The sequence below is a fragment of the Paenibacillus sp. sgz302164 genome, from assembly GCF_056120505.1.
Genome location: NZ_JBVYOL010000016.1, coordinates 173014 through 222535 on the forward strand (window position 1 = coordinate 173014; position 49522 = coordinate 222535).

Here is a 49522-nt window from a genome sequence, read left to right on the forward strand (position 1 = left end):
TATGATCCATGAAATGGAAACGTCCTGGGAAGTCGTGGGGGAGGCGGCGGACGGGGAAGAGCTGCTGGAGATGGTGGCCAAGTATAAGCCGGAAGCGGCAATCGTCGATATCCGGATGCCCGGAATGGACGGCATCGAGGCGATCTGCAGAGCCAAAGCCGTCTCTCCACGGACGAAGTGGATTATTTTATCGGGATATTCGGATTTTCAGTACGCCAGACAAGCGCTCCAGCTTGGCGTATCCGAATATTTGCTCAAGCCGGTGAACCCGTCCGATCTGGAAAAAGCGATCGCCATGATCAGCAAGGACAACAAGCAGTATTTGCAGCAGCTCAATCAGCAGTTCGAATATCAGCTGTTTTCGCTCATGCACGGTTTGGTGCCCTGGGAAGCGGAGCCTGAAGACAGCTTGCTGCGAAGCGGGAGGTTTCAAGGCTCGGTGCTTTATATCGACGCCTGCGCATCCCCCCAAGAGCTGGAGGCGCTGCACAGCAAATTCATCCTCGCTGTCCGGCAGTGTATGCAGAACCATGTCGCGTACGGCGTTCATCTTGCGCTCATCGCTTTGCCGCGCGGCGAAATTGCGGCGATCGGCGTCTGGGACCCGAGCAAGCCGGAAGCACGCAGCCAGCTCGACTCGTATCTGAACGCTGTGAGAAGCGTGATGAGCCGGTTCCGCTCGGAGTCAGCGGCATTTACTTTGATTCAGACGGAGGAAACGGGCGATTTCATGGAGTTTCAAAGCCAGATAGGGCGGATCCAGGAGCTGGCGTGCTGCCGGGTCGCCGCCGGGATGAACCGCGAATGGGCGATCGGCGAAATGGCCTCCGTCGCCACGCTGCAAAGCGCGGCTTTCAAAGCGGGCAAACATATGCTGCAGCTTGCTCAGGAATACAAAAACAAGCTGTACATGAATTATCAAAAAACGCTGGAAGAACTGGAAAGCCATTTGCTCAAAGAAACGGTGGATATGAGCCGTTTGCAGTACTACTTGCAAACCGTTTTTCCAATTCAGGCCAGCTGCGACGGCGAAGCGTGCATTCCCGGCCTGATCGGGCAGCTGCGGAAAATGGGGGATCAGCTTCTGCTGCACAAACAGAGCGAGCCTTACACGCTTGATTTGGTGGAGCAGGTTCTCGCTTACATGGAACGTAATTATAAGAACAATATCGGCATTGGGCAAATAGCCGGAGAGCTCAACGTTACGCAGAGTTATCTAAGCACGTTGTTTCACAAAAAAACAGGGACCCCGTTTGTCAAGTATTTAACCCGTATGCGCATCATGAAGGCCAAGGAGCTGCTTATGGAGAACCGGCTGAACATCCAGCAAGTCGCCGAGCAGGTGGGCTATTACAGCACACGCCATTTTACGAAGCTGTTCACCGAGATTGTGGGCGTATACCCTTCGGATTTCAAGAAAAGCATTTTATCATAAGCAACTATCCGTACCGCTTCCGCAAGGGGATTGAAAGGAGGTGAGTAACTTGTAAGCGTTTGCATATGTGCTTGATTTCGAAAGGAGTTGACGTGATTGTCAATGTATGACCATGAATTGCGGAGGTGCAAAAACGTGTTGAAAAAGAAAAAGTTTGCCATTGTCCAAACGTTTGCTTTGCTTCTTTCTATTGCGGCCGTTCCGAATGCGGGCTTCGCGGCCAATCCTCAAATGGTTGTTGATTTATCCTCGAACACGGGGAACCTGCTGTACGGGGCGACGGGATATTTGTACGGGTTAGGCAACGACGGGATTCCTACCGACAATATGCTGGCTCCTCTAAAAACGCAGTATGCCAGCCAAAAACCGCCGGGCGGCCTGCAGCACCCGAATGGGGACGTCTTCGATGTGCAAGATCAGTTTTTCAGAACCGGCGGGAAACAGATTCAAATTATTATGCAGGATATTTACAAGAATTGGCCCTATGACAATCTGGGCATCAATGATTATTTGGCCAAAGTGGATACGATGGTGCGGCAGCTGTCGGCGGACCCGAACCATAACAATTACGTCTATGTCCCTTTTAACGAGCCGAATTGGATCTGGTACAACAACAGCGATAAATTGCAGACTTTTTTTAACGATTGGAAGACGGTTTACCAAAAAATCCGTTCCATCGACCCGAATGCGAAAATCGGCGGCATTAATTTCGCCTATTATGACAGTTCGGTATATCAACAGTTTATGACTTTTGCCAAAAATAACAATTGCTTGCCGGACGTTATCACCTGGCATGAACTCGGCAACGATTTTTTCGCGAATTGGCAAAATCATTACAACAACTACAGAAGCATTGAATCCAATCTGGGCATTTCGCAGAGACCGATTTCGATCAACGAATATGGAAGGATAAATACCGACCTTGGCGTTCCGGGCAACCTGGTGCAGTTTGTTTCCAGGTTTGAAAACAGCAAAGTATACGGCAGCCTGGCTTATTGGACGACGGCGGGAACGCTGAACGATCTGGTTACGGAGAACAACAAGGCGACCGGCGGCTGGTGGCTGTACAAGTGGTACGGCGAATTGACCGGCAATACCGTGACAGTGACGCCTCCCAATCCTTCGGGCTCTCTGCAGGGGCTGGCCGCTTTGGATAACAACAAACAGCAGGCGAGAGTTATTTTTGGCGGGTCGCAGAACAGCACCGACGTATTTGCCACGGATGTCGTCGTGAAGGGCTTCGGTTCGGCCCCATATTTCGGAAATACGGTGCACGCTATCGTATGGGGAGTGGATAACTCGGGCCTGAATGCGTCGAGCGGGCCTTATTTCGTCCAGGAAGGCGATTATGCCGTTACCGGCGGGCAGATTACCGTTCCGGTCAGTAATATGAAAGCGTTGTCGGCTTATCATATGATTATAACTCCGAACAGGGATCTGTCGCCGGCCAACGCCTCGACCCGGTACGAGGCGGAATACGCCAGCCTGTCCGGCTCGGCTTTCGTTCATACCGGAAACAATACGGGCTATTCCGGTACATCGTATGTGGAGGGATATGGCGGAAGCAGCAACGCCAGCACGAACTTCGTCGTCACCGCGCCGTCGAACGGGTATTACAATGTGACGCTGCGGTATTCCGCAGGGCCTTTTGCAGGCGCTTCGGCTAACCGCAAGCTGCGAATGACGCTGAACGGCGCGCAGCTGCAGGATATTTCGCTGGCCGGCACAGCCGATTGGAGCACCTGGGCGAACGCGACGACCAAGGTTTTCTTGACCGCGGGCATTAACCGGATCGGAATGAATGCCTTCACCAATGATGATTCGGATGCCGCGAATATCGATTATATCGACGTGACCCCTGCAACGGGGCCGATCGCAGCTTATGAAGCCGAAGCGTCCGGCAATACGCTGTCCGGCGCGGCAGCCGCCATCGGAGATGCCGCCGCATCCGGCGGCAAATATGTCGGGTGGCTCGGTGGGGGCGCGGCGAACACCTTACAGTTTAACAATGTAAATGTTTCCACGGCCGGGGTGTACCGGATGGTCGTCACTTACGCCAACGGCGAGCTGGGACCGGGCGCGTCGAACTATAACACCAATGTCGTTGATCGTTATGCAGACATTAGCGTGAACGGCGGCGCCGCGAAGAAAGCGTATTTCCGAAACACGCTTGGCTGGTCCAATTACCGTACAATGGTTGTGGATGTCGCCCTGAACGCGGGCAATAACACGATCAAATTCTCGAACAGTTCGTCGGGGTATGCGCCCAATATCGACAAAATTCAAATTGCCGCGAGCGTTAATTAGGTATTTTACAAAAATACGCAGCTTCCCTGAAAGGAAAAACGCCGCCAAACCCACTATGCAAGTGGGGATGGCGGCGTCTTTTGCTGTGCTTTTGGTTGGGTGAGCAATCGATTCGCCTAAAATTTCCCGGGAAACTGTTTGATAATGCCATCTGTCAGGATATCGGCTAAATGAATCATATGGATTTCATTTTTGTCGGTTGCTGCAATATCCGCTTTCCAATCTCCTTTTAAACAGCTAAGGACTATTTCGTAATCAACTGAAGGTGTGTATACAGCATGTCTTGCAGCGTTTTAAACTGCCAATTTGGATTCGCTGCGCTTAAAAATTTGGCGATATCGTCGGCGTTTATATGCCAATCCGCCTCTAGCTTTTTCACATCCGTCTGATTGCCCGCTTTGGCAGCAGCTACAATTTTCCCTGCGATCAAAATATGCTCCTTCAGAAGATCAGCCAGTTTATTGCCGGTGGCTTCTCCGTAATAAGGCTTGATCACATTGCCTATGTCCTGCTGGTTCCGTAAAAGTCGGTCCAATACGTCCTTCTGATCTTGACGGTTGGATATTGCACTGGTAATATAACTTCTCGTTCATATCGTATGATCGATCCAAACCTTCTGCATATAGGTTTTCAGCTGTACCATTCGGGGACTAAGGCAAGCTGAATCCTTCTTCTCGCTCACCTTCGCTTGCGCGGACACCGCTGCCGGCGTCATGTTAAAACGAACGCCAAGGTTAACAGTAATGACAGCAGCCATTTGTTTTTCACATTCATCTGCTCCTCTGTCGTTTTGGAATAAAATATGCTTTTTTATTATGGTTGAGATAGCTTATTTTATACAGTGGATTATTTGCGGCTTGCAGGAGCTTATTCTTCGAATTTCCATTCCGAAAAACATCGCCGATTCCAATCGCTTGTCCCAGATCTTCCGGGATATTAGAGGCGGTTCCAATCATGCGCTGACTACAGCATCGACAGGACTGGAGCTATATGGAAGAGTACTCATGGGTATGCCTCCACAACATGTCATGACATTAGCTGCCGCATCATTTTTTAAATACTAACGATGTCCATTAGGACAATTTACAAAAATGCCGCACTCCATTACAATGAGGTACAGGAAGGGCAAATGCCTGGAGAAAGGATGAACCTGTGCCGATGGATTTGAGCAACTGGTCTGAAGATAATGTGGAATATATGTTTGAAGAAATTAAGAAAAAGCTCCGCATGGCAACCGGCGGGTCCATCAAAGCTTCGGCTTTGAAGCAGGATGCCTACGAGGATTTGAAGGATTTATACGATATGGTGATGAGCAAAGACAAATTCAGCATCAGCGAGATCGATGCGATTACATCGGAACTGGGCAAGCTGCGCAAAGCCTAGCAAGCTGCAGCGCACGGCTGCGGTCATTTGAACGGACTCTCTTCTTGAAGCGAAGGGGGGCCGTTTTTTGTGTTGAGCAGACTCCTGCGTATTTTGGATTTTGCCTCGGACAACTATCCAATCGCAAAGAATTGACGGGACGTACACTGTAGAGTAATGAATCCCTGTTTTCTGAAGGAGGTGCGCACTCATGTCAACTGCGATTCGCAAAAAAGATGTCCACAAATTGCTAGGAAAAGAGATTTTTGCGCTGAAAAAAGACGGAACTCAAGTTACAGGCAAATTGGTTCGAATCAGCGGCAATACTTTGTTTGTAGCTTCCCCGAAAGGGAAAAAGGGAGTTCAAACAAAAGCGGTTATTCCGCTTGTTTTGTTTGACCTTCTGGCTATCGGCACATCGCCATTCGGTTTCGGCGGCTTTGGCCCAGGTTTCGGCCCAGGCTTCGGCGGTTTCGGCGGTTTCCCAGGCCCATTCTTTTGGTAAGACCGCTGCTCCGCCGCATTTGTGAGTGAGCCAGCCCCAAATGCAGCGAAAAGACGCCGCCAAAACCACTTTTGCAAGTGGGGATGGAGGCGTCTTTTGCTGTGCATTAGGCAGAGCGTGCGGCCGGGCTGGTCAGAAACGCCTTCGCAGCGCGTTGGTTTCCCAAACTTGCTCGCCAGGGAGCCGTTGGTGATGTGTAGAAAATTTGCTGCAATTGGCGCGTCACCGGCAGCGCGCGGAATGTCGGCAATAGGCGGCAATTTTCTGAACAAACGTAGCGCTAGCAACGACAAATTCCTGCAAATGTGCAGGCTTTTCGCCGTGAAGGTGGGCTCAGATTCATTTTCACCGAAAATTCCTGCACAATCGCAGGCTTTTCCCCGAAAATGGCTGTTTGCACTGAAAAAACCTGCACTTTTGCAGGCTGCCAGGAAACCCACACGCCGGAGCCGCGCACCATCTGCCTGGTTATGGTTGCGCGAGAAAAAACCTGCAAAAGTACAGTTTTTGCTCGGCTGATACGCTGACAACGACAAATTCCTGCAAATGTGCAGGCTTTTCGCCGCGAAGGTGGGTTCAGATTCATTTTCACCGAAAATTCCTGCACAATCGCAGGCTTTTCCCCGAAAATGGCCGTTTGCACTGAAAAAACCTGCACTTTTGCAGGCTTTTCGTCCAAATGGGCACCCCCGCACGCGCTTCCCTCGTAAAAGCCTGCACGATTGCAGGCTGGCCCGGCTGGCAGCCGCTCCATAACCGGTCGTGCGGTCTCCCTCCGCCAAGCAACCGGTGGGGTGTCGCACCACCGCGACCTCGAAAGACAGATTCTCACACAAAAAAAGGATTGCGGAGTCACCAAATTTTTGCTGTGTTGGAGTTGTTTGACGGTGGTGCCGTTCCGGTTTTGTGATTTTCGGCACCTTTCCCGCCTGCGCCGAATAGGTTAACATACAGGATTCAGTGCCAGGGCGACAGGCCTGACGGCGGATAGGGGTGTGAAGCATGCCGAGTTCCATAGTGTTTAACATGATCAACGTCAACTCGCTGAATACGAATGCAACGATCGGAATCGGGGAGAATGCGCAATCAAGCTGGGATTCGCACAGCAAAAATAATGTTGCCACAGGCCAAAATTATGGAAATACGATCTTTGCCAACATAGCCAATTTTATTTTTGACAATGACTTTATCGACGCGCCGATCAATGATCAGGACTTCAAACCCGCAGTGACCAACCAGGTTTAGAGGTGATCGCGATGCTGAGACGAACGCCCGAATTGGACCGGCCCATCATTCATTTCGACCAAATTCAGGTGAATTCCATTTCCAACGCTTCGGGTATTTTTGTCGGTACGAATACTCAGCTGTTATGGTCGGTCAGCAATAAAGAGAACAACGGGCTGGGTACTGTCAGCGGCGAGCAAAATCATGTGAATCATAATATCAATACGATATATGATAATGATGTGATCGATGCGCCTTATACGAAAGGCGATTTTTTGATCAGCCGGGGCTGCGGCTAGGAGTCTGGCGGGCGGAGTTGCTTACCTCCCGCATGAATTCCTCGGACAGACTCCTAAGAGACCGCCCAATGTACAAAACGGCTCCGTCGGACAGACTTTCAGACCGTCACTTGACTTCCGCTTCGCTCGTTTCCTGCTCCTGCGCAGGCTCCTCCTCGCCGGGGGCGGAAAAGCCGGCTGCCTGCACGGAGCCGGCAATCATATCTTGCAGCCACTCTGGCGCCTCCGAGCCCTCGATGTTCAGCATGTCGAGGAAGTCGGAGTCGTTCAGCAAGGAGCGGGTGCCGACGAGCTGATTGTGGTCTCCGGCGACAGAGCCGAAGCCTTGGACGGTTTTTTGCGTGCTCTCGAAAGCTGTGGGCCAGTTGTTGCCCATATTGATGCAGGACGCGCTCTCTACGGAGCCGATCCGGATCGAGCCGATAATGAAATTGGGCGACATGAAAGACGGCACGGGCTAAGCACCTCCTGTGTTCGGTTTAGGCTGGACTGTGTAGCGGTAACCGGTCGAAGTCCGCTCGGGAGTGGAATGGTCCGCAGCCGCAGCATGGTCCGCAGCCGCAGCATGGTCCGCAGCCGCAGCATGGTCCGCAGCCGTAGAAGCGGCGGATGCACCGGCTTTGCCTCCGCCCGCGATAGCGCCGCTCGTGGCAGTTCCGCCGGCTTTGCCGCCTTCTGCGGACGCACCGCCGTGCACACCGGCTTTGCCGCCTTCTGCGGACGCACCGCCGTGCACACCGGCTTTGCCGCCTTCTGCGGACGCACCGCCGTGTACACCGGCTTTGCCGCTGTCCGCGACAGCGCCGCCGTGTGCACCTGCTGTGCCGCCGCCCGCGATAGCGCCGCCGTGCGCTTTGTGATCCGTTTTGGCCCCAAAGTTGTTCCCGAGATTAAGCGAACCGCTTAATTCTTTTATATCCAGTTGATCCAGGCGAAATGTCAAATTTTCCAAAACAGGCTGATGAATATGCACGTTATCGATGCGGATTTCCGGCCTTTTTGCAGCCATGCTTGCAAGGTGCTCTTCCAGTTTTTGCAGCCGGGCTTCCAACTGCGCGATGACGGCGGAAGAAGCAGCGGCGCCGGCATCCGCCGCGGCAGGCTGCTGAGCGGGAACCGGCGGAGGAGGCGACGGCTTATCCCTGAAAAACCACCATCCCATAAAGCTCAGCCTTTGCGCTTGGGCGGAGGAACGTCGATAGTGTCCGAATCGAGGACAAGATGGTTGCCGCCGGTCACTACGTTGCCGTCCCCGGATACTTCGCCTAATCCATCGTTTGATTTTATGGCATGCTTGCGCCCTATAATTCGATTCTCTCCTTTGTTGATGCTGGACGTATTGGCGACGGAATCGATATGAATGGATTGAAACCGAATGCGTACCATGGAAAGTACCTCCTCCATTGTTCTGATATTATTATGTATATGGGGACAAACGGAGCATATTTCCCTTTTCTTCAAACGAATAAACGCCCGGCCGGAGCGGCCGAGCGTCAGGTGAATTTTATGGGAACCGGCGTTTCACCGGCTTCGGGCCCCGTCGGAATGCGGATGATCAGCAGGCCGTTATGATACTGGGCTTGCATGCGTTCGGTCAAGGCTGTGTCAGGCAGGCGAATCCGCCGTTCAAAAGCGCCGAAAAACCGTTCCGACAGCAGCATTTGTTCATCGATGACCTGATAAGGGCGGACAAGCGTTCCCCGGATGACGAGGAAATGCTCGCGGATGGAAAGCTGGACGTGTTCGGGGGATAATAGCCCGGGCACTTCGGCAACGACGACGACCTCACTGCCCGTCTCATACATATCAATTCTAGGTCCGGAAAGCGGGAGCAAACCGGCAATATCCTGCCAGAAATCAGGCCCCAGCACATCGCCGGCTTGTGCATGAAGCCCTTTCCAGTCGGTTTTGGGCGTGCGGTTGCTGGGATTCGGCTTCAAGGGCATCACCTTCTGACTAAAATCTCGCAGCGAAACTGCTTGCTTCTAGCTTATGTGAGCCCGCGGCGGATTATGGCACTTAAGGAGTCTGACAGGCTTAGTTACTTTTGCAGACTCCCGTCTGCCTCCGCCTCTTATCTTTGCGGCGGGCGCTGCTGCGCGAGCTGCTGCTGCGCCATGCGCACGAGTTCGCGCACCATGGCGCCCCCGATCGGGCCGCCGACCTTGCCGGCGTCCTCGGAGCGAAGCTGCCCGTTGTAGCCGGGCTGCAGCGGCACGCCAAGCGAGCGGGCTACTTCGTATTTGACCAGATCGGGCCGATCCGGGTTGACGTTGTAGCCCTGGGCTTTCATCACTTGCGCTTTGAGCTGGCTTAGGGCATGCTCCGATCCGGGTACGGCAGCCCGGTTGCTTCTTCTGCGAGCCATCATTTCATCACCTCACGGCTAGGAGTCAGTCCGACGGAGTTGCGTTTGTGCATACCCACTGAATAATGACTGCATATATGCCGCTCACGCTGCATGAATACCGTCATTTTGCATACATATACCTTCTACGCGGTTCATCGGACAGACTCTAGGATGCCCTGGCTTTGACGAAATTAACAGCCCGCTGTGCAAGCCATACGAGCGAGGCCGTCCACATGACGTCGAAGCAGACGTTGAACAGGAAGAGGTGCTTCTCCATGTCGGCTTCGCCGTCGCCGATAACCGGCACGAGAAAGGCGACCGCTCCGATCAGGCCTACGGCCATGAACACTTCGTACGCCGCTTTCGCCCCGCGCGCAGGCTCCCTCGCATACAGGGCGAAGATAACCGCATAATAAACCGCGGCAAATCCGCCCAAAAACCAGATCGAATGCGGCAGCGCCCGCTCTTTGATCACGCTCCACGTATCGAAGGCGGTCGAGACGCTTCCCGGGCGAAGTCCGGCGCTTTTCTCGTAATTGCCCAGATAGCCGATGTGAATGGTCATGGCTTTGCTGGCGGTTACTTCCAATTTGTCCCAGTATCTGCCCGGGTTCCGCAAATAAAACATCGCGATCTTCCCGTGACTGATGCGGGGATAAAACGATTGTTTCAGCGTGTCGCTCTGCTGGGGAATAGGCGTGTCCGGCATAAAATAATGCGTGCCCGCAAGGCGCGCGAGCGCGGGATCGAGGCCCAGCTCGTCCAAATCCCGCTCCGGCGACGGCGAGTCTTTCAAAATACCGTAAAACACCGATTGGTATTGGTTAACCGTTCGAAGCTCGCGGGGTGCCGTCGCATAAATCGCACACGACACGAGAAGCAGCAGGGCAGTCAGCGCGAAGCCGGTCTTTTTACGGCCTGCCGCGCCCAATAAGGGCAGCAGCCGGAGCGCCAGCAGCGCCAGGATGACTCCCGTCGGCGAGTTTTGGATTTTGGAGGCGGCAAGGAAGATCGCAGAAACGATAAAAAATACGAACCATGCGGTTCGCGGTTGTTGGCGTTCGGCCATATGCAAAGCGGCGGCAATCGTCAGCAGCAAAAACACGAGCGCCATCGGCTCCCCGAAGAAGGAGTTGAAGTAAGCCGTATACCCGACATCGAAAAAGACAAGCAAAAACAAAACGGTGAACACGCATTTCGTCACAGGGGAGGCAAGCATCCGCAGCCTCAGCAGCAGAGCGAATGCGGTTAGCAGCAGCAGGCTGTAGAGGGCGCCGAGAAAGCGGATGTCGAAAACGTGCCAATCATACAGCAGCTTCGCGATCCATGAAGCGGCGAACACCAGGATGATTTGCGACGAGACGTACCCGCCCGCGAAGGGCGCATCCATGGCATATTGCTTATGCATAAAAGCAAAGTAATGATCCTGTGGCGGTTCCGCAGCACTCAGGTAAGAAAGCCCTGCGGAACCCATGATGCGGAGAAAATCGCCATTGTCGGCAACGCCGAGAATCGGCTTCACAAACAGCAGAAAGCTGAGTATCCCGCTTGCTGCGAGCAATGCGAACGAATTCCATTTGTCGAACCTGCTCATTCCTAGCTCCTCGTAGGTAAGCTCCTTGATCCGGCCGTCCGGAACGTAAAATATTTATGCCCCGCATAATTTGCGATCGTGTAGAGGCCGTTCCCCGCCAAAATCGCCGCGTTATGCAGCAGTCCCGCGCTCAAGAAAGGAAGCAGCCTGGAAGCGGCTTCCGCCAGCAGCCAGCTGGCTCCGTAAGAAAGCCCGTAGCAGACCGCTATGACTACGGCGAATTTCCACCAGCTGCTCTTCACGCTTGCGTTCGAACGAAACGTAAACGTGCGATTCAGGACGTAGCTGACGACGGCCCCGACAGAATTGCCGGTAAAGGTCGCTACCCAATAATTTTGGTGCAGCAAGTTGTACAGCGCGAAGCTGGTCCCGAGTCCGATCAGCGTATTCAGCAAGCCGACGAGCAAAAACCGGGCAAAGCTGCCCGTGAGCCATGTGCGCATACGGTTCATGTCATTTGCCCGCCGATCTTGGCGCTAACGGATGGGGCTGCGGCAAGTTCCCGCGCATGTGCCGTCACCTCTTTTTCGATCACATAAAGAGGGCGGTGCTTCACCTCTTTATAAATTTTCCCAATGTATTCTCCGATTAAACCTAACGCCAGCAATTGCACGCCGCCGATGAACCATACGGACAAAACCAGCGAAGTCCAGCCTGTGACGTTGGCCCCCAGCAATTTGCCTATAATCGCGTAAAGCGCGGCGACGACGCTGAGCGCAAACAGAACGAAGCCCATCAAGGTGACAAATCGGATCGGCGTGACGCTGAACGAGGTGATGCCGTCAAACGCAAACGCGAGCATTTTTTTCAGCGGATATTTGGACTCCCCGGCGAAGCGCTCCTTGCGGTCGTAATATACTTTAGTAGACGGAAAGCCGAGCAGCGGCACGATCCCGCGCAGAAAGAGGTTCACTTCGCGAAACTTTTCCATTTCATCGAGCGTGCGTTTGCTCATAAGACGGAAATCGGCATGGTTGTAATGAATGTTCACGCCCATGCGGGTCATCAGCTTATAGAAGCCCTGCGCGGTAGCTCTCTTGAACCAGGTATCGGTCGTACGGCTTTGCCTGACTCCGTACACGATGTCGTACCCTTCGCGGTATTTGACGACAAACTCGCGAATGGCCTCCACGTCGTCCTGCAAGTCGGCATCGATGGAAACGACGCAGTCCGCGTAAGCTTTCGCTTTCATCAGCCCGGCCAGCAGCGCGTTTTGGTGCCCGGCGTTTCGTGCCAGCTTCAGTCCGGTAACGAACGGATTGGCCTCATGGAACCGCTCGATCAGTCCCCATGTCGTGTCTTTGCTGCCGTCATCGACAAGAAGCATCGTGCTGGAGCTTGATATAAGGCCATCCTGGATCAAAGAATCCAGAACGCCGCTAAGCTGAAATACCGTTTCCGGCAGCACAGCCTCTTCGTTGTAGCAAGGAACAACAATTGTCAAAACAGGGTTAGCCACAGTTATTCGTCTCCATCCTGCAAGGAAAGTTGGTTGCATACTTTTTATGCCTCATTATAACGTAATCCTCACACAAATTTAATATTTAACGAAATTTAAACATTTTGCCCGTTTGTTTCGTCCATGAATGTAGACGAATTAAACCGGGAAAATGTTTCCATAACATTCCCCTCTTTACAAATCCTTAAATTGTTATTAATGTATTCTTCATGTAAATTTAAAGTGGTCAATTAGAAGAAGAAACCGACCCGCCCTGGAGGGAAGTGTAGAAATGAATGCGGAATTGTTCAAGAAGCCACTGACGATCAAGCTTGTTCTGTCCGTGGTGCTGCTTGTGCTTATTAGCCGCGCGCTGATGCTGTTTACGGGGTACGTAGGTTTGAATTTGTTCAACGATTATGCGGCTGTACCCACATATGTGCAAACCCCTCCCGGAAGCTTTTCCGAATGGAAAATGCAGTTGCCCGAAGAGCTGGAAAGCACGCGAAAGCTGCAGCTTGAAGATTTTATCAAGTTCGATACATATTCTTATTTAAAAATCGCCACCGAAGGCTATGACCAGGTTCGGATGGACGAGCCGCATACGGCGGCCAATTGGGTGTTTTTCCCGTTGTATCCGCTATTGATTTATTTGTTCGGCAAAATCATTTGGCTCGATCCGTCGATTGTCGGCATGGTGCTGTCCAACCTGTTTTTGCTTGCAGCTCTTATATATGTGTACTTGATCGCCCTGCAGCGCGGGTTAAGCGAGCGCCAGGCGGGAACCGTGCTTTTGCTTATATTGGTTTACCCTTCGTCGCTGTATTACTCGATTCCTTATACGGAGAGCTTGTTCCTGATGCTGTCGGCGGCAGCGATCTATCATGCGGGCAGCAGGCAGTATGCGCTGGCGTTTTTGGCGGCAAGCTTGTCAACGGTGACAAGGGTGCCGGGCTTTATCAACCTCGCTTTTGTCATAGGCACCGTCTGCCTGGACGAAGGCTTCAAATGGACGTGGCGGTACGTCAGATGGGCCGCGTACAGCTTGTTGTCGCTCGTTCCGATGGGATTGTACCTGCTTCATATGAAGCTGGTTACCGGCGATTGGCTGGCGCCTTTTCACGAGCAAAGCCTGCACTGGTTCCGCTATACGACGACGCCGTTTAAGAATTATTTCGGTTTTTTGAAAAACCCGTATTTCTCCACCCCGGACGGATGGGATAACGGACTGATCGCTTTTACGATATCGACGGCTGTATTTGTCGTATTTATCATCTATTTCCTCGTTCATCTCAAGAAGATGGTCCGCGATTGGAAGGAACTGCTGTTTTTTGGCTACGGCTTGCTGCTGATCGTCATTCCGTTTTCCAGCCAGCCGTTGTTCCTGGTCAGCGTAGTCCGCTATATTATGGTCAGCATTCCTTTTTACATCTATATCGTAAGCTTGACGAACAACCGCGAAAACGCCAGGCTGCTGTACGTGATGCTGTTTCTGATTTTGCATGTCATCATTACGATCGGGTTTTTCAACGGCTATTATTTCGTCATTTAATGATTTTATGTAAAAAAGCGGCTGGTACAGCTTACTTCGTACCGGCCGCTTCTATTTTACAGACCAAAACCGAAAGTGCTGAGGACGATGACAAGCAGAATATATAATACAAGGATTACAGCCGTGCTGGTATGATGAAATGCTCCATATGCGCCACCCATGCCGATCCCTCCCTTCACACCACACTATATGTCGTTTGTCTATGCGCAGTATAGATAGATGTCCCGCTTTTTCAAAAAAACTTGGGATCATGTCCGAATCCGGCGCCGTTTATTCTTTTTCAATCATGACCACAATGACATCTAAGGACATAGCAGCGAAAGGTGATTGAATGACAGAGCACCCCTTGCAATCTTTTGTCACAACGGCAATGGATCATTTGAAAGAAATGGTCAATGTGAATACGACCATCGGAGAGCCGGTTGCAGCGCCCGACGGCACCTTTATTATACCGGTATGCAAAGTAAGCTACGGGTTTGCCGCGGGGGGAAGCGATTTGGGCAGGCGCAGCCCGGAATCCGCCGGAGTCATGCCGCCTTTTGGCGGCGGTACGGGCGGAGGCGTGTCCGTAACGCCGCTGGCTTTTTTGATCGTAGGCAAAATGGGCGTCCAAACGGTTTATCTGGACAACTCTCCCACCGTGTACGACAAAATTTTGGATATGGCTCCGCATCTTTTTGACAAATTGAACAATCTGATTCGGCAATCCGATGCGGGGGAAGAACATAGTCAGTGAACGAGGTCCGACTCGCTTTTGTAGGCGGAAGCAGCCAATGAGGTTATGTAGTCGTTCGGAATATGAACGGAGTTGTTTTTCCGGACTACTAGATCTCTGGCCTCAAACTGGCTGCGGCAGGGAGGCTGTTCATCATGCGCCATCGCGTACCGGCCGTCTGGCAGCAGCAGCCTGGCTTTCACATTATCGTTCAGCAGCAGCGACAAATATTGAATAACGGCGGACTTATGGTCTTCGTTCAGAAGGGGACACATGAGTTCGATGCGTTTATCCATGTTTCTGGTCATCCAGTCCGCACTGGACAGCCATATTTGCGGGGAGCCGGCATTTTCAAAATAAAAAATCCGCGAATGCTCCAGGAACCGGTCGACAATGCTGCGGACGGAAATATTGTCGCTTAGGCCGGGGATGCCCGGACGCAAGCAGCAGATGCCGCGGACGATCAGATCGATCCGGACGCCCGCCTGGGAAGCGGCATACAGTTCGTCGACGAGCTGTTTATTCGACAGCGCGTTCATTTTGGCGATTATTCTTGCAGGCTTGCCTTCGGCGGCGTGCTCCGCTTCGCGCTGAATGCAGTCCAGCAAGCGCTGCTTCAAATGCGTCGGGGCTACGCTGAGAAAATGCCACTGGTTCGGGGCGGAAAACCCCGTAATTTTGTTGAACAAATTGGATACGTCTTCGCCGATTTCCAGATCGGATGAGAACAGTCCGACATCCGTAAATATGTGCGCCGACACTTCGTTGTAATTCCCGGTGGCGACGTGGACGTAACGCCTGAGGGAATCCGCTTCCTTGCGCACGACCAAAATCATTTTGGCATGAATTTTCAGCCCGGGCAGGCCGTATACGACGTGGCACCCGGCTTTTTCCAGTTCTTTGGCCCATTCGATGTTCCGGGCTTCGTCAAACCGGGCTTTCAGCTCGACGACTACAGTCACCTGCTTGCCCGCCTCGGCGGCGCGGCTCAAAGACCGGATAATGCGTGAATTGCCGTTGACGCGGTATAAGGTCATTTTAATCGCCATGACGGAAGGATCGGCGGCGGACTGCCCGATAAAATCATTGACGGCGTCAAACGACTCGTACGGAAGAAACAAAAGAACATCTCTTTTTTGCAGCACTGAAAAAAAGTTGTCCGTCTTCGTAAATTCCCGCGGATAGAGGGGTTCGAATCTCGAATACTGGAGATGCTCGAAACCTTGAATGGAATTGGAAAATGACATGAAATAGCTCAAATCAACCGGACCGTCGTTCGTAATCAGAAACTGGCTGTCGATTTCCAGTTCTTTTTTTAGCAGTTCCAATGCAAACGGGTCGAACCCTCTTTCGATTTCCAAACGAATCGGGGTGCCCCATTTTCTGGCGCGCAATACTTTTTCCACTTCATCGAGCAGATCCTCGGCTTCTTCCTCGTTCGGATCGAGATCGGCGTTGCGGGTCAAACGGAATGTATGGAAGGTGACCGGTGAATACGTCGTAAACAATGTATGAATGTGCTGCTTGATCAAATCTTCGAGTAAAACAAACTGCCGCACATGCTGGTCCTCCAGAGAAGGAACTTCAATGTAGCGTGGCAGATTGGGCGGAATTTCGACCAAGGCCACGTAAGTTTCCTTGTGCTGCGCATCGGAAGTCGGTTTCAGAACGACGGCCACATATACGCTTTTCGTGCGAATCAGCGGAAAGGGCCGGCTTTTATCGATAGCCAAGGGAGTCAGCACGGGAAATACTTTTTGAAAATAATAGGCTTCCATTTCCTTCTTTTGTTCGGGCTCCAGCTCGCGATAACCGGTAAAAACAAGACCTTCCTCCTCCAGCAGCCGGAGAATCCGCTCATTGGCCGCATATTGTTCGGCCACCAGCTGCTCGATCATGACGATGATTTTTTCCAGCAATTGCTGCGGCGTAAAGCCGGTGAAATCGGCCTCCTGGTTGCCCGCTCTGATTTTATCCATAATGCCGGCGACTCTAACACTTACAAATTCATCCAGATTGGTAGAAACGATCGATATGAACTTTGTCCGCTCGAGCAGCGGAGTGCGCTCGTCCTGGGCTTCCTGAAGAACACGCCTGTTAAACTGCAGCCAGCTAATTTCACGATTGATATAATCCACGGCGCGCCTCCATCTGCCTCATCGCTTTTTTCTGAATAACAGGAATCCGACTTTTTGAAACAATTGCCATGTAGCGCTGGGTCGAAACGTAACGGGGCCGGGCACATGTTCGTTATCGTTATAAGACATAGCCTCTTCTTCCTTTCGCTATTAAAGATAGGGAAAACTCGCTAATTGACAGTTAGCGAGTGTTGTTGAATTTCCGGGTTATTCGGGCTGCGCTGCCGGCTGTACGGCATTCGCAACGGTATCCGTTACCGATTCGGTGATATTGGAAACCGTATTGGAAACTCTATTCGTAATATTAGCGGCCAGACTGCTGTTGACAAGCGCATTGCCGGCCTGCGTTCCGAGCGTATGGCCCAAGGTGTTGCCAAGCAGTCCGCCGACAACCGACCCAAGGACTGTGCCGACTCCCGGCATCAGCGAAGTTCCAAGGATAGCCCCGTATTCGATGCCGGCCATAACGCCGAATGCGCCCGTCACATTGCCCGTCGTATGAACCATATAATCTTTTTTACCCAATTGGCCTCTCGTCAAGCTCATCGTGTCCTGTAATTGGGAAATACCTCCGGATATGAGCCCTCCCCATAAAGAACCGCCTTGAAACATACGGATCACTCCTTGTGTGTTTTATTTTGTTGCTACGGGATAGTAGTTCCCCATTGTACGATTTTTAAATCGTCGCCAAGCCGCCAAATGTTCTATTCAAGTTCATCCGAATTATGGGAGCGTGGAAGGCTCCGTATTGTTTTCGTCCTCATGCATGGCCGGCCGGAGCCCTGAGGCTCCGTCTTTGATTTGATCCCTGATTTCGAGCAGCACGCCTGCCCCTTTGACGGCCAGTTTGCGCGCGGCCTTCCGGGCTTCCGGGGACACGGCAAGCGCGACGGCAGCCGCGGCAAAGATGATGCCAAGCGGTGATTTGGCCACAATATCCTCTCCTTATATAAAGGTTGTACATAAAATAATTCCAAAATATGAAATATTTATACTTCATTCGAACATTTGGTCACGAAAAATCGATGCATATTTCAACTAACATTGCGAATAATAGCCAAATCACTTTTTTTGTGGTTAGCATGGATGAAGGAGAGTTATGGATGATAGCGTTACGAAATGACAACAGGTTTCTTCACATCCTGCCGGGGAGGATACGCATTGAAATTCGCGGGCTGCAGGGCAGCAAACGGACCGCGGAGCTGCTCGCAGCCAAATTATCGGCTTGCGTTGGCATTTATAAAGCGGAGCCTTGCACGATTACGGGCAGGATGCTGCTTCTGTATGATGCAAAGCAGATAACCGCGCAGCGCATTTTCGACCTGATCGGCGAAGTCGAAGAGCGGATCGGCGCTTCGGACCCGGAGGCCGAAGCGAAGGCTTTGGACCCGGCTGCCGGGCCGGAAGAGGCGGAGCGGGAAGCCGCGGCTGCGCATGAGGCCGGGCCTGCTCGCGAGCCGCTGGCTCTTCCGGCGCCGCGAGGGCCCGGTACGGGCGAGCCCGCGGAAAAAGTGCCCATCGCCTTGGCGCTTTCCATGGGCGGTTTGGCCGTGCTGGGCATCAAGCAGGCTTTGTTCGGGCGTTCCGCCCTGGCCGGAAGCCCGGCGCCTTTTTATTTATCGGCGCTCGTCTCGGTCGTGACCGGCTACCCTTTTCTCAAACGGGGAGTTCAAGCCTATTCCGATAAGAGACAAATAAATTCGGATCTCCTTTTAGGCACAAGCGCTCTCGCCCTCGCGCTCATGCGCGAAAATTTGGTCGTGCTGGCAGGACTCAGCATTTTGCAATATGTGAACTGGAAGCGAAGCCGCTTCATATCGAACGGGCAGCAAGAGTCCGTGATGTCGCCGGAAATTCAAGCGTACAGCGAAAAGGCGGGCAAATTGGGGCTCGTCGCAGCCGGTTTGACTTTGGCCGTGACCCGCAGTCCGCTCCGCGCCATCGCCGTGCTTCTGGCCGCGAATCCGCGGGCGATGACCGTACCCGCGCAATACGCCTGGAATCAGGCAGAGCTTGTTTCGGGAGAAAGAGAATACGTAGTTCCGGAAAAGGGGTCGTTATCCCAACTGGCCAGAACGAAAACGATTTTATTCGAAGATTCGTCGCTTTTGTTTAACCGTCCTGAGTTGGAAGAAATCAGCTGCATCGCGGAGAAGGAGCAGGATGCGGATAAAGCGGTATGTTTGGCCGCTTCGCTGATGGAAAAAAGCAGCCATCCGTGGAAAGAAGATGTGCGCAGCAAGGCGAAACAAACTTGCCGGACGATCCGCACCGCTTTCCATGTGGAAGAAGAGAGACACGGAATAAAAGGCAAAGTCAATGATAGCCGGATTTTCATTGGCGGCTCCAAATATATGCAAGCGAACGGAATTGACTGCGATGCCTATGAGCTTAAAGCAAAAAGGCTTGCAAGAAAAGGCTTTGACGTTCTTTTTGTCGGGAAGCAGGGAAATGCCAAGAACGAATGTCTCGGCTTCATGGCCAGACACCGGCAATCGCCGGTCAACGAATACGGCTCCGCTGCCGCATCTTTCAGCGATAAAGGATGGCGGCTTGGACTGCTGAACAACAGCCTGCACATCGGCGATGACGAGATTTCCCGGTACCGGATGGATACGAGTTGGTCATCTCTGGAGCGGGGCGAAGTGATCGAACGGATCGCCGGACTCAAGCAGCAAGGGGAAGAAGTGCTGTTTGTCGCCGCTCAGGAGCAAACGCCGCTCAACCGGTTTTATAAAGAAGCCGGGGTGCCGTCGATTTCCATCCATGAGCTGCAGCGTGTCCGGGAAAGCGCTTGGTACGCCGTAAGAACGAATCAAACCGTAACCGAACACGCACAAATCGCCAAAAAATGGAACATTTTCGGCTCCGCTCTCGCTACGCTGGGCATGATCAGCGCGCCGGTCGCCAATTTGATCGGGGACGCTTTATCACTCGTATTTATGTCCAGAACGAAAATCAGGAGCGAAGCCCTGCCGTCCCCGCCGCAAATGACGTTTAAGGACGAGGCCGCCGCCGCTTCCGAAGCTTGGGTCTGGCATCACCTCCCGAGCGAACGGGTCATCGGGGAGTTGCAGACGAACCTTCACAACGGACTGTCCCAGGATCAGGTTGCGGCGATGAGAAACCGGTATGGCCCGAATCGGCTTGACAGCAAAAAGCCTACGCCATGGCTCGTATCCTACTTGGGCCAATTCAAGGAGTTTACGACGCTGATTCTTCTTGGCACAAGTGTGCTGGCTCTGTTTACCGGCGGCCTTTTTGACGGGATCGCCATGGGGGCCATTTTGCTCGCCAATGCCGCAATCGGCACGATTCAGGAACGCAAAGCGGAAAAAGTGGTGGAAACGCTGAACCAGTTCCAGCCTCCGGCCTGCAAAGCAATCAGAGACGGCCGGCAAACGGAGCTGAACGCCGCCGAGCTGGTGCCAGGCGATATCGTTTGCCTGGAGGCGGGTGACCGCGTTCCCGCGGATATCCGCTTGATCAGCGCATGGAACATGCGCGTCAATGAAGCGGCTTTGACCGGGGAATCGCTTCCCGTCGAAAAGAGCGAGTCCGCTTTGCCTGAGGAATGCACCTTATCCGAGCGGAGCAATATGCTTTTCATGGGAACGGACGTGTGCGGTGGCAAGGGGATAGGCGTCGTCGTGCAGACGGGGATGAATAGCGAAATGGGCCATTTGGTGTCCCTGTTGAAACAGCAGGAAAAAGAAGTAACCCCGCTGCAGGAAAAAGTAACGTCGATCAGCAAAAAATTTGTGAAAGGCGCCCTTATCGCGGGAGGACTTGTCTTCGCAGCCGGCATTTTGCGCGGCATTCCCATTTCGCAAATGATGACAACTTCGATCACGCTTGCGGCATCAGCCATCCCACAAGGGCTTCCCGTGACGATAACGATCGCGCTAAGCGCGGGGATTTTCCGTATGGCGAAGAAAAACGCGTTGGTCCGCAAGCTTTCCTCTCTGGAAACGTTAGGAAGAACGACGGTCATTTGCACGGACAAGACAGGCACGTTAACCAAAAATGAAATGACGGTAAAAGCGATTTCCACCGTGGATCGCGGTTGGACGGTAACGGGCAACGGCTATGAACCGACGGGAGTGCTGCACGAGTTTGTTCCCGAGGTTGCCGCCGCAGCCGCGGAACAGAAGGGACAGGAACATTACGGAAGCCCGGTATCTCACCCTGATTTGAACCGGCTGCTGCAAATCGGCGTGCTGTGCAATAACAGCAAGCTTGAGCAGCATGACGGGCACTGGACGACCAAAGGGGACCCGACCGAAGGCGCGCTTCTGACGCTCGCAGCCAAAAACGGGCTGTGGCTCAAAGATTTGACCCACTGGCACCGCGGGCACGAAATCCCGTTCGATTCCAAAACCGCAAAAATGAGCGTCGTGTGCAAAGATTCCCAGACGGAGCGGGAATGCTATCTTTTCTCCAAAGGGGCCGTCGAGACGATTCTCCACCATTGCAACCGATACCAGAGGGACGGGGATGTACTGCCGTTATCCGAAGAACAGAAGCAGCACATTTTGCAGCAAAACGAAAAATTTTCGGCCGATGCGCTGCGCGTGCTTGCTTTTGCATACAGGCCTTTGGATGAGATCGACGGCGACGAGCCCATTGATGACGAGCGGGAGCTCATTTATGTCGGCATGGCCGGCATGATGGACCCTCCCAAGCCAGAAGTGGAGCGAAATATTCAGGAAGCTTTTGCGCTCGGGCTTAAGCCTGTAATGATTACCGGCGACCACCCGATCACCGCGATTTCGATTGCGAAGCAGCTTGGTATTTACAGCGATGCGCAGAGCGTCGTCACCGGCCATGAGCTTGACCGCATGTCGGACGAAGAGCTGCTTGGGATGGCGGATCAAGTGTCCATTTTTGCCCGGGTCACGCCTGAGCATAAGCTGCGCATCGTAACGGCTTTGCAAAAACGCGGATATATCGTCGCGATGACCGGCGACGGCGTCAACGATACGCCTGCTATCAAACAGGCCAACGTAGGCATCGCAATGGGGCGAACCGGGACGGAAGTTACGAAGGAAAGCGCGGATATGGTGCTGACGGAAGATCATTTCGGCACGATTGTCGAAGGGGTCAAAGAAGGCCGCACGATCATCGGCAATATTCGCAAAGCGCTCGGCTGTCTGCTGACCGGCAACCTGGCCGAGATTATCGTCACCAGCGCCGCCGTGATGGTCGGCCTGCCGATTCCTTTGGTTCCTATTCAAATTCTGCTCATGAATTTGCTGACCGACGCTCTGCCCGCGATGGTGCTGGCCGTGAATCCGGGCCATAAGAACAAGCAGCAACAAGTCGAATTCGTCGATAAGGAGCTGTACCGGAAATTGGTGACGAGAGGCTCGCTGCTCGGATTGGGCACGCTCGGTTTATTTGCCGCAAGCCTTGCGGTCGGCGCGCCTGTAGCGGTAGCTCAAAGCGTTGCCTTTGCGACGCTGATTTCGGGCCAACTGATCCAGACATTCTCATGGCGGCAGGAAGGCTCGGAAGAAACGATGCGCGATTGGACGAAGGACCGCTTCTTCGTCGGCGCTATATGCGTGTCGTGGCTGGCTCTGGTAGGAGCGTTGTACATTCCGACGCTGGCCGGGTTTTTCCATACCGCTCCTCTGCCGCTGGTCTACTGGATTCCCATCCTTGGCGTAGCCGGATCGGTATCTCTCTTGTCCAAACCGGTGCTGGCCCTGATTTCCAAAAAACGGGCCATCCCGGCTCTCCCGGCGGCGGACGCTTACGCTGCGGCTTAAACAGCCGCAGTCTCACTCATGAACCCCATTAGGAGGAACGCAAATGATTCAGAAGAATATGGACAAAATCATTATCGGCGCTGCGCTTGCCGCAGCGGCAGCCGCTTTGCTGCCCATTGCCAAAGCGACGTTCCGTCCGCTTGCCGCACCCGGCATGCAAGGCGGCGCCGGTTTGCTGAACCGCGGCAGAGCGCTTATTGAATACGCGCGGCAGGAAGTGGAGGATATTATTGCCGAAGCGCAGTTCGAAAGAATGAAAAAGCAGCTTGACCGGGAAATTGCCCAGTATGACGATGCCGAAAAGTGAGGAGAACGGATGGATGACCGAGCAAAATATAGATAATCATTTGCGCGAAGCTTTGGCGCATCTGGAGTCGGCTTTAAACCAAAGCGTACGATGCGTGCTTGAGAACGATAACGCGAAAAAAGAAATAGGTTTGAAATGGGAGCAATTTCTTGGGGAGTTTATAGGACAAGTTAGGGAAAAAGGAAAGAAGTCGAGGTTAAATCTGCTCGGCTGGATTACGTTTCCGCGAATCCGCTAGCGAATTCACGCCTATACAGCCTGAAGCAGGCAGTAGACCGCTTCAGGCTGAAGCTTATTTCAGGAAGCCTGATTTTTTCTTTCTTCGATTGACGGCATAGCGGACGATGAAAAAGAGTACCAATATGCTGACCCCAACGCCAACTTTCAGAAAACCTCCTAAAAACAGAACCGAATCTTTCAACATGCTCATGGACGATCACCTCCCCGAAACGATACATCCGTATTATGGATTACACCTGTAAAATTATTCGCGCCCATTGAGTACCTTCATGGCATAAGACCGAATATGTAGGATTTTGCCCGACACTGTCGAAATACTATTCGATCAAGCTGCCTTTCATATAAGGGGAAAACAATGCGTAAAAAAACGGCGGTTGCCTACATTATTTTTTGTGCTGCACTCATTCTTGTTGCGTTGAACTGGTTTTTGAACAACCGGCCGGCTGCCGAAAGCGTCCCCAAAGCGGAGAACGGAATCATGGATTTAACCGGGTGGAACTTTGCCGTCAGCGGGATCGTGCCCCTGGATGGCGAATGGGAGTATTACCGGGACCGCCTCCTGACGCCGGATGATTTTAAGCCGGACGGCAGGGCGCCGGAGCTGACAGGCTACGTTCACGTGCCGGACAAATGGGAGAACTACACTGTGCTCCAAGGGCGGAAGCCGCCCCCCTATGGCTACGCGACATTCCGGATGCATGTTAAACTGCCGGCCGAAGCCGGACGGAGCTTTGGAATCAGGCAGACGAATATAAAAACTGCCCATGTATTGTTCGTGAACGGCCGGGAGGTCGGCGCACGGGGCGTCCCGGGCACGAATCTGCAAGAGACGGTTTCCGTCAATGCGCCTTATGTCGGTTTTTTTTCGATTGACGGCAGCAGCGCCGATATCATTGTGCAGGTCGCCAACTTTCGATACTTCCAGGGAGGAATCACCCATTCTATTGTTCTGGGCTATCAGGCGGATATCCTGTATGCCCGGGAGTTTGCAGTGGCGAAGGACTTGTTCGCGGCGTCCTCTTTTCTGCTAATGGGCGCCTATTTCATAGCGCTGTTCTGGATGCGGAGAGGCGACCGTTCCTGGCTCTATTTTGGCCTGGGCTGTGTGTTGATGTGCGTGTTTACAGCGACGCACGGCGAGAAAATCACGACGCTGTTCTTGCCGGGAATTCCTTACGAGCTGTTTACAAAAATACAAGACTTTTCCGGCTTGGCGGGGGTATTGTTTTTGCTGCTGTATGCGATGCATTCTTTTCCCAATCTGTTCAAGAAAGCCGTGATGAAAGGGTTCGGGGCGGTGATCGCGGCGCTGATGCTCCTCGTTCTGTTAACCCCGGCATCGGTCTTTACTCCGTCAAGCATCGTGAGCTTCGCAGTGGCGTTTGCGGCGATTCTCTATGTCATATACGTGATGTTCGCCGGCGCCGTGCGGAGGATGGAAGGCTCGGTTTATATGCTGATCGGCGCATTGTCGCTGCTGGTCATGGTAGCGGTATCTTTAATGGAGTTTTTGGGAATGTCGGCGGCTTTTTCCGTTCAAATGACCGCATGGATGTGCTTTGTTGCGGCTCAAGTGATGTTATTATCCAAAAGGTTTATAAATGCGTTTGCTGCGGTTCAAAAGCTTTCGGAACGGCTGAGCTCCATGGACCGTTTGAAGGACGAATTTCTGGCCAATACGTCCCATGAGATGAAAACGCCGCTTCACGGGATCATCAACATTGCCCAATCGCTGATTGAGGGAGCGGCAGGCCGAATGACGCCGCAGCAGGAGCAGAACTTGGCGATGATTGTGGATACCGGCAAAAGGATGACCAATCTGGTCGGGGATTTGCTCGATTTTTCCAAATTGAAGAACGGAGAGCTTGTTTTGAACCGCCAAGCCGTTGCTTTGCGCCCGGTCGTGCGCGTGATCCTGGAGATGTTCCGCCATTTGGCCGGAGTCAAGCCGGTTCGGTTTATTGATCTTTTGAGCGACCGGCACTTGGTTTATGCCGATGAAGACAGGCTGACGCAAATTTTGAACAATCTGATCGGCAATGCGCTGAAATTTACGGCGGCTGGCGAGATTGCCGTCTCGGCGCGGGAGGAGAACGGCTGGCTGGCGATATCCGTCTCCGATACCGGCATCGGGATTCCGCGCGATAAGCTGGGGGCCATATTCGAATCGTTCGAACAGGCCGGGAGGGCGATTGCGAAAGAGTACGGAGGAACAGGACTTGGGCTCAGCATCGCCAAGCGGCTCGTGGAATTGCACGGCGGCAAGATTTGGGCGGAGTCCGAACCCGGGCAAGGCGCGGTACTGACGTTTACGGTGCCGCTTGCCGGCGGGGCGGCCTGGGAATCCGCCGAGACGGGGAAAGAAAGGGTGAACGCGCTGCGGGAAGCCGCTTCCCTGCAATCATTCCCGGCGGACACAGTCCGGCTGGAAGGCGGCGGAACGTTTACTGTTCTCGTTGTCGACGATGACGCCGCGAACCGGCAGGTGCTGCTCAACCTCTTGTCTGTAGAGAAGTATACGGTTATTGCCGTATCCAGCGGGATGGAAGCGCTGCGCCAGCTTGAGCTGAACCGGCGCATCGATCTGGCGGTTGTCGATCTGATGATGCCCGGCATGTCCGGGTATGAGGTGTGCCGGAGCATCCGCAAGGGATACTCGCTGTCTGAGCTCCCGGTGCTGCTGCTCACGGCCAGAAACCGGCCGGAGGAAATGATGGCGGCGTTCGACGCGGGAGTGAACGACTTTCTCGGCAAGCCTGTCGAGGCCGGCGAAATGAAGGCGCGCATCCGGACGCTGCTGAAGATGAAAATGTCGGCCAGCGAATCGATCAGCGCCGAGATGGCTTTCCTGCAGGCGCAGATCAAGCCTCATTTTCTGTACAATGCGCTGAATACGATCTCCGCATTCTCGCTGGACGATCCGCAGGCCGCGCGGGATTTGCTGGCCAGGCTCAGCCAATATTTGCGCGGCAGCTTCGATTTCAGAAATCTGGACCGGCTGGTGCCGCTGCGCAAGGAACTGGAGCTTGTGGAAGCTTACCTGTCCATCGAGAAGGCCCGTTACGGGGAGCGGCTGCGCGTCGTGTACGATATTGACGGCGATGCGGATTGCCTGCTGCCGCCGCTTGTCATTCAACCGCTGGTAGAAAATGCGGTGCAGCACGGCCTGGCCGGCCGCAAGCAGGGCGGTACGGTGGCCATCTCCGTTCGCGCTAGCGAACGCGATGTGGTCATAACGGTGGAGGACGACGGTATAGGGCTCAAGGATTCTCTTTCCGCGAAGCGACAGGCGGACAGCGAGGCGGCGAGCAGCGGCGTAGCCTTGACAAACATCCGCAAGCGTCTGCTTCGGATGTACGGCCGCGGCTTTGACATCGCAAGCAAGGCGGCCGGCGGTACGGCGGCAACAATTCGCATTCCGAAGGGGGAAAACATACATGATCAAAGTAATGGCGGTCGATGACGAGCTTCCGGCTTTGAAAATGGCCGAAAGCGTGCTGCGGACGTTCGACGACGTGAATATCTGCGGTCTTTTTCACGACCCTGAGGAGCTGTTGGAATGTCTGCTTACGGCTGAAGCGGACATGGTTTTCGTCGATATGAAGATGCCCGGCATGCATGGCCTGGAACTGGCCGAATTGATTCAGGAGCGCAGACCGGATGTCGCGATCGTTTTTGTGACGGCCTACGACTATTATGCGGTCGACGCCTTCGAGACGGAAGCGCTTGACTACGTGATGAAGCCGATGACGGCGGACCGGCTGCGCAAAACGCTGGATCGGTTCGCCAAGAAGCGGGGAACAGAGCTGCAGGGAGCGAAGCCGAAGGGCATGCTGGTCCGAAGCTTCGGGCGCTTTTGCGTGGAAACCGGGCAGGGTCGGAAGTTGAAATTCCGCAGGGCAAAGACCGAGGAACTGTTTGCGTTTCTTCTTCACTACCGGGGGCAGCCGGTTTCCATGGAGAACATCATGGATGCTCTGTGGGGGGACCGGGACGCCGAGCGGGCTCAGTCCATCCTGTATACGACGGCGTATCAGCTTCGCAAAGAGTTGGAAGCATTCGGGCTGTTCGAGGTGATTGAGCAGACTCGCGCCGGAGGGGGGCGCTATCGGTTATTGTGGACCCCGGACGTTTGGGATTGCGACGAATTTGAGAGCTTGTACCGGCGGTTCAAAGAAAGTAATGATATTGCCGATGCGCAAAGGGCGCTGGAGCTGTACCAGGCCGGTTATTTGACGGAGAACGGATACGATTGGGCGGAGGAGAAGCGGAGCGAGCTCGAATTGAGGTATGTCGAGCTGCTGGAGCGCATTGCCGACTGCGAGGCGCGGCGGCATCGGTTCGAGCTAGCCTTGCCGTATTTGCAAAAATGGGCGAATCTTCAGCCGTTCACGGAGCGGATTCACGCCAAAATTATCGCGCTGCACTTGCTGATGGGCAACAAGGAGGCGGCTGCGGCGTATGAAAAGAAGATGAAGGACTTGTTTGCCGGCGAATTGGGCGTTCCGCCGGATATCGATACAAGGGCTTTGGCTCTGAATCCCTTGGCTGTGTTTTAGTATGGAAGCGCGAGCGGCTCTCCCGTCTGCAGGACGGCGAGGGCCTTTTTGCTTTTGTTCAAACTCGGTTCAAAAACGATAAGTTATAATGTCGAACTGAGGCGTAACTCGCGAGACTGATTGTAGGTTTTTAGTCTGCTGGGAGGGTGCAGAGCTATGAAGGACAAGGATAGGAGTACGAGTTGCGGTGAGCCTGGACGACGGATATATACCATACCGCTCTGCGGAATATGGGATGTCAGCCGGCAGTTTGTCCCCCTTGTTAGCTCCAGTCTTTATTTCTTGTGAGAATCTTGTGAGAAGTCTTTGATACAATGCCTAGGAACAATGCACTATCTGGGAAGTTGTGGAAATTCTAATTCGACATTTTTTTAACGAGTGAGATTTGTCCTAAAGCAGATAGTTACCGGAAGCTATATCTCCGAACAGGGAGGCGGGAGGGCGTATTGGGACTGAGGCATTCGAACAAGTAAGTTAACCGTTTATCAAATAATGCATCAGAAGGAGGAGAAAGGAAATTTGATGAAAAAGTGTATTGCGACCATTCGAGTGATCGTGTCATTGATGCTGCTATTTTCTTTGCTCAACTTGAACCAGGAAATGATTGTGAAAGCAGCCCCTGCTGTAACGGGAATCAAGTTTACCCAGTCAAGCTATTCGGTGGACTTGGGGGAATACAAGCCGCTTCAGGTTATGACCGTACTTTCGGACGGTTCAACGGGTGACGATGTAACGGCTTCCAGTACTTTGTCAGACGATAGGAGTACGGGCATATATACTGAGATAGTTGGTACCAGCGTGAAAGGAATATGGCCAGGCACGACGAAGCTTACTGCGACTTACAACGGTTTCACGGCTAAAGCGGATGTGATAGTAAGTACAACATTAGTTCCGCCGAAAAACCTGCGATTTGCAACCGTTGGTATAGGAGAAACGGGGATTCAATTCGATGACATAGTAAGTGCTACAGGGTCAAGTCGCGGCTATAAGATATATGTCAATGGAGTACAAGTTTATAAGGGTGCTTTATCCCAATCTAACTGCCCGAACGACTTTAAATGCACGATATACTATACCTTAAATCCGGCGACAAAGAATCCCACGCAAGATGTCTATGTCACGGCCTATGAGGTGCGGATGTCGAATAGTGATATTGAGTCGGCTGCAACGAATACGTTGAAATTGCCGATCCCGGTAAATGCTGCAGTCGATAAAACTTTTTACCAGATATCTGTTGGGGAAACGGCGCAAATCAATTGGAAAGGGCTGCAGTTATCTGAGAATTCGTATGTACAAGCGGATGACCCGATCCTTGGCAACTTAGGCAATAAAAAGCCGACATACACTCCTTCAGCGGATGGCGATACGTTTGACGACAGCATCATTAAGGTCGATCAAAACGGGTTGATCACAGGCGTGAAACCTGGGAATGCTACTGTATTGGTTAGCTATCCGGCCACTTATTATAAGTCGACATTGGTTACTGTTCGAGTGGTAGGCGCTCCGCTTCAAGCGCCTGTACTTTCTGCAGCGGCAGGCGACAAGCAGGTGCAGCTAAGCTGGAATGCTGTAGACGGTGCAACGTCATATTGGGTTTATCGGGTTAATGAGACAGGACAGAAATCTGTAGACAAGCAAGGAAACGAGCTGGATCCAAGTCAATCGGCACAGGGAGTAGTGGTGTCAAATACTACATTGACAGTTGTTACGGATACGGGTTTGATTAATGGCAAGACGTATCATTATATGGCGATGGCTATTAGTAATGGTGTAGATCCAGGGGTTTCAAAAGTTGCAGCGGCAACGCCGCAAGAGGGAGCAAGCGCTCCAAGCGCTCCGACGGAGCTTACGGCAACGGCGGGAGACAAGAAAGCGACGCTGTACTGGAAAGGGGTAGTAGGCGCGACTTCCTATAAGATTTATCAAGGGACAGAACCAGGGAAATATGGCAATGAGGCAGTAGCGACAACGCCAGATGGAACGACGACGAGCGTGGAAGTAACCGGCTTGGACAACGGGACGAAATATTATTTCGTGGTGAAGGCGGTCAATGAAGACGGAAGCAGCGAGAATTCCAATGAAGCGAGCGCAATATTCCTTCTTCCGCCAGAGCTAGTAGCAACTCCGGTTCCGGAGTACGGACAAATCAGTCTGGAGTGGAATAGGGTAGCAGGCGCAACCTCCTACGAGATTTATCAACAAGAACCAGGGGGATATGTGAAAATAGCGTCAACGCCAGAATTGAGCTTTGATGTGAAAGATTTGACCAATGGAAACACCTACTACTTCGTGGTGAAAGCGGTCAATGCAGAAGGCAGCAGCGAGAATTCCAATAGTGCCGGCGGAACGGTGACGGCAGCAACTTCGCCCGCAGTAACAGCGTATTCGCCAGTCAACCATGCGGCGAATGTGCTGATCGACAGCGATTTGACGATTACTTTTAGCAGAGATGTGAAAGCGGCAGTCGGCAAAAAGATTTATATCCATAAATCAAGCGATGATAGTGTTGCTTATACACTTACTGCGAATGATATTACAAAAGTCAATGTGTCCGGAAAGAAAGTAACGATCAATCCGAACATGATGGTGCCTGACAGCGCAGGATATTTGGCATACAACACACAGTATTACGTGCAGATTGATGAGGGCGCGTTTACGGATGCAGCAGCGGGAACACCCTACGCAGGCATAAACGATAAAACCGTGTGGAGCTTTACAACGGGAGCCGCAGTCCTTCTTGATACACCAACGGATGTAAAAACGAGCAACGTAACAACAAATAGCGTGACGATTAGTTGGAGTCCGGTAAAAGGTGCGGCGAAGTACATCGTGTATGTGGATGGCAAACCAACGTCCCCAGTTACAACGCCTAATGCGGTACTTACAGGTCTCACGCCGCCAGGATCGGAACACAAATTCAGCGTCGCAGCGGTGTCTGAAGATAATGTTCAATCGGAGCGTTCCGGTGAAGTGTCTGCAACACTGCTCTCGTTAGGCGTGCCTTACCTGGATTCAACCGAATACCAGCTTAACGTCGGCGAGAAGCATCAAACCGTCGTGAGCGTTGTTGACTCGGACAGCAAGGTACACGATGTTACCTCCATGTTCACATTTACATCGAGTAACCCGACAGCAGCAACAGTAGACAGCGCTACTGGGCTTGTCACAGCCGTAGGCGGCGGACAAACGACGGTCATTCAAGCGGTATATACGGATGCGTCCGGAAACAAGACGACGCTCCAGGCTCATGTAACCGTTGCGGGCGATTTGGACCACTTGGTACTGGACATCCCGGACTATCCTATCAAAGGTAAAACGTACGATTGCATCGTAACTGCGGTATATGTTCCGCCGGCGAAGCCTGAGGATGTTACCGGAAAAGCAACCTACGAGTCCTCCGATCCGTCGGTGGTTACTGTAGATCAAACCGGACGCATTCAGATCAAAGGCAAAGGCACCGCAACGATCACTGTGAAGTATGGCGGGAAGACCGTTTCCAAAACGATTACAGTCGTTGATGCGCCATATGATATGACTCTTGCAGCGACGCCTAGCTCTGTAGTCGCGGATGGCAAATCGCAAGTAACCTTGCGCGCAACCGTGAAGTCAGCCATTACGGGAGAGGCTGTGAAGGGCGTTCCTGTCGTCTTCCATTTTGGTAACGGGACATTGGCCGATCAAACGGCTGCCACAGATGAACAAGGTGTAGCCATTCTCACCTTTACCGCACCGGCGTCGCATAGCACCAAGCCAATGACTGAAACGATCGCGGCAACGGCCAAAGACCCTGTGTCCAACATTACGCAGTCTGAAAAGATAGATCTGAGTTACACACCGGCAGAAATTGCAGGGGTGGTAACGGATCACGAAGGCAAACCGGTCACAAACGCTACAGTCACCGTCGAGGGCATAAACGGATTTGTCGTTACGGTGAAAACGGGACCGGACGGTAAATATCGTATCCCGGTTACCGATGGAAACGTAGAGTACAAGGTGACGATTCAGACCTCGCTCAAGGTGAAAGACAAAACGGTAGCCGTAACGACTACGCAAAACGCTAAAGTCGGCGAATTGAACGGGACGGGTCAAACGTTCAAACCCGAAAATCGCATTAGCGGACAGCTAGGAGTCAACCATGGGAATTCGAACGGTACCGATCCGCAAGACCAAACATTAGAAAAAATGTTTGGCGCAGGGAAAGTAAGTGCGGTGGTACGACCAGCCGGGGATGATAAAACAGACATTGCAACGGTCACGCTGGATAACAGCGGAAATTTCTCCGTAACTAATGTTCCGCAAGGCCAGTATAAAGTTACGTTTCTGATTGAGGCTGGGGACAAAACGTTAGTCGGTCCTTCGGTATCGGTTACGTTGACAGACAATGCCGGGCAGACGGGAGTCGTATACTCTTTGATCGACCCCTATGGCGTTGTAACGGATGCGGCCGGTAAGCCGGTGAGCGGTGTCAGCATGAACCTGTATTGGGCGGATACGCAGCTCAACAAAGATAAAGGTCGTACCCCTCATACATGGGTAGACCTTCCGACGCTGCCGAACTTTGAACCGAATCAAAACAAAAACCCGCAAGTAACGAATGCAGCCGGTGAATATGCATGGATGGTATTCCCGGAAGGAGATTATTACATTGTAGCGAAAAAACCAGGGTTCGACGATTACAGCACGGTATCAGCCAAGGTGAATCAACCGGCGGATGCCGGATCCGACAGCTATATTAAGGACGGCATCATTCACGTCGGAAAAGACATCGTCAAATTAAACTTCACGATGAGTCAAACATCGACTTCCGGCGGAGGATCAAGCGGCGGTACGTCAAGCAGCACGCAAAGTGGCGGCGGAGATGGAACTGCAAGTAACGTGCCTGGCGGATTAGCGGCCGGCGGTGCCACTTCCACCGGCGCAACATTGAGTTGGAACGCAGTAACCGGTGCAACTTCATATAACATCTATGACAATGGGAAGCTGATTGCTTCCGGCGTCAAAGGTACAACATATGAACTGACCGGGCTGCTTGCCGGATCGAATCATAAGTTTACAGTCACTTCCGTGGTCAATGGTTCCGAATCGCAACCATCCAAAGCCCTTGAGATGACTACAGCAAAAGAATCCGGTCATCATGAGAAGTATATCGAAGGATACCCGGATGGAACATTTGGTCCGGAGCGCAATGTGAGCCGTGAAGAACTTGCGATGATTCTATATCGCCTCTATCATTTGGCGGGTACGGCAGCATTAAACGACATTCATTACTCGGACGTAACAGCTGCGGATTGGAGTGCTCAAGCTATCGCAGCGGTGACGAAAGCAGGCTTCATGGATGGCTATCCCGATGGCTCATTTTTGCCTAAAAACCAAATTACAAGAGAAGAAATGGCGAGTGTTGCAGCGCGTCTGAAGCATTTGAAGGGAAGCGAAGCGAATGCATTCCCGGATACGGCGGATAGCTGGGCTCGTCAAGCCATTAATGCTGCAGCACAAGCGGGCATTATGAAAGGCTACGAGGATGGCGGATTCCGATCAAAAGCAAAAACGACACGTGCCGAAGTCGTCACCATAATGAATCGATTGACAGGCCGTGGTCCATTAGTAGGGGTTACGAATCCGACTTGGTCTGACGTTCCTCAAAATCACTGGGCGTTTGGACATGTCGAGGAAGCTTCCCGGGATCACGACTATATTCTGGGTGGCAACGAAGAGCATTTATCCACTCCGAACAAGTAAAACAAGGCTGCTCGGAAATGTTTAGAGACTGCCGGCAAAATGGGTTGAGGATTATATTCTCGGCCCATTTTGTTCTTATTATGGAACTTCTGACCTAATTCATCATATAGGGACTATGTTGAAATAGCTAAGGGGGATTTTTGGTGATCAATAGTCTAAATCCTTGGTGGATCATCGTGGGCATCATTTTGTTTGTTTGTGTCCTTCTGGGCGTTTTTAAGGCGCTTATACAGGATAGGCAGAAAACGTAGAATCCTATCGATCGTGCAGCGGATGCTGATGAAGGCCAAGCTGATCGACAACAGAAATTCCAAATAACAGACAGATAGCGTTAAGCGGGGCCGTCTGAAGGCAGGTATGATGCTGAAAGACGGCCCCACTTTTTGTTGTCAGAAGCGTTTGTTCACTAAATAATTATTGACTGTCCGTACGGTCAGTTATATAATGGCGGTGAAAGGAGGATACAAATGACAGCAAAAACAGTCGATAAGCGCATGGAAAAAGGCGAGCAGACGCGAACGCGCATTTTGCACGCGGCCATAACCATCATTGCCGAGAGCGGCATTAAAGAAGTATCCGCCGCCAAGCTGGCAACCGCCACAGGTGTGAGCAAAAGCAACATTTTCCACCATTTCAAGTCTATAGATGAAATACTAATGAGCGTGCTGCATATTATCTTCGACGATCTCCTTGCACCGATGTCTGCGGAATACCTGGACTTGGACAGATTTTTGGATACGTTGGGGCAATCCGCCGCCCATGTGCCGGAGCAGTATCGCAACATTTTCAAAGCTTTTTTCTCGTTTTACCACGAGGGGATGTTTCATCCCGAATATCAAAAAGCGCTGGCTTCATGCACGGACCAAATTACGGACCTCATTTGCAAACAGCTTGTCCGTTTGTCCCCCAAGCCCTTTACGGAAGAAGCGCTCAAGCCGGTGGCGACGCTGCTATTAACGCTGACGGACGGCATGGGCTTGCACTGCTTGCTGAACGGAAACGACGCCCGGTATGAAGAGGCATGGCGGATTCAGGTACAGTTGATCGGAAAGTTTTTATCAGAGCCCTGAGCCATTCTTATGTGGTAAAATACCCATCCAGGATGGGTATCTATGGATATAAAACTGACCGCATGTACGGTTAGTTTTATAAATTAAAAAATCGGAGGCAATCAAAATGAAAAACGTTGAAATTCCAAAATTTTTTCATGAAGTATTCGGGAAAAGGTCCACAGTATTGGAGCTTGTTTTAACTCTATTTTTTGGGGTGGGCATGAGCGCACTGCTGCTTGTATTCACACATGCGGAGTGGGAGGGGCTCGAAGCTTGGAAAATGATCGTCATCGTACTTCTGGCGCTCGATATTACCGGCGGAGTCATTGCCAATTTTACACTCTCTACGAATAATCACTACAAAGCCAGTCCGCAAGCGCGAATCGTATTTATACTGATCCACGTGCAGCCGATTATTTTGGCTTGCGTGTTGTGGAATCATTTTGCCGTCTGCCTGATTGCTTGGGGATACACGATTGCCTCATCTTTTATAGTAAATGCGCTCATCAAGCATCCGGCCCAGCGAACGATCGCTTCCGTTTTTGCGGCCTCCGGGTTCTGCGGACTGCTGTTGTTTTTTGCATCCGTTCCGAAATTCGTGCTCGTCATATTGCTTTTGTTTATGTTCAAGGTCATTTACAGTTTTGCAGTCGATCATTATGCCGGGAGGGAAGTATAGACGATGGACATTCGGAACCGATCCGTCACCCGAGAAGTCATGAGTTTGGAAAAAAAGCATAAGCCCCAAGCATTGGACATATGGTCGCAAGCTTTTAGCCATGATCCCATGTTCCAATACCTGTTTCCGGGCGAACAGCATGCCATGTATATGCGGCACTTTTTTGACTATATATTTGATAAAAGTTTTTTATTGAAAGAAACGCTTCTCGGCATTGCGGAAGAAGGCGTGCCGATTGGCGCGGCCAGCGTCGAACAGCCGAACCGGACAAAGGGTGCGGGATTTCTGCTGAAGCCGTCGTTCATGTGGCGGTCCATACAACTTTCTTATCAAATTCCGAAGCGATCGTTCGCTTTCATCCAATCTTACATGCAGTTCACCGAATCCGTCCGGCCGAAGGCGCCTCATCATTACCTGGTATGCATTGGAGTCGACCCCTGGTATCAGGGCAAAGGGATCGGCAAAATGCTTTTAAATCACATCCACGAGCTCGCAGACAACGACCCGTCTTCCACAGGTAACGGCCTTGATACGGAAAATCCGGAAAACGTCAAGCTGTACGAACGCTTCGGATACCGGGAGGTCGACAGCAAAAAGCTCGGAGACATTACCGTTTACTGCATGTTCAGGCCCAAATCATAGAGCCCGCATGCGATTGTTCCTCGGGTTGTGCTCGACCTCAGCCAGTCCCAGCTCTTCGAGCAAAGGAGGCACATACATGCCAAAGCGGCCGCGAAACCCTTTTTTCAAGCCGTACCAGCCGCCGATCGGATTGTCGGCCGAACGGCCCCAGGCTTCGACGGTGCCTTCTTTGGCGGGCTTTTGCTCGTCCGCGCTGCCAAGTTCCATCCAGTCGCCGTGGTTTTTAAGCATCGCGTGCAGATCGGCAATGCAGCGGTAGTCATAGTGCAGCACTGTTTTGCCGACTGTGCAAACTAAAATTTCGCTGCCGTCCTTTTCGGCTTTGTACATTTCATATTCGGATGTTTGGGGTGGAGTTTGCAGCTTCCACGGATTTTCTTTTGTTCCTTTTTCAGCGGACATGTCGTTTCTCCTTTAAGAGGCGTTTTCAATCTTCTATATTATACAACATTTGAAAGACCTCAAACAGGCGGAGGCCTGACCGGATACAAGAAACGGAGGCTTCCTTTCGCATATCTGGACTGATCGTTCCGTATATGGTAAGCTTAATGGCAGAGGAGGTGAAATCCATCGCCAGGACAAAAGAATTTGACAAAGACCAAGCGCTTCACCAGGCCATGCTGCTGTTTTGGAAGAAAGGATACGAGGCGGCAAGCATCCCCGACCTGCTGCAAGCTATGGGGCTGAGCCGTTCCAGTCTTTACGACACTTTTTCCGACAAACACGCTCTGTACATTGCCGCGCTCGAACATTACAAAAAAATCAGCTTCGACAAGCGGGAAATTCTTGAGCGCGCATCCGGCGTGAAGGAGGGGATCAGGCAATTTTTTGCGCGGCACATCGCAATGGCATTCGATCCGGGCCGTCCGGGCGGATGCTTCGTCACGAATACGGCCATAACGATGGACTCGCCGGATGAACGGATAAACAAGCTGGTCAAAGAAAGCTTTGTAAATTTGGAGCAATCTTTTTACGAGCTTCTGCAAAGGGGACAGCAATCCGGGGAAGTCGGCGAAGACACCGACACTCGGGCGCTAGCGTGCTTACTGCTTCATCTCAATCACAGCATTAATGTGATGGCCAGGGTGGATGCCGATGAGCAAGCCATTAAACAAATGATCGATATGGTTATCAGTAAGCTATAATTTTTTTTGGTTATTCAGGAATGATCGTTCCGTTATTGGGCGTACAAAAAGAATGGAGATGATGCAAACATGAAAATAGCATGTATCGGATTTGGCAATATGGGCTTTCCCATGGCACAAAACTTGCTGAACGCAGGCCACGAATTAATCGTATACAATCGTACTTATGCCAAAGTGGAGCCCTTCATTGCGCAGGGGGCCCAGTATGCCGAAACACCGCGGGAAGCGGCAAAAGAGAGCGATATAGTCATCACGATGCTTGCCGACGATGCCGCTTTGGAGCAGGTCGTGATGGGGCCGGACGGAATTATGCACGGACTGCCGGAAAAAGGCGTTCATCTGTCCGCAAGCACGATCAGCGTGGATATGGCGCGGAAGTTGACGGCGGCGCATGAAGAGAGGTCGCAATATTTTGTATCCGCGACAGTGCTCGGACGCCCGGATGCGGCCAAGGCGGCCAAACTGCGGATCATTGTGGCCGGCCCTGAAGAAGCGCGGCAGCGTGCGATTCCGATTTTGGAAACGTTGGGGCAGGAAATATTCGTGATCGGCGATCAAAGCGAAAGCGGGAACGCCGTCAAAATCGGCGTGAACTTCCTGATCGCGTCCATGCTGGAAGCTTTGTCGGAAGCGCATGTAATGGTGCAAAAGCACGGCGTAGAGCCTGCCGCATTTATGAACGTCGTGAATGCGCTCTTCCAATCCCCGGTGTATCAAAATTACGGCGCCATCATGACGGAACGCCGCTTCGACCCGGCCGGCTTCAAGATGAAGCTGGGCTTGAAGGACGTCGAGCTGGCTGTCAAGGCCGCCGCTGCCGTCGATGCTCCGCTGCCTTTGGGCCGCCTGCTGCAGGCGCATTTTGGCGAAGGCATAGCCCGCGGCTACGGCGATTTGGACTGGACGGCGCTGATCCGCTGCCTGGAGGAGCCTTGACTTTGCTCCCCTTGTACGGGGATGCCGTCAACCTCCAAATTTCTCAGGCTCTTCGACTTTCCAAGAAATAACTTCGCCGCATGCCAAGCAAACCGTTGCGATTAACCTGGATCCGATAGTGAAAAACTTATTTACGGGATAAAGCCTTGCATCTCCATTTAACTGGCCCAAACCGACGGACTTCCCCCCGCATCTAGGGCAACCATCATTTTCTTTCATGGATAGTTCCTCCTTAGGGTACTATTTCTTTAAAATTCGCTTTTTCCGAGCCGCCTCAAGCCAACTTGGGAATTCCTGGAGCAACCTGTCATATAATTCGTCATCGCTAATGGAATCGAAGTCATCCAGAGCAAAAAAACTGGCGTTATCAACCACTCTTCCAGGCAAGTTGTCCAGCTCTTCCAAGACTCCGTAATATCCGTATCCTAAGCCGACGAACTGCCAAAATATGTTGAACTTCGAGCTTTCAATTAATATGTTGGAAATTCTTCTTGTCTCGTCTATGCCTCCGTCGCTGAAAAAAATAATATATGCGGGCAGCTTTTTGTTGCGTGATTCTACAGTATATTTTTTTATGACATCTTTCATAACATCAGGTTCATTATTTCCAAATCCGAGACTGCCCGATCTATGGGTGCGGATAATGTAATTTTGATAATCGGCTGCCGTTACGCTGCCTGCCCGCTTGTATGTATCGGCAAAAAACCAAACATCCAGCTGTCCGTCATCATCCATACTCGCAGCGATGGCTAATATTTTTTCAAATGCCCGTTGGACAACCCCGCTCTCATACAAATGTTGCATGGAACCGGAATCGTCAAACACGACCGCGACGCGGGCTTTTTGTCCGGCAATATTTTTTTTGCCAAGAGATATGTTAACCTTCTCTTTAAGCAGATCGATTTTACTTAAATTTATTGTGGGTTCCGGTTTAGGCGGAGCGGCAGGGGGCGGCGGGGCAGGAGAGGCCGGCGGAGCAGAAGACTCGACCTCTAACCCGTAATTTGTACAAAGATCGGCTAACCCGCCAAAAAAGCCGCTGCCAATCGCGTTGAATTTCCACTCTCCGTTATGGAGGTAAAATTCCCCGACAACTACAGCAGTTTCCCGAGTCAGCTCGGAGCCAAACTCAAAGGTGTAATGAGACTGGGGATTTGCTGCATCCCTAATTTCCAGGCGGATTTGCGATATTTGATCAAAATAATACCCTAATTGATCGCCTTCATGGATAGTCAGGGTGATAGCGATCCTATGGATGGGGGATTTTAGAATTGTCCAGTTAATATTAAAACTGCCTTGCTCTGCGTGATCGTGCTTGGTATAAGAAACCGCCGAGTCCGCACTTAAAGGGTTTCCGTAAAATATAAAATTTTCATCCCGCTCACACTTTCCGGAATCGGACAGCAAGAAGGCGGAAGCATCGACTTCCATGTTCGGATTTCTTGATTTCCAACTAAGCCGCACAGAAATATCGTTAAATCCCCATTGTTTTGTAACATCGACTTTTTGTCCTTTTTGCAAGTTCATCCATTCAATCTCCCAAATAGTTCCCCATCGGTTGGGGTACTGGCTATAGCTGGTCGGTCTTGTGGCCTATGGGATCATTGCAATTGTTACAATAGTAAAATTATACCACAACATCATGAAATCTCGCATCCGAACGAGAGAAAAGTAGGGGAATTTGTCGAAAATTCCCTGAGATCGTCAATGAAAAAAGATCAAACCCCGCATGCGGGATCTGATCTTTTTCCTGAATGTCATCATTTCTTTTTCAAAATGCCTAAATATTCTATCCAAGGCCCAACGTCCGTCCTGTACCTTTCAGCCATGACCCGTACGATCTGAGCCATGTGCGTTAGATCATGAACGACCCACGTAGAGAGCAGCTCTCTTAACTTCACTACACCGAACGCAGGGTGGGAACCCGTCAATTCAAAATGCAGCTCAGGATCGATAAGATCCTTAAGCTTGGCTATGTTCGAGGCTCTAATCGTTTTGAATTCAAGCAGCTTCTGTTCAAACGACCTTTCAGAGCTTTCATTTAAGTGAGAATAACGATCGAATGGGGGAAAGGGCTTGCTGTCGCCTTCCTGCAAAATAAATTCCAGCCTTGGCATCCAATTTAATTCCTCTCCCTCAATGAGGTGCTCAATCACTTCAGAGACGTTCCAGGTCCCGTCGCCTTCATTGCATTGCAGCCATCCATCGGACAAACCCGATAAAAAATACTCCAACGTTTGCGGCGTTCGCTCCAGAACCTCAATAGCTTCTTTCATATTAAGATTCATCTAACTGCTCCTTTCTTGCTAAAAATTACACTCATCTGTCGTATTGGTTAACTCCGCCCATCTTGCCGATAACAGCTTCGCATAATCCAAAGAAAATAATCCGTAATGCCCTAAGGAGTACCCGTCATTAACTTCTACTAATAATGTTTCGCCTTTATCTGTTAATCCAAAATCTATAGCATACCCTTTGGGAGCAGATTTGAATTGCAAGACCACATTTTCAACTACTTTATAATCAAAGTGTGCTCTCCAATCTCCTCTGTACCTTCGAATGTCCAATATTTTTCCGTATCTGATAAAACATCTCCATTCCGCTACAAAATTTACAACCTCCGAACATAAAATCTCCGGGTCTTCGCCATACGTACCGCATCCGATTAAATCCTTAGTACTTCTGACTACAACGCCAGTAAACTTTTTATCCTCGACAGGCTTAATAAATACATTCCAGTTCTCAGGGTTATTTGCGATTACACTTAATTTGGACTTCCAAACCTTTCTGCCCAAGTAGTTGTTTAATTCCTCCGGATAATCAATTTCAGGAGAGACTATACCATGTTTAAAAAGTGCTGTTCGAACATCATCAACATAGCTGACTATGATATCTTCTTTTTTATCATCAGATAGCTCATGTATATTTTTAAAATATTGAATTTCAAATCCCATCTGTTTAAATCCATCAAAAGCTGCATAAAAATTATGACTTGCAATCTCGTTATCAAAACTTTTTCTAATGTACACCTTCATAAAAAATCACCTCATGATCATCGAGATACCCTTCAAGCCGCTTCTTTACGTCAGGCCATTCCGAGTCGATAATGCTATAAATGATGTAGTCGGTATTGTTATATTTTTTTCTGAATAGTCCTTCTTTTATTGCCCCAATACGTTCAATTGCACGTTGTGACCTGATATTATCAGGTGTTGTTATGATTTCTACCCGCACTACTTTTAAGCATTCAAATGCATAGTTTAATAGCAGATATTTGGTCTCTGTGTTGACCCTTGTCTTCCATACTTTGGGGGTATACCAAGTGAATCCAATGCTCAAGTTATTATTCTCATCCGAAATTCGCAGATAACGCGTAGAGCCGATGACTTCTTTCAATTCTTTATCATAAACGACGAACGGATATTGATCTTTTTTGTCTCGTCCCTTAATTGCTTTTGTAACAAAAGATTCCATCTCATCTATTGTTTTTATTTCAGCGGGATAATGAGCCCATATTTCCGGATGACACGCGCACTCGTACAATTTTTGAATATGTGCTAACTCCATAGGAATAAGACTAATCCGTAGGCCTTCTAATCTGCCAAAATGCATGAGATTCAATTCCCCTCATTATCGATTATGTTGCAGAAAGTAGATAATCTACTGCATTACTGTATCTTTTTAATCGCTCAAAATCTTTTTCCGAAAGGTTTTTAATTCTCCTAACGTCTCTGTTATCTTCTAAATCTAAAAGTTTCACATACCGCGCCAAAGGATTTGGTTTTATTCGTTGAAGGAATTCTTCATAAGTCTCATTACTTCTGCGGGTCAGACAATCAAGCGCTTCTAAAATAACATTAGAAAATCCTTCTTCTTTAAGTTGTTCCAACGTTACATCCGAATCTTCGATTGCATCATGCAAAACGGATACTATTTTGGAGTCATTGTCCGGGGCTAGCAGCATCAAACGCAATGGGTGCAGTATGTATGAATTTCCACCCTTGTCCACTTGGCCTTCATGAGCCTGAGTAGCAATAATAATTGCTTTAGATAAAGTCGACATGTAGTTCCCTCATTTCCATTACAAGAATTGATACAATCATTCGTTCAGATTAATAATCGCTAATGCCCTCATCCTCAGTATATATTCACGACATCAAATTATCCATTAAACTCCTGTCAAAGCTACAGTTCACGAAATAACTTTCCAGCCCCTCCTAACAAAATTAGCATACACACACTTGAAGAAGGGAAGGGGAGAGACACTATGGAAGATGGGCATGAATGGATTGTGAAGGGTTTGTTAGAGGTTCAAAAACAAGTGGATGAATCTGTTTGGAATATTGCTGGAGTGAGAGGCAGATCATTATCAGTAATCAGCTAAAAAAGAAAGAGTGGCTTTATTTGAGAGGTGGAAGGAAGGCATGGGTGATCAAGAAAAGCGTGGTGGCATGAAATGGTATTATTGCATTAAATCTCTATTCACATGTCCCATATAATTATCAGCCGCAGATCGTCACGTGAAGTTTGTTATGTCTTCAGTCTCTTCTTTATCATTCTGATTTGACCTCTGTGATTGATTTCATCTTCAAAAACGTGAAACCACATAAAATAATGATTAGCTTGTTTTTCATACCAGAACTTTTCTTCTTTATATAACCAGTCATCATCAACGCTTTTGAATAATTCAAATGTTCGATTTCTGACTTTATTCAATTTATCTACATAATAATTCAAGTCGTTTCCCTTAATCTGTTCCCGTCCTTCTTCACCGAGATTCAAGGCCGCTCCCCAGCATGTTTTCCTCCGCCACACAATATTAGCCAAATTCCCGGTGCATTTCTTGCCATTTTACCTTGTTATAATTTTGACATATGCGCCTGAGTTCATCCCGCACTTCCATCAAAGCGAATCCCAACAAGTTCTGACCCTTCCATTCAAAAGGATTGTTAACTCCCTTATCCTCGGCTGACATGCCAATTCCCCAAATTCTATCATATGGGCTGGCTTCCACTAATATTTTGTTTTCTGTCTCCAGTAGAAATTGCATAAGCTTTTCGTTTTGAAGAAACTTGGCAAAATTACCGTTTAAAACAATGTTGTATCGTTTACTTGACCATATGGCTTCATTAAAGTTTCTTACTTTCCTTCCCAGTTCCTTTATTTCTTTCGGATTCTCGTTCTTCAAAATTTTTGCTTCTATCTCTTCATCATCAAAAAGCCTTGCTTTCTCAGCCATCATATACTGCTCCATACAGCAATAACTATTTATGTCAATAGCAAATTCCGCTTTCCACCATTGGCTCAAACAAGCTTTTGTAATAGCACCGTCTCTACTTGGTTGATGTCCCCAGAAAAACAAATACTCAAATTTTTCACCTTTCCGTAAATTCTCGTTTATCCAATCAAGGGAATAAGTTGGTTTTCCATCTATATTCCAAAGCAGATTCCCGTCATCATCGTAAATGTCTTCATCAAGAAATTCTTCTTCATACCAACCAAGCCAACCTTTTGGAGGAGGAAACATGTGACGAAACTTATTCTTTTCCTCAATACTTAAGTGTAGAAAACCATTTTCCAAATTGCATAATGTAATGCTCTCCATATCCCATTCTCCAGCCTATACTGTATCTTCCCATGTAAGGATATATCAGCCATGGAGGAGCCATAGGATTATCTATATCGAATGATACCTTCAAACTCATCACTCCCTGAAACATTCAATTAAGCCCCAAAATCGTGTAGCCACCATTTAAAGATTACTCCAATTTAAGACAAGATGACAGGAAAAAATTAGATATAATCAAATTTCCGTTGTCGTTCACAAAACAAAAAAGAGTCAGATCACAGAAGATGACCTGACCTGTACGGCGGCTTGTAATTGGCGGATTTAATTAGTATGGTTTCAAACCAAAACTTCCTGCCAATTCAGATCATTTCCTCTTGTCAATGTAGCTTAGCAATGTGAGTATAAACAACCCAAATGCAAACATGATTGAAAGAGATTGAAATATATCCATGCTCATAGCCTCCACCTTTCCAGTAAGGTGTCCGCCTCTGTACAAGTCGTCTTATTGTAAATTATAAAATAAAATGGATAAAAGTGGAAGTGTCCTTCGAACTAGTTCTTATGACTTTGCGTTGTCTACATATTTCGATTTAAATGACTGTTCCAAAGGGATTGTGACAAATTTCACATAAAAATTTTGCGAAATGTGCAAACATTCCATTGAAATCACGAAGCCATGAACTTGGTGTTTGTCGAATACATGGAGAATGGGCAATTTCCCCGGATGAGAAGGGGAATTCACCGTTGGAAACGCGTTACGGATGTCGCTAATGAGCTGCTTCGTGTATGATAAAACTCACATTATAGAACAAACTCATTAGATCATTGGCCTAAATAGCCTTAACTCCAAAATAACCCACATTTATACGCTATAATAAAAAATTCTGTAAACGCGTATTCACATACATAAAAAACCTCCGCCGCGTGATGGGGGAGGTAGAGATTAATATTCGGCTTAATTCAGATTCACTTTACCTTCCGCAGCATTTCTTATATTTCTGACCGCTGCCGCAAGTACAAGGGTCATTGCGACCGATCTTCACTGAAGCCTTTACTTCATTCACACTGTCGGAGTTATTATCTTGAATCTTGGTCTGGCGTTTAAACAGCTTATAATGTCTTTTGAGTCTGTTCACATAGTTATGGTCTCTCAAAACATCATTACGAACAACATCCAAAAGTTCACCGGCATAAGACGTTTGAGGACTATTCATATTTAAAATGGGTCCTTTTAAATCTGCAATCACATCCTCGTTCTTATAACCAAGCCATTTCTCGTAAAATTGTCTGCTTTCCCATCCAAAATTAATGATTGCAACTAAGCTTCTGTTCTCCGCTGATAGGACATGGAGCATCACTCTTCTGCAATCACATTTCGGATCCTTGCAATAATATTCCACCAATCCGTAGTGTCCTGATGGAACATTATTTGTGGAGCCTGCATCTAGCCAAATCGACCTGGTTTCTTTGTCGGCAATTTCCGGCAAATATTCATTTAATGATGCATAATGCATGCAATATCGCCTCCTTTGTACTACGACATATTTATTTTAACCCATTACTTCCCGCAGCATTTCTTATACTTGATCCTCCCGGCATATTAGGCATTTTTATTATATCAAGCTTCCTGCTCACTTCAATATCGTTTTCTTTTCCTAAATCAATCCTCAATCTCCTTCTTCATTAAAAAAAGAAGCAAGAAGTAGAAATCAGCGGCAAGTGCCAACATCGCGATTATTAGATTATTTATTTTTAGCATTGTAGAAAAAAGGGTGGCTGAAAGAAGCAAACTGATGATGATCATGCGATACAGCACCGTATCTTTAAAAACGATTTTCTGCTGACTAACAAATGTAAAGCCCCATCTCTCCCGCGAAATTTTCATAACAATTGCTGCAGTAATGACAATAGAGATAAATTGTACTAATAAACTGGAAAACCCAATTCTAGTAACATCTTCTATTGATACTATCTCTACAGCAACAAAAAGGTTTACGAGAGCGATTTGCAAAAATCCATATCCAACATATCCTACTATTGTTACGAGCAATGTTGGCAAGATACGAAGGCCAAATAAAAATTTTACGGATAAGAAAAACAATAAGTACATAAGCATGGGTTTGAAGGACTCCAGCGGAGGTGTAAGTCGAATATATAAAGAAACGATGCTCATCGGAATCGCTATATAAAGAAGCGGCAATAGATTAGGGAGAAGCTTGAAACGAAACAAAGAAAGCATAAAAGCAAATATAGATACGATCTCAAGTGTAGACATAGAAATACAGAGCAGATTATCGATCATTTCAAGCGCCGTTCTCCTTCACAAACCAACTGTTTGAACTCTTTCAAAAATAAAACATCCATTCATCATTTCAGACGATTAGTCACTAATACCCGCATCCTCAGTATATATTCCCGGCTTTAAAATATCCATTAAATTCCCCACTCGAAGAAGGGAAAGGGGAGAGGGACTATAGAAGATTAGTGGTTTTGCTAGAGTGGGAGGAAGCGATCGGGCTGAAAAGAAATGGCTTTATTTGAGAACGGTAAGGTCTTTTGGGTTTTGCCTCTATTTCGATTTTCAAGTGCATATTCCCACGCAGAATAGAATTCAGAAATGGATGAATACCTCTTATCTCTACTTGTTTCCACTGCCTGTACTACTACGTCATAAAGTTCTTTCCCTGCTTCCCATTTTTCAAATGAGCGATCTAATTCCCCACCTAAAAGACAGAAAGCTACGGCACCCATATTAAAAACATTCGTCTTTGAATCAATTACTGCATTTAGTTCAAATTCTTCTGGCGACATAAATCTTGACGAACCCCAAAGCCTACCCATTGAATTTATATATGGCTTTCTCTGATATAAATCTATATCACAAATTTTCGTTATGTTGTTTTTAAAATCGTATAACAAGCTGCCGTCGTAAAAATCAACCGCAACAAAATCTTTGGATTCAACATGAACATGAAAAGAAAAAATGCTATCTAAAGATCGTAATCGTAGTTCAATTGGTAATTGTTTGTAACGAAAAAAAGGGGACTCGGGATGAACATACTTTGCAGGTGGCGGAAAAGACCAATGCGGGTGGAGGCATTCCCCGTCAAACCATTCATAAATAGCAGCGCAGCCATCTCCTACTTCAAAGAAGTCAAATAATTTGACTAAGTTTTCATGATTTAATTCCCGGTAAAGAGAAGTTGCATGTTTTAGGCGTTCAATTGCTTCTTGCGGTTCGCCAGAATACTCTAATGTTCTTGCACCGGCATATTTAACAAACTTTTTTATACCGTGTCTTTTGACACCAAAGCATATATTCCCTGAATCTTGTTCGTCAAATACGGTAAATACTTCGCCAAGTGATGCCAGCCAATCAAAATCATGATTTTCTTTCAGGCGGAAAGACACATTGTCTATACTGATTGTAGTTGAACTCATTATTTACCCCCAATTTTAGTATTCAACATTTCCATTTTATTGGATTTTTTGGCTGCTTCCTATGGGGACTTTATGTTTAAATGAACTTTCCTGTTATATAAATTCATGCTTTCATTTAGTGCATTAATATACTCTCATAAATGCTTGGAATCTTGATACTTACCAAGGTTAGTTAGCACACGACAAGCACCATTTTTGCTTGTTACATCTGCCGCCACTTTTTTGATTACCTCCAACAACTCTAACAAAAGACCATTATCACTATCTTCAAGCGCAATTAATGATGGAATATGCTTTTTCGGAATTACTACGATATGAACAGGGTAATAAGGGCGAGTATGATGATAAGCAAGTACATGATCCGTCTCTAAAACCTTCTCAACTTCTGTTTTGCCGTTCAATACCTTTTCACAATAAAAGTCCTCAGACATACATCAACCTCCAAGCGATGAGCATTTCCCTCATAATCCAACTTGGTACATTATACCATTAAATCCAACGAAAAATGCTTTAGTATCGAATTAAAATGAACTTGTCATCCCCTCCCGTTAGAGTTAACATACACACATTCGAAGAAGGGAAGGGGAGAGGCACATGGAAGATTGGCTGGGATGGATTGTTAAAGGTTTGCGTCAGAGGTTTGATGATGTATCGCTCATCGTTGAGCAGCAGGAACACATTATTCCAATAATCGAGAAATCATCGAAATTACTGCCGAATTTGAAAAGCCAAGTAGATGAATCTGCTTTAGTGATAGTGATGGAATGGGAGGAGGCTGTTCAATATCAGCAATCGGCTGCTTGAGACTGTAGACTACTCGATGATTTCCTCAATCTCCAGTCCGCTTTTCAGGGTAAAACAAAATGCGCCGGCGAGAGAAGGGTGATCTTCTCGTTTGCGAATAGAAAATAACCCTCTCTGTGATCAGGAGGGCTGAGTAAATATGGTATGCTAGGGTCAAATTAATTTGATTGTTTTAATGAATTTTTCGCTCCACATTTTGGACAGCGATCATTGTTATGTTTGTAAGTATATGTTGCCCCTTGTTTAATAGCCTCTGCTATTGCCAAGAACATGACATCATGCTCTTTGGTCTTATAGTTACATTTATCGCAATAGATATAAACTTTCAACACAGATTCCTCCAATATTGTATTTTTAACAAATCCCGCTGTGTAACCAAATCGTCCTTAGACAGCGTGACACCTTTGTCCATTTTCTCAAGGTCAGGCGAATGGATATTTTGCATGGGGTACTATCACCGAAAACATTACTAGCGGTTATTTCCATTGTAGTGAGGTACAGCGGCGGATAAAAGAAGTCCCAAGAGAGTGTCAACTCGCTTGGAGTGAAGTTTAATAAACTACTATTTAACCCCCTCAATATAGCCCTCTCTGCGATCAAGAGTGCTTCACAACCTAATAGTCTATTCAGTTAATCTTCCCGATATATCCTTACCACGCACTCGACATGTGTCTCATTGAAGCCATCTCACTTTTATATGATAAAAGAATTGTTTTATCACTAAAATGTTGCACCTGTTCAAAATAACTTACTTTAATTCTTTTAAAAGGTTTTCAAATTTTTTAGGACTCAATATCTCGTGTGTGATGAATCTTCCATTATAGAAAACACTAAAAGTTGTCCATGCACTTAGTGCCTTTTGAGCCTCTTCCCTAGTTTGGAAACAGTAAGTATAAAAATTAATTCCTCCATTAGTTGCAACTTCCTTTAGTTCTTCTAATACGCCAACAGCAAATGGACATTGTGCTGTATAGTAGATCAGAACTCCATTGGTAATAGAAGCTTGTGAAAAGATGTTGAATGATGGGGTAGCGGCAGAATCATTCCATCTCAATGCCATTAAATCAAAGTAAGGCTCTGATTCATCCACCACTTCAAAACCCATGTATTCAAAGTATCGCTTATCACTTAAAAAAGGAAGTTTCTTCTTCCCAACAATATGTACAATGCCATCCATTCCAGACGCCATTGCATCTTCCTTGCATTTATTTAATAATTGTTTTCCATATCCTCTGTTCTTATATCTTCCAGAAACCCATAAACAATTGATATACATGTAGTTAGGTGCCTTGATTGGTATCCACGCTTTTTCCGCTGGAAGGTACTCTATAAATACCTTTGCACGTTCATTTAAACGATAAAACGTTAACCCTTCTTCCATCCGATCCTTAAGCCACTGTTTCTTTTCAAGCACGGCTTTTTCGTACTGGCTGGCTCCTAATGCACAACAAATGTGTTCTCGATCAATATTTTGTTTTGTTATTTCCATAAAACTCATTCTACACACCTCCTTGATCAATCCTTTATCATTCACCTGCTCGTTAAACAATGAAAGTATTATTTTATCTCAATCAATCTGGAACATCGATGTATTCCGATACTCTAGTACATCATCAGTCTTTAAATTGTGGATAAAGACGTTTTAATTTGATCCGGGCGTCAGAGGTAGTAAACTGCCAATCGACTCCCTTTTGACTCGAGTTGCGACCTTGCTCC

At 49.3% G+C, this 49522-nt stretch carries 49 protein-coding genes and 2 pseudogenes (1 of these 51 cut by a window edge); 21 read left to right on the top strand and 30 right to left on the bottom strand.

Going from position 1 to position 49522, the window contains the following annotated elements; translation table 11 throughout:
* Together AC0LWT_RS25380 and AC0LWT_RS25385 are read left to right on the top strand one after the other, a co-directional pair.
* Positions 1–1435: the 3' portion of a response regulator gene (locus tag AC0LWT_RS25380; RefSeq protein ID WP_474684061.1), read on the top strand. 53 nt of this gene lie to the left of the window's left edge; the window shows 1435 of its 1488 coding nt (coding positions 54–1488); its start codon lies off the left edge, out of view; its stop codon occupies positions 1433–1435.
* Between the two features lie 135 nt (positions 1436–1570).
* Entirely contained in the window at positions 1571–3742 is a 2172-nt protein-coding gene (locus AC0LWT_RS25385) for a CBM35 domain-containing protein (RefSeq protein ID WP_474684062.1), read from the top strand.
* A gap of 116 nt (positions 3743–3858) precedes the next feature.
* On the opposite strand, the pseudogene AC0LWT_RS25390 reads toward AC0LWT_RS25385, so the two are convergent.
* A pseudogene (locus AC0LWT_RS25390) lies at positions 3859–4510 on the bottom strand (glycosyltransferase).
* On the opposite strand from AC0LWT_RS25390, the gene AC0LWT_RS25395 reads away from it, so the two are divergent.
* The 3 genes from AC0LWT_RS25395 to AC0LWT_RS25405 all read left to right on the top strand — a co-directional run bounded on the left by AC0LWT_RS25395 (position 4486) and on the right by AC0LWT_RS25405 (position 5609).
* Positions 4486–4806 (top strand): hypothetical protein, encoded by a 321-nt coding sequence (locus tag AC0LWT_RS25395; protein WP_474684063.1) that lies wholly within the window; start codon positions 4486–4488, stop codon positions 4804–4806. The pseudogene AC0LWT_RS25390 and the gene AC0LWT_RS25395 sit on opposite strands and share 25 nt — an antisense overlap.
* A 94-nt stretch (positions 4807–4900) precedes the next feature.
* A complete protein-coding gene (locus AC0LWT_RS25400; protein WP_474684064.1) occupies positions 4901–5125 on the top strand; it encodes a DUF1128 domain-containing protein in 225 nt (74 codons plus the stop codon).
* A gap of 190 nt (positions 5126–5315) precedes the next feature.
* The gene (locus AC0LWT_RS25405; RefSeq protein ID WP_474684065.1) at positions 5316–5609 is read left to right on the top strand and encodes a hypothetical protein; all 294 of its coding nucleotides are present in this window, start codon (positions 5316–5318) and stop codon (positions 5607–5609) included.
* 280 nt (positions 5610–5889) lie between these two features.
* On the opposite strand, the gene AC0LWT_RS25410 is transcribed toward AC0LWT_RS25405, so the two are convergent.
* On the bottom strand, positions 5890–6288 hold the full coding sequence (locus tag AC0LWT_RS25410; RefSeq protein WP_474684066.1) for a hypothetical protein: 399 nt from the start codon (positions 6286–6288) through the stop codon (positions 5890–5892).
* Between the two features lie 323 nt (positions 6289–6611).
* Between AC0LWT_RS25410 and AC0LWT_RS25415 the strand changes: the two genes are divergently transcribed.
* Positions 6612–6854 carry a spore germination protein gene (locus AC0LWT_RS25415; protein WP_474684067.1) on the top strand — a complete coding sequence of 81 codons (243 nt, stop codon included), beginning with the start codon at positions 6612–6614 and terminating at the stop codon, positions 6852–6854.
* A gap of 11 nt (positions 6855–6865) precedes the next feature.
* Positions 6866–7132 (top strand): hypothetical protein, encoded by a 267-nt coding sequence (locus AC0LWT_RS25420; protein WP_474684068.1) that lies wholly within the window; start codon positions 6866–6868, stop codon positions 7130–7132.
* Between the two features lie 106 nt (positions 7133–7238).
* On the opposite strand, the gene AC0LWT_RS25425 is transcribed toward AC0LWT_RS25420, so the two are convergent.
* From AC0LWT_RS25425 to AC0LWT_RS25460, 8 genes are all read right to left on the bottom strand, one after another.
* Complete coding sequence (locus tag AC0LWT_RS25425; protein ID WP_474684069.1) at positions 7239–7586, bottom strand: hypothetical protein; 348 nt, start codon at positions 7584–7586, stop codon at positions 7239–7241.
* Positions 7587–7589: 3 nt separating this feature from the next.
* A complete protein-coding gene (locus tag AC0LWT_RS25430) occupies positions 7590–8294 on the bottom strand; it encodes a hypothetical protein (RefSeq protein WP_474684070.1) in 705 nt (234 codons plus the stop codon).
* Between the two features lie 5 nt (positions 8295–8299).
* A complete protein-coding gene (locus AC0LWT_RS25435) occupies positions 8300–8518 on the bottom strand; it encodes a hypothetical protein (protein WP_474684071.1) in 219 nt (72 codons plus the stop codon).
* Positions 8519–8625: 107 nt separating this feature from the next.
* Complete coding sequence (locus AC0LWT_RS25440; protein WP_474684072.1) at positions 8626–9072, bottom strand: Hsp20/alpha crystallin family protein; 447 nt, start codon at positions 9070–9072, stop codon at positions 8626–8628.
* A 134-nt stretch (positions 9073–9206) separates the two neighbouring features.
* The gene (locus AC0LWT_RS25445) at positions 9207–9500 is read right to left on the bottom strand and encodes an alpha/beta-type small acid-soluble spore protein (RefSeq protein WP_474684119.1); all 294 of its coding nucleotides are present in this window, start codon (positions 9498–9500) and stop codon (positions 9207–9209) included.
* Between the two features lie 148 nt (positions 9501–9648).
* Positions 9649–11076 (bottom strand): glycan biosynthesis hexose transferase WsfD, encoded by a 1428-nt coding sequence (wsfD, locus tag AC0LWT_RS25450; RefSeq protein WP_474684073.1) that lies wholly within the window; start codon positions 11074–11076, stop codon positions 9649–9651.
* 2 nt (positions 11077–11078) lie between these two features.
* On the bottom strand, positions 11079–11528 hold the full coding sequence (locus tag AC0LWT_RS25455) for a GtrA family protein (protein WP_474684074.1): 450 nt from the start codon (positions 11526–11528) through the stop codon (positions 11079–11081).
* Positions 11525–12535 (bottom strand): glycosyltransferase family 2 protein, encoded by a 1011-nt coding sequence (locus AC0LWT_RS25460; protein WP_474684075.1) that lies wholly within the window; start codon positions 12533–12535, stop codon positions 11525–11527. Before AC0LWT_RS25460 ends, AC0LWT_RS25455 begins: the two co-directional genes overlap by 4 nt.
* Before the next feature lie 271 nt (positions 12536–12806).
* Between AC0LWT_RS25460 and AC0LWT_RS25465 the strand changes: the two genes are divergently transcribed.
* Positions 12807–14066 carry a mannosyltransferase family protein gene (locus AC0LWT_RS25465; protein ID WP_474684076.1) on the top strand — a complete coding sequence of 420 codons (1260 nt, stop codon included), beginning with the start codon at positions 12807–12809 and terminating at the stop codon, positions 14064–14066.
* Between the two features lie 56 nt (positions 14067–14122).
* Here AC0LWT_RS25465 and AC0LWT_RS25470 read toward each other — a convergent pair whose 3' ends face one another.
* Positions 14123–14227, bottom strand: coding sequence for a YjcZ family sporulation protein (locus AC0LWT_RS25470; RefSeq protein ID WP_474684077.1), 105 nt, complete (start codon positions 14225–14227; stop codon positions 14123–14125).
* Positions 14228–14397: 170 nt separating this feature from the next.
* Between AC0LWT_RS25470 and ytfJ the strand changes: the two genes are divergently transcribed.
* The gene (gene ytfJ, locus AC0LWT_RS25475; protein ID WP_474684078.1) at positions 14398–14802 is read left to right on the top strand and encodes a GerW family sporulation protein; all 405 of its coding nucleotides are present in this window, start codon (positions 14398–14400) and stop codon (positions 14800–14802) included.
* Here ytfJ and ppk1 read toward each other — a convergent pair.
* The 3 genes from ppk1 to AC0LWT_RS25490 all read right to left on the bottom strand — a co-directional run bounded on the left by ppk1 (position 14796) and on the right by AC0LWT_RS25490 (position 17852).
* On the bottom strand, positions 14796–16919 hold the full coding sequence (gene ppk1, locus AC0LWT_RS25480; protein WP_474684079.1) for a polyphosphate kinase 1: 2124 nt from the start codon (positions 16917–16919) through the stop codon (positions 14796–14798). The genes ytfJ and ppk1 overlap by 7 nt on opposite strands.
* 207 nt (positions 16920–17126) lie before the next feature.
* Positions 17127–17531, bottom strand: coding sequence for a hypothetical protein (locus AC0LWT_RS25485; RefSeq protein WP_474684080.1), 405 nt, complete (start codon positions 17529–17531; stop codon positions 17127–17129).
* Between the two features lie 111 nt (positions 17532–17642).
* Positions 17643–17852, bottom strand: coding sequence for a hypothetical protein (locus AC0LWT_RS25490; RefSeq protein WP_474684081.1), 210 nt, complete (start codon positions 17850–17852; stop codon positions 17643–17645).
* Positions 17853–18022: 170 nt separating this feature from the next.
* On the opposite strand from AC0LWT_RS25490, the gene AC0LWT_RS25495 reads away from it, so the two are divergent.
* From AC0LWT_RS25495 to AC0LWT_RS25505, 3 genes are read left to right on the top strand one after another with little or no spacing between them, the layout of a single operon-like run.
* A complete protein-coding gene (locus AC0LWT_RS25495; protein WP_474684082.1) occupies positions 18023–22693 on the top strand; it encodes a cation-translocating P-type ATPase in 4671 nt (1556 codons plus the stop codon).
* A gap of 43 nt (positions 22694–22736) precedes the next feature.
* Complete coding sequence (locus tag AC0LWT_RS25500) at positions 22737–23000, top strand: DUF5132 domain-containing protein (RefSeq protein ID WP_474684083.1); 264 nt, start codon at positions 22737–22739, stop codon at positions 22998–23000.
* A gap of 13 nt (positions 23001–23013) precedes the next feature.
* On the top strand, positions 23014–23238 hold the full coding sequence (locus tag AC0LWT_RS25505; protein WP_474684084.1) for a hypothetical protein: 225 nt from the start codon (positions 23014–23016) through the stop codon (positions 23236–23238).
* 54 nt (positions 23239–23292) lie between these two features.
* On the opposite strand, the gene AC0LWT_RS25510 is transcribed toward AC0LWT_RS25505, so the two are convergent.
* Positions 23293–23430, bottom strand: a complete 138-nt coding sequence (locus AC0LWT_RS25510) for a hypothetical protein (RefSeq protein ID WP_474684085.1) — start codon at positions 23428–23430, stop codon at positions 23293–23295.
* Between the two features lie 165 nt (positions 23431–23595).
* On the opposite strand from AC0LWT_RS25510, the gene AC0LWT_RS25515 reads away from it, so the two are divergent.
* The 6 genes from AC0LWT_RS25515 (at position 23596) to AC0LWT_RS25540 (ending at position 35911) form a co-directional block, all read left to right on the top strand.
* Positions 23596–26703 (top strand): hybrid sensor histidine kinase/response regulator, encoded by a 3108-nt coding sequence (locus AC0LWT_RS25515; RefSeq protein WP_474684086.1) that lies wholly within the window; start codon positions 23596–23598, stop codon positions 26701–26703.
* Positions 26678–27799, top strand: a complete 1122-nt coding sequence (locus AC0LWT_RS25520; protein WP_474684087.1) for a response regulator — start codon at positions 26678–26680, stop codon at positions 27797–27799. Before AC0LWT_RS25515 ends, AC0LWT_RS25520 begins: the two co-directional genes overlap by 26 nt.
* Positions 27800–28321: 522 nt before the next feature.
* Complete coding sequence (locus tag AC0LWT_RS25525; RefSeq protein WP_474684088.1) at positions 28322–33538, top strand: S-layer homology domain-containing protein; 5217 nt, start codon at positions 28322–28324, stop codon at positions 33536–33538.
* Positions 33539–34005: 467 nt separating this feature from the next.
* Entirely contained in the window at positions 34006–34608 is a 603-nt protein-coding gene (locus AC0LWT_RS25530; RefSeq protein WP_474684089.1) for a TetR/AcrR family transcriptional regulator, read from the top strand.
* 106 nt (positions 34609–34714) lie between these two features.
* Entirely contained in the window at positions 34715–35269 is a 555-nt protein-coding gene (locus AC0LWT_RS25535; protein WP_474684090.1) for a hypothetical protein, read from the top strand.
* Between the two features lie 3 nt (positions 35270–35272).
* Positions 35273–35911 carry a GNAT family N-acetyltransferase gene (locus AC0LWT_RS25540; RefSeq protein WP_474684091.1) on the top strand — a complete coding sequence of 213 codons (639 nt, stop codon included), beginning with the start codon at positions 35273–35275 and terminating at the stop codon, positions 35909–35911.
* Here the strand turns inward: AC0LWT_RS25540 and AC0LWT_RS25545 are convergent.
* Positions 35906–36313 (bottom strand): DUF6855 family protein, encoded by a 408-nt coding sequence (locus tag AC0LWT_RS25545; RefSeq protein WP_474684092.1) that lies wholly within the window; start codon positions 36311–36313, stop codon positions 35906–35908. The two genes, AC0LWT_RS25540 and AC0LWT_RS25545, sit on opposite strands and share 6 nt — an antisense overlap.
* Positions 36314–36459: 146 nt before the next feature.
* Between AC0LWT_RS25545 and AC0LWT_RS25550 the strand changes: the two genes are divergently transcribed.
* Complete coding sequence (locus tag AC0LWT_RS25550; protein ID WP_474684093.1) at positions 36460–37056, top strand: TetR/AcrR family transcriptional regulator; 597 nt, start codon at positions 36460–36462, stop codon at positions 37054–37056.
* Positions 37057–37116: 60 nt separating this feature from the next.
* Positions 37117–37992: pseudogene (locus AC0LWT_RS25555) on the top strand (NAD(P)-dependent oxidoreductase); the annotation flags it as partial.
* A gap of 27 nt (positions 37993–38019) precedes the next feature.
* Here AC0LWT_RS25555 and AC0LWT_RS25560 read toward each other — a convergent pair.
* The 12 genes from AC0LWT_RS25560 to AC0LWT_RS25615 form a co-directional block, all read right to left on the bottom strand.
* A complete protein-coding gene (locus AC0LWT_RS25560; RefSeq protein ID WP_474684094.1) occupies positions 38020–38211 on the bottom strand; it encodes a hypothetical protein in 192 nt (63 codons plus the stop codon).
* Positions 38212–38232: 21 nt separating this feature from the next.
* Entirely contained in the window at positions 38233–39519 is a 1287-nt protein-coding gene (locus AC0LWT_RS25565; protein ID WP_474684095.1) for a VWA domain-containing protein, read from the bottom strand.
* Positions 39520–39752: 233 nt separating this feature from the next.
* Positions 39753–40280, bottom strand: a complete 528-nt coding sequence (locus AC0LWT_RS25570) for a DinB family protein (protein WP_474684096.1) — start codon at positions 40278–40280, stop codon at positions 39753–39755.
* A gap of 18 nt (positions 40281–40298) precedes the next feature.
* A complete protein-coding gene (locus tag AC0LWT_RS25575) occupies positions 40299–41027 on the bottom strand; it encodes an ATP-grasp domain-containing protein (protein WP_474684097.1) in 729 nt (242 codons plus the stop codon).
* On the bottom strand, positions 41011–41604 hold the full coding sequence (locus AC0LWT_RS25580) for a GNAT family N-acetyltransferase (protein ID WP_474684098.1): 594 nt from the start codon (positions 41602–41604) through the stop codon (positions 41011–41013). The genes AC0LWT_RS25575 and AC0LWT_RS25580 overlap by 17 nt, the downstream gene beginning before the upstream one ends.
* 25 nt (positions 41605–41629) lie before the next feature.
* Positions 41630–42055 carry a GTP pyrophosphokinase gene (locus AC0LWT_RS25585; protein WP_474684099.1) on the bottom strand — a complete coding sequence of 142 codons (426 nt, stop codon included), beginning with the start codon at positions 42053–42055 and terminating at the stop codon, positions 41630–41632.
* A 756-nt stretch (positions 42056–42811) separates the two neighbouring features.
* Positions 42812–43597, bottom strand: coding sequence for a riboflavin biosynthesis intermediates N-glycosidase (gene ybiA / locus AC0LWT_RS25590; protein WP_474684100.1), 786 nt, complete (start codon positions 43595–43597; stop codon positions 42812–42814).
* Positions 43598–43925: 328 nt separating this feature from the next.
* Positions 43926–44018, bottom strand: a complete 93-nt coding sequence (locus tag AC0LWT_RS25595) for a putative holin-like toxin (RefSeq protein ID WP_474684101.1) — start codon at positions 44016–44018, stop codon at positions 43926–43928.
* Between the two features lie 514 nt (positions 44019–44532).
* Positions 44533–45075: a YecA family protein gene (locus AC0LWT_RS25600; RefSeq protein WP_474684102.1), complete on the bottom strand. Its 543-nt coding sequence runs from the start codon at positions 45073–45075 to the stop codon at positions 44533–44535.
* 146 nt (positions 45076–45221) lie between these two features.
* Positions 45222–45863: a hypothetical protein gene (locus tag AC0LWT_RS25605; protein ID WP_474684103.1), complete on the bottom strand. Its 642-nt coding sequence runs from the start codon at positions 45861–45863 to the stop codon at positions 45222–45224.
* A 191-nt stretch (positions 45864–46054) separates the two neighbouring features.
* Complete coding sequence (locus AC0LWT_RS25610) at positions 46055–47002, bottom strand: serine/threonine-protein kinase (RefSeq protein ID WP_474684104.1); 948 nt, start codon at positions 47000–47002, stop codon at positions 46055–46057.
* A 134-nt stretch (positions 47003–47136) separates the two neighbouring features.
* Positions 47137–47433, bottom strand: coding sequence for an HIT domain-containing protein (locus tag AC0LWT_RS25615; RefSeq protein WP_474684105.1), 297 nt, complete (start codon positions 47431–47433; stop codon positions 47137–47139).
* 163 nt (positions 47434–47596) lie between these two features.
* On the opposite strand from AC0LWT_RS25615, the gene AC0LWT_RS25620 reads away from it, so the two are divergent.
* The gene (locus tag AC0LWT_RS25620) at positions 47597–47806 is read left to right on the top strand and encodes a hypothetical protein (RefSeq protein WP_474684106.1); all 210 of its coding nucleotides are present in this window, start codon (positions 47597–47599) and stop codon (positions 47804–47806) included.
* 158 nt (positions 47807–47964) lie between these two features.
* On the opposite strand, the gene AC0LWT_RS25625 is transcribed toward AC0LWT_RS25620, so the two are convergent.
* Both AC0LWT_RS25625 and AC0LWT_RS25630 read right to left on the bottom strand, forming a co-directional pair.
* The gene (locus AC0LWT_RS25625; protein WP_474684107.1) at positions 47965–48135 is read right to left on the bottom strand and encodes a hypothetical protein; all 171 of its coding nucleotides are present in this window, start codon (positions 48133–48135) and stop codon (positions 47965–47967) included.
* A gap of 419 nt (positions 48136–48554) precedes the next feature.
* On the bottom strand, positions 48555–49304 hold the full coding sequence (locus AC0LWT_RS25630; protein WP_474684108.1) for a GNAT family N-acetyltransferase: 750 nt from the start codon (positions 49302–49304) through the stop codon (positions 48555–48557).
* Positions 49305–49522 lie beyond the last annotated feature (218 nt).

Excerpts from the sequence above, each read along its gene's own strand:
- AC0LWT_RS25395 (WP_474684063.1), top strand. The coding sequence starts at position 4,486 with ATGACAGCAGCCATTTGTTTTTCACATTCATCTGCTCCTCTGTCGTTT.
- AC0LWT_RS25400 (WP_474684064.1), top strand. The coding sequence starts at position 4,901 with ATGGATTTGAGCAACTGGTCTGAAGATAATGTGGAATATATGTTTGAA.
- AC0LWT_RS25405 (WP_474684065.1), top strand. The coding sequence starts at position 5,316 with ATGTCAACTGCGATTCGCAAAAAAGATGTCCACAAATTGCTAGGAAAA.
- AC0LWT_RS25415 (WP_474684067.1), top strand. The coding sequence starts at position 6,612 with ATGCCGAGTTCCATAGTGTTTAACATGATCAACGTCAACTCGCTGAAT.
- AC0LWT_RS25420 (WP_474684068.1), top strand. The coding sequence starts at position 6,866 with ATGCTGAGACGAACGCCCGAATTGGACCGGCCCATCATTCATTTCGAC.
- AC0LWT_RS25430 (WP_474684070.1), bottom strand. The coding sequence starts at position 8,294 with ATGGGATGGTGGTTTTTCAGGGATAAGCCGTCGCCTCCTCCGCCGGTT.
- AC0LWT_RS25435 (WP_474684071.1), bottom strand. The coding sequence starts at position 8,518 with ATGGTACGCATTCGGTTTCAATCCATTCATATCGATTCCGTCGCCAAT.
- AC0LWT_RS25445 (WP_474684119.1), bottom strand. The coding sequence starts at position 9,500 with ATGGCTCGCAGAAGAAGCAACCGGGCTGCCGTACCCGGATCGGAGCAT.
- wsfD (WP_474684073.1), bottom strand. The coding sequence starts at position 11,076 with ATGAGCAGGTTCGACAAATGGAATTCGTTCGCATTGCTCGCAGCAAGC.
- AC0LWT_RS25455 (WP_474684074.1), bottom strand. The coding sequence starts at position 11,528 with ATGAACCGTATGCGCACATGGCTCACGGGCAGCTTTGCCCGGTTTTTG.
- AC0LWT_RS25465 (WP_474684076.1), top strand. The coding sequence starts at position 12,807 with ATGAATGCGGAATTGTTCAAGAAGCCACTGACGATCAAGCTTGTTCTG.
- AC0LWT_RS25470 (WP_474684077.1), bottom strand. The coding sequence starts at position 14,227 with ATGGGTGGCGCATATGGAGCATTTCATCATACCAGCACGGCTGTAATC.
- ytfJ (WP_474684078.1), top strand. The coding sequence starts at position 14,398 with ATGACAGAGCACCCCTTGCAATCTTTTGTCACAACGGCAATGGATCAT.
- AC0LWT_RS25485 (WP_474684080.1), bottom strand. The coding sequence starts at position 17,531 with ATGTTTCAAGGCGGTTCTTTATGGGGAGGGCTCATATCCGGAGGTATT.
- AC0LWT_RS25495 (WP_474684082.1), top strand. The coding sequence starts at position 18,023 with ATGATAGCGTTACGAAATGACAACAGGTTTCTTCACATCCTGCCGGGG.
- AC0LWT_RS25500 (WP_474684083.1), top strand. The coding sequence starts at position 22,737 with ATGATTCAGAAGAATATGGACAAAATCATTATCGGCGCTGCGCTTGCC.
- AC0LWT_RS25505 (WP_474684084.1), top strand. The coding sequence starts at position 23,014 with ATGACCGAGCAAAATATAGATAATCATTTGCGCGAAGCTTTGGCGCAT.
- AC0LWT_RS25510 (WP_474684085.1), bottom strand. The coding sequence starts at position 23,430 with ATGAGCATGTTGAAAGATTCGGTTCTGTTTTTAGGAGGTTTTCTGAAA.
- AC0LWT_RS25515 (WP_474684086.1), top strand. The coding sequence starts at position 23,596 with ATGCGTAAAAAAACGGCGGTTGCCTACATTATTTTTTGTGCTGCACTC.
- AC0LWT_RS25520 (WP_474684087.1), top strand. The coding sequence starts at position 26,678 with ATGATCAAAGTAATGGCGGTCGATGACGAGCTTCCGGCTTTGAAAATG.
- AC0LWT_RS25525 (WP_474684088.1), top strand. The coding sequence starts at position 28,322 with ATGAAAAAGTGTATTGCGACCATTCGAGTGATCGTGTCATTGATGCTG.
- AC0LWT_RS25530 (WP_474684089.1), top strand. The coding sequence starts at position 34,006 with ATGACAGCAAAAACAGTCGATAAGCGCATGGAAAAAGGCGAGCAGACG.
- AC0LWT_RS25535 (WP_474684090.1), top strand. The coding sequence starts at position 34,715 with ATGAAAAACGTTGAAATTCCAAAATTTTTTCATGAAGTATTCGGGAAA.
- AC0LWT_RS25540 (WP_474684091.1), top strand. The coding sequence starts at position 35,273 with ATGGACATTCGGAACCGATCCGTCACCCGAGAAGTCATGAGTTTGGAA.
- AC0LWT_RS25545 (WP_474684092.1), bottom strand. The coding sequence starts at position 36,313 with ATGTCCGCTGAAAAAGGAACAAAAGAAAATCCGTGGAAGCTGCAAACT.
- AC0LWT_RS25550 (WP_474684093.1), top strand. The coding sequence starts at position 36,460 with ATGGCAGAGGAGGTGAAATCCATCGCCAGGACAAAAGAATTTGACAAA.
- AC0LWT_RS25560 (WP_474684094.1), bottom strand. The coding sequence starts at position 38,211 with ATGAAAGAAAATGATGGTTGCCCTAGATGCGGGGGGAAGTCCGTCGGT.
- AC0LWT_RS25565 (WP_474684095.1), bottom strand. The coding sequence starts at position 39,519 with ATGAACTTGCAAAAAGGACAAAAAGTCGATGTTACAAAACAATGGGGA.
- AC0LWT_RS25570 (WP_474684096.1), bottom strand. The coding sequence starts at position 40,280 with ATGAATCTTAATATGAAAGAAGCTATTGAGGTTCTGGAGCGAACGCCG.
- AC0LWT_RS25575 (WP_474684097.1), bottom strand. The coding sequence starts at position 41,027 with ATGAAGGTGTACATTAGAAAAAGTTTTGATAACGAGATTGCAAGTCAT.
- AC0LWT_RS25580 (WP_474684098.1), bottom strand. The coding sequence starts at position 41,604 with ATGCATTTTGGCAGATTAGAAGGCCTACGGATTAGTCTTATTCCTATG.
- AC0LWT_RS25585 (WP_474684099.1), bottom strand. The coding sequence starts at position 42,055 with ATGTCGACTTTATCTAAAGCAATTATTATTGCTACTCAGGCTCATGAA.
- ybiA (WP_474684100.1), bottom strand. The coding sequence starts at position 43,597 with ATGGAGAGCATTACATTATGCAATTTGGAAAATGGTTTTCTACACTTA.
- AC0LWT_RS25595 (WP_474684101.1), bottom strand. The coding sequence starts at position 44,018 with ATGAGCATGGATATATTTCAATCTCTTTCAATCATGTTTGCATTTGGG.
- AC0LWT_RS25600 (WP_474684102.1), bottom strand. The coding sequence starts at position 45,075 with ATGCATTATGCATCATTAAATGAATATTTGCCGGAAATTGCCGACAAA.
- AC0LWT_RS25605 (WP_474684103.1), bottom strand. The coding sequence starts at position 45,863 with ATGATCGATAATCTGCTCTGTATTTCTATGTCTACACTTGAGATCGTA.
- AC0LWT_RS25610 (WP_474684104.1), bottom strand. The coding sequence starts at position 47,002 with ATGAGTTCAACTACAATCAGTATAGACAATGTGTCTTTCCGCCTGAAA.
- AC0LWT_RS25615 (WP_474684105.1), bottom strand. The coding sequence starts at position 47,433 with ATGTCTGAGGACTTTTATTGTGAAAAGGTATTGAACGGCAAAACAGAA.
- AC0LWT_RS25620 (WP_474684106.1), top strand. The coding sequence starts at position 47,597 with ATGGAAGATTGGCTGGGATGGATTGTTAAAGGTTTGCGTCAGAGGTTT.
- AC0LWT_RS25630 (WP_474684108.1), bottom strand. The coding sequence starts at position 49,304 with ATGAGTTTTATGGAAATAACAAAACAAAATATTGATCGAGAACACATT.